The sequence below is a fragment of the Kribbella sp. NPDC049174 genome (assembly GCF_043197365.1).
Lineage (GTDB): Bacteria > Actinomycetota > Actinomycetes > Propionibacteriales > Kribbellaceae > Kribbella.
Map to the genome: position 1 here is coordinate 507,621 of NZ_JBICSZ010000003.1, position 55,554 is coordinate 563,174.

Consider the following 55,554-nt stretch of genomic DNA (forward strand, 5'->3'; position numbering starts at 1 on the left):
CGCCACGATGGTGGAGACCAGCGACGAGTGGATCCAGAGCCGGGTCGGCATCCGCGAGCGCCGCATCGCCGCACCGGACGAGCAGGTCGACGAGATGGCCTGGCGGGCCGCCGAGAAGGCCGTCGCGAACGCCGGGATCGACAAGGCCGAGATCGACTTCGTCGTGGTCGCGACCTGTACGGCGATCGACCGCTCCCCCAACATCGCCGCCCGGGTGGCCAACCGGCTCGGCCTCGGCAGCCCGGCCGCCCTCGACGTGAACACCGCGTGTTCGGGGTTCGCCCACGCGTTGGCGACCGCCGATCACGCGATCCGGGCCGGTGCCGCGTCGAAGGCACTCGTCATCGGCGTCGAGAAGCTGAGCGACTTCACCGACTGGACCGACCGCACCACCTGCGTGCTGATCGGCGACGGCGCCGGCGCGGCCGTGGTGGTCGCGAGTGACGAGCCGGAGATCGGCCCGGTGGTCTGGGGTTCGGTGCCGGAGATGTCGGACGCGGTCCGGATCGAGGGGCACGACGCGAAGTTCGCGCAGGAGGGCCAGAGCGTCTTCCGCTGGACCACGACCCAGCTCCCGGTGATCGCCAAGCAGGTCTGCGAGAAGAGCGGTATCGCCCCCGAGGACCTCGGCGGCGTCGTCCTGCACCAGGCCAACCTGCGCATCATCGAGCCGCTGGCCAAGCGCCTCGGCGCGGTCAACGCGGTGATCGCCAAGGACGTCGTGGAATCCGGCAACACCTCGGCCGCGAGTATCCCGATCGCCCTGTCGAAGCTGATCGAACGACGCGAGATCCCCAGCGGCGCGCCGGTGCTGTTGTTCGGATTCGGCGGCGGTCTGTCCTACGCGGGCCAGGTCATTCGCTGTCCGTGACGGCTCAGCGGTCCGGCCGGATCCGGCCGATTCACGCGGGAGATCGGCCTGCACGTGGCACGTGCACGGGCGTTTGCACGCGCACGTGCAAGCCCTGCTGATTCACCGGCCCTCGACCGATCGCCGGCGGGGGACTTCGGTCCCACCGCGTCCGGACAACCGCATAGACTCAGTGACCGTGGCCCCCAATTCCGACAAGAACAGCACCGGCGCCCGGATGCGCGCGACCCTCGCGGCGGTGGCGCCCGGCACCGAACTGCGCGAAGGCCTGGAACGGATCCTGCGCGGGCGGACCGGCGCCCTGCTCGTCCTGGGTCACGACAAGACGGTCGACTCGATCTCGACCGGCGGCTTCGAGATCGGCGTCGAGTTCTCCGCGACCGGGCTGCGCGAGCTGAGCAAGATGGACGGCGCGATCATTCTCGACCGCGACGCCACCCGGCTCGTCCGGGCCGCCGTCCACCTGATGCCGGATCCGTCGATTCACACCGACGAGACCGGCACGCGGCACCGCACCGCCGACCGGGTCGCCCGGCAGACCGGGTTCCCGGTGATCTCGGTCTCGCAGTCGATGCACATCATCGCGCTGTACGTCGACGACCAGCGGTACGTCCTGGAGGACTCCGGCGCGATCCTGTCCCGCGCCAACCAGGCCCTCGCCACCCTGGAGCGGTACAAGCTGCGCCTCGACGAGGTGTCCGGCACGCTGTCCGCGCTGGAGATCGAGGACCTGGTCACCGTTCGCGACGTGGCCGCGGTCGCCCAGCGGCTGGAGATGGTCCGGCGGATCGCCACCGAGATCGACGGGTACGTCGTGGAGCTCGGGACCGACGGCCGGCTGCTGACCCTGCAGCTCAACGAGCTCGTCGCCGGTGTCGCCGGCGAGCGCGAGCTCGTCGTCCGGGACTACCTGCCTCCGGCCACGGGTCGCAAGGCGAAGACGGCGGACGACGTACTGCTCGAGCTGGACGCGGTCAGCCCGACCGATCTGCTCGACATCGGGCAGGTCGCGCGGGCGTTGCAGCTCGGTGGTGCCGAGCAGCTGGATGCGGCCGTGACGCCGCGCGGGTACCGGCTGCTGGCCAAGGTGCCGCGGCTGCCGGGGGCCGTGATCGATCGATTGATCGACCACTTCGGCCACCTGCAGAAGTTGCTCGCGGCAAGCATCGACGACCTGCAGACGGTCGAGGGCGTCGGCGAGAACCGGGCCCGCACGGTTCGCGAAGGTCTCTCCCGGCTGGCCGAGTCCAGCATCCTCGAGCGCTACGTCTGACACAGCTGACACCAGCCACCCCCGGTTCGCCTGCCGAACCCGGGGGTGGCTTGCGTTCGGGCCGCGTGCGGAGTAATACTCCACGTGGAACATTTCGTGTGGAACAATCCGGACGGAGGATGATGGCGGAGCTGACCCCGCTGGCGATCTCGGTACTGGCGCTGCTGAACGAGCGGCCGATGCACGCGTACGAGATGTACCAGCTGCTGCTCAGCCGGCAGAACGACCGCATCGTCAAGGTCCGGCCCGGCTCGCTCTACCACACGGTCGAGCGGCTGGCCGGGCAGAACTACGTCCGCGCGATCGGCACCGATCGAGCCGGCAACCGCCCCGAACGGACGACGTACGAGATCACCCCGGACGGCGGTGACGCCCTGAGGCTCCGGGTGGAGAGCGGGCTGGAGAAGTACGTCTACGAGTACCCGCTGTTCCCGGTGGTCCTGAGCGAGGCGCACAACCTCGGCGTCGAGGACGCGCTGCTCCGGTTCCGCCGCCGGGTCGCGGACCTGGACACCCGGCTGGCCGACCTCGACGAAGCCCTCGCCGGCGCCCGCGCCGCGGACACCCCCGAGCAGTACTGGATCGGCGGCGCCTACGTCCGCAGCCAGATCGCCGCGGAACGCGACTGGCTGGCCACCACCATCGAACGGATCGAGAGCAAGGACCTGCCATGGCTACCCCGCAGCAAGTGAGGCCGGAGGTGCGGCCGTGGCCGGCGCTCTGGGCGCTGGTGATCGGCTTCTTCATGATCCTGGTCGACTCGACCATCGTGTCGGTCGCGACCCCGGCGATCCTGACCGATCTGAGTACCGACGTCGGCAACGTGATCTGGGTGACCAGCGCCTACCTGCTGGCGTACGCCGTACCGCTGCTGGTGACCGGACGCCTCGGCGACAAGGTCGGGCCGAAGAAGGTCTATCTGACCGGCCTGGCACTGTTCACCGCCGCATCGGTCTGGTGCGGTCGCCGGAGCGGGTGCGGGTGTCTACAACACGACCCGGCAGGTCGGCGCCGTCCTCGGCAGCGCGGGTATCGCCGTACTGATGGAGTCGCGGTTGGCGCACAATCTGCCCGCGGCGCCTGGTGGTGCGCCGGCGGGCGAAGGTGCGATGAGCGGCGAGCTGCCGCAGATGATGCACCAGGGCTTCAGCGACTCGATGGCGCAGTCGCTGATGCTGCCTGCCGCGGTGTTGTTGCTCGGTCTGGTCGCGGCACTGCTGTTCGTCAAGCCGACGCACCTGCAGAAGGCGCCCAGCGCGGCGTCAGACGACCTGGAAGGCTTGCACAGTTGACGCGCGGTCGTCGAACTCGGCCTTGACGACGTAGGTCCCGGGCTTGGCGGTCGGCTGGCCGGGGAGGCAGCCAGGCCCGGATCGACGGCCGTTCCACGGCACCGTGGTGGCCGCCTGCTTGCCCTTGGCAACGACTAGGGTGGTGCGCTGAATCGCTTGCCCGCAATGGGTTGTGGTCCAGATCAGGTCGTTGCCCGACATCACTGTCACGGTCAGCTCACTGGAGTCGACCGCCGCCTTGCACTCGTCCGAGACGGCCTCGAACCGGACGACGAAGTTCAGCACCGAGCCCGAGACGATCTTCCGGTTGGCAGGCAGCACGTCGACCCGAACGTCGGACCCCTCGCACTTGGTGTCCCGCGGCGTCTCCGAGGTCTTCACCGGCTTCTCGGACTTCTTGTCGGTCGCCGTCGCCGTCGGTGTGGTGGTCGGAGCGATCGACGGTGCCGAGGTCGGGTCCTGCTGGGGGCCGCTGGCCGCCGTGTTCTGCGGGTTCTCGCCGCCGCCTCCTCCGAACAGCCGGAGGACCAGGAAGAGCAGCAACGCCAGGGCAGCAAGCACCAGTCCCCGGCGGAACCAGTACACGCTGGCGGGCAGATGCCCGACCGGACGGAGCAGGCTGCTCATGGCCTGCACCTTAATGTCAGGATTGTCCTCACCATGTCAGGCTCGCCGCTTCCACCCGCATCCGCCCAGGTCACAGCCGGGTCCACACCCGCGGCACAGGCCCTGCACGCGCCCGTGCTGCAGTGGTACGACGCCAACGCGCGGGTGCTGCCGTGGCGCGAACCAAGGGCCGGCGCGTGGGCGGTGATGGTGAGTGAGTTCATGCTGCAGCAGACACCGGTCAATCGGGTGCTGCCGGCGTACCAGGTCTGGCTGGAGCGGTGGCCCAAGCCGGTGGACCTGGCTGCAGAGCCGCCAGGAGAGGCTGTGCGGGCCTGGGACCGGCTCGGGTACCCCAGACGTGCTCTGCGGCTGCACGCGGCGGCTCAGGCGATCGTGGAGCGCCATGGCGGCGAGGTGCCGGACGACCACGACGCTCTGCTCGCACTGCCCGGGGTAGGGACGTACACGGCGGCTGCGATCGCGTCCTTCGCGTTCGGCCAGCGGCACGCGGTCGTGGACACCAATGTGCGCCGGGTGCTCGCGAGAGCCCTCACCGGCGTCGCACAGCCGACCATCTCCCCCACAGCGGCCGACCTGCGGCTCGCGGTGACCGCGCTGCCTGCTGACGAGCCGACAGCGGCCCGCTGGGCGGTGGCGTCGATGGAACTCGGTGCACTGGTCTGCACCGCGCGTACGCCAAGGTGCGGCGACTGCCCGATCCGCGGGCGGTGTGCGTGGGTCCTCGCCGGCAGTCCGCCGTACGACGGTCCACCGCGCAAAGGGCAGACGTATGAAGGCACCGACCGTCAGGTCCGCGGCCGTCTGCTGGCCGTGCTCCGCGCCACGAAGGGCGCCGTACCCAAGAAGACCCTCGATGCCTGCTGGCACGACAAAGCGCAACGAGAACGCGCCCTGGACGGCCTGGTAGCCGACGGCCTGGTCGAACCTCTCCCGCGCGCCCGCTACCGCCTGCCAAGCTGACAGGCCGGCCCGGAGTTCCGGACCGGCCTCACAGCATTCAGTTCTTCTTGCTGCCGGTGGTGGCTTCTTCGTCGTCGTCGGTCAGCAGGTCGAGCGGCATCGCCGGGCTGCCGGACAGCGTCGCCAGCATCTGGCGGACGTTGGTCAGCTGCGCGTTGATGCTGTCGCGGCGCTGCGTCGCGGCGGCGAGCTCGCGCTCGGACTCGGCCCGGATCCGCTCCGCCTTGTCCTTCGCGGCGGCGACGATCTCCTGAGCCTGCCGGTTCGCGTCGGCCAGCTGCTGCTGAGCCAGCCGCTCCGCCTCGGAGCGGGAGCGGTCGGCCTCGCGCTGCACCTGGGCGGCGCGGTCGGTGACGGCGGCCAGCTGCTGCTCGGCCAGCGCGGTCCGGGCGGCGAACTCCTGCTCGACCTTGCCCCGGCGCTCGGCCAGGGTGGTCTCGAAGGCGGCCGCGGCCTGGGCGGACTTGGCCCGCTCCTGCTCGTACAGCGCCTGCGCCTCGCTGCGCCGCGCGGTGGCGTCGCGCTCGGCCTCGTCCCGCATGTCGTCGGCCTGGGTGCGCGCCTCCTCGAGGATGCGGGCGGCCTCGGCGTCGACCTCGCTCTTCCAGTCCAGGGAGTACTGCTCGGCCTCCTTGCGGACCTTCTTCGCGTGCGCCTCGGCGTCGGCGACGATCGCCTCGGCGTCGGTGCGGGCGCGGGTGACCAGGTCACGGGCCTCGTCGTCGGCCAGCGACAGGATCTTCGCCACCCGCTCACCGAACTCGGTGAACGTCGGGGCGCGGTCCTTGCTCTCCTCCTGCGCAGAGATGACGGCCGACTCGGCGGCGTCCGTCCGGGTCTGCAGCTCCTGCACGTGCCGCTGCAACTGCTCGGACTGCTGCTGCAGCGCGGTCAGCGAGGTGGTCAGCTCACGGATGTGCTGGTCCACCTGGGCAGGCTCGTAGCCACGCAGAACGGTGCGGAACGGGGTTGGGCTTTCACTGCTCATGTCTTCTGATGCTCACTTCGGTGGGTGGGTGGATCACACATTGTCACTGACAAGGATCTGACTGTCACGTCCTCATCCTGATTCCCCCGTGGAACCCTCGCTGGAGGACATTCCACCACCTGGACGGAATCCCGGTACAGCGAGTGCCTCGATCACACCCGAAAGCTGGGTGAGCTCCTTGGTGATCTCATCACGGCGCTGGTTCAGCGCCGCGACCCTCGCCTCGGCGTCGGCGAGAAGTTTTCGGGCCTGGGCACGCAGGTCGTCGGCGTGCTCGCGGGCCTGCGCCTCGATCTGCTGGGCCTCGGCGCGGGACTTGCGGATCAGGTCGTGCGACTGCCGCTGGGCGTCGGCCAGGTCGTTGGCCGCGCGCTCCCGCAGTACCTGAGTACTGGCTTCGGCCTCGGCCTCGCGGCGGTTGGCCCGCTCGACGATCTCGCGGGCGTCGCTCGCCGCGCTCGCCTTCAGCCGGTCGACCCGGGCATGTGCCTGGGCGGTGACCTTCTCCGCTTCCTGCTTGGCGGCGGCCAGGGTGGCCTCGGCCTGCTGGGTGGCCGTCGACAGCGTGGTCTCGGCCAGCGTGGTCAGCTCGGCGTTCTCCCGGGCGATCGCGTCCTTGGTCTGCTTGAGCCGGCTGGTCGTCCGGCCGACCACGCGTCGCAAGTGGGCCCGCTTCTGCCGCATCAGCTCGGTCGCGTCGACGGCCGCCTGCGCCCGGATCGACTGCGCCTCGGACTCGGCCGCACCGATCAGGTCGTCGACCGTCTTCTTGCTCCAGATCGTCTGCTTCTCGGCTTCCGCGAGCGCCGCCTCGGCCGCCTTGTTCGCGTCCTCGACGATCCGGTGCGCTTCGGCAGTCGCAGTACGACGATCGGCCTCGATACTGTCCACGACCAGCTTGGCCTGTGCCCGGGCGTCGGCCATCAGGCGCTCGTTGCCGGCTTCGGCCTCGGCCTTGCGCTCGGCGATCTCGGCGACCGCCTCGGCCCGCAGCTTGTCGATCTCGAGCGAGATCGCGGCCAGCTTGGCCCGCTCGGTCTCCTCCAGCTCGGCGGTCCGGCGCTCCAGCTCGGCCCGGTTCTCGCCGCGCAGCCGCTCGATCTCGGCATGGGCCGCGGCGATCTGGGCGCGGGACTTCTCCCGGGCCGCCTCGACCTCGCGCTCCACCGCGGCCCGCAGGTCGGCGGCCTCGGTCTCGGCCCGGGCGATCACATCGGCTTCGTTGCGGACTGCGGCCTGCGACACCAGCGCCGCCTGCTCGCCGGCGTCCCTGACCAGCTGCTGCGCCTCGCGACCGGCCCGGTCGACCATCTGCTGCGCGGACTCCCGGGCCATCCCGGCGTCCTCGAACAGCTCGTCGGCCTCTTCTTTCAGCCGCGCCGCCTCGGCCTCGGCCGCCGCGATCCGCCGGTCGGCGGCCGCCTGCGACTCGGCCCGCAACCGATCGGCGGCGGCCTGACTGTCGTTCCGCAACTGCTCCGCCGCGGCCTCGGAATCGGCCCGGCGCTTCGCGACCTCTTCGGCGACAGCGGCCCGGAGCTGCTCGGCCGCGGATTCCGAATCGGCCTTCAGCCGCTCGGCGATAGCGGTCGCCTCGGCCCGGACGCGCTCGGCCTCCGCGGTCGATTCCAGCTGCAGCTTCTGCGCTGCGGCGGCGGCATCACGTCGTACCCGGTCGGCCTCGGCGGTGGACTCGGCCCTGAGCCGGTCGGCCGCCGTCTCGGCCTCGGTGCGGACCCGGTCGGCCTCGTTCTCGGACTCGGTCCGGAGCTGTTCGGCGGCGCGCTCGGCGTCGTTCAGCAGGCGTTGCGCGGCGGTCGTCGCGTCGGCCCGCAGCTTCCGCGCGGCCGCCTCGGCCTCGGCCTTGAGCTGCTCGCTCTCGGCCCGGACCCGGTCGGCCTCGTCGCGGGCGAGGTCGTTCTCGTACTCCGCCTGTTCCCGCAGCGTGTCGGCGATCCGCTGGGCCCGCTCGAGGACACCGCCCGCTTGCCGCACGCCAAAGGAACCGGTGTCAGCGACCGGTTCCTGGGTCAGTGGCAGACGCGGTGCGTCCATGCGACGAGATGATTCCATCCCCGGCCCCCTTTCCGACAGTCCGGGTCCCATCAGCGTGGTCACAGCGTTACAACGCGGAACATGGGTGGCAGGTAACTTCTTTTTCATGCCGCTGCGCGATCTTCCCACCGAATCGAAGGCCGCGGCGGCTCTTCTCCGTACCGATCTGATCACCCACCGCAGGACCATACGACGTTCCGGACGGCATGGTGTCGCCCTCGCGTGTCTCGCTGCTGGTACGGCGTTCTCGGTGCTCCTCCCGGTCCCGATGGGCACAGGCTGTTACCTCTGGCGAGCGACCACTCAGCCGGTCAGCGGCCGTGGTGCGGCCCTCGCACTGCCGGTCGCGATCGTGCTGCTGGTGCTCCTGGATCGCTTGTCTGCCGACAGATTCGGGCTTCGCCGGCAGGTCCGATCGATCGGTACGGCGGCGATCGGAGTGGTCACCGTCGCGGCATGGACCGGATTCGCCGCGCAGGGGCGACCGAGCTGCGCGACCTCACCGGCTGTGATCGGGACGATTGTCTGCGGGACGCTCGCGACGGCCGTCGCCGCACACTGGGCGACCCGTTCGGCCGCCCCTTGGACGGTGCCCGAGGACGAGTCCGAAGCGGTGTCCGCCGAGCCGCTCAATCAGTCCGAATTGCGGGCAGTCTTTGTCCAGCTCGGAGCTCAGGTCGACTCGTGGACGCATTTCCGCTTCCGACTGTTCCCGTTCGTGTCGGGTGCCCTCGCCGTACTGCTTGCGCTCTCAACCGTCCTGCCGTGGCGGGAACTGGTCGATCCGGTCGCACTCGGGCCGACGGCTTCCGAAGCTGGTCTAGCCCGGTCTCAGCTCTGGGAGATCCCGTCTGCTCGAGCTTGGGCCGTCATCGTCTGTGGGTTGGCGGTGGCGACGCTCGTCTCGTCCGGCCTGGTACGACGAGCGGCTGCTGTCGCCACCGGGTCGACGGTGGTTGCCGGGCTGGTGTCTCAGCTGTTGTGGCTGCCGGCGGGGTTGGCCTCAGGTGTGGGGTATCGGCCGGCGATCGGTGCCTGGACCGCGCTCTGTCTCGGGCTGCTCTTGTGCGTGGCAGGTCTCTTGGGTGCGCGTCGAGTGGTGCTGGCTGGTGCTGCCGTGGTCGGCGTACTGGCCGGAGTGCTCGTTCCGTCGGCAGTTGGAGCGCCATACCAGCCATCTGTCGTTGCGGGGGTCCCGCACCGGTTGCTGGATCTGCAGGGCGGGCAACTGGTCGATCGCCTCGGCATGCGAGTCGCCATCGGTACGTCGGACCCACTCGACTCGCTGGCCGGGACGCTCGATGGGTCGCCCGGGCAGTGGCTGCTGGGCCGGACTGGTTCGGAGAGCTCGACAGTGTTCGCGTACGACGACGGTGTCGCACTACCTCAGGTCACGCTGAACCACGGCACCACTCCGCCCGCACTGTGGGGTGTCACCGACAACCACATGGTCCTGCTGGCCGGTGGAGCACTCGGGCAGCCGTGGGCGATTCTCTCGGTGCCGCTCGACCTGGTGAGTGCCGACGTCAGTCTGAGTCACAAGAACCAGGACGGGTCCTACTACGTGACGCCGGGCGTGGACATCCTCGCGACCGGTGTCGGCCCCGCACTCAGCCACCGCAACGCCGACCGGTCGATCGTCGTCTGGGGTTCCACGACCACCTGGCAGATCCCGGCGAACCAACTGCGCAAAGGAATGCAGCTCACCGACTTCGTCATCGATCCCGGGCCGGGTGCGCCGGGCAACGCGGTCTCCAGCGGTCCGGACGGTACGACGGCCTGGCGGACGAGCGAGACGGGGTTGGCGATGGTCCGGCCGGGCGGAGTGCCGCAACAGCTGACCGGGGTGGCGCCGGCTGGTTGTGCACTGAGCAGTGATGCCGCCAGCTCGTCGATGACCGTCGACGCGTTCGCAGTGGATGTGCGAGGCAATCTGTGGCTGGGCGGTGGTGCTCCGACCTCCGTCATCACTCCGGACGGCGTACTGCGGAAGCTGCCTGGTGGGGCCGAGGGTGTCGACAGCATCGAAGCCCGGCCGGACGGTTCGGTGCTGCTGGGGACTTCACCGGGTGGCGGGAATCAGGTTCTGCAGATACCTGACGCAGCGAGCGCTGCCGCGTCGTACCCGGCTGCTGCTGCGCCGGAGCCGCGATGCGATCGCCGGAAGCCTGTCGACGGTACGACGCCGTTCCGGGCCTCTGCGGTGTCGTCTGTGCCGGTGGTGGACGCCCGGCAGGGTGCGGCTGGGGTGAGTACGCAACTGGCCTTGGACGCCGCTGGACGGCTGGTGCGGATCCGAGTGCCGTTGGCTGCTCGTGCCTTCGCTCCGGACGGCCAGGGCGGCGTGTGGTGGACGGTGGTCGGCCGTCGGTCGACGGAGAGCGCCGTACATCTGGTGCGCGGCCAGGCAACGCTGGTGCGGGACCTGCAGCCGGTGCCGGCGAACCAGAAGGGTGAGTTCGCCGCGGCTGCCGGGGATCGGTTGGTGACTGCGGTCGGTCCGGGTGTCTACAACTTCTACGGGCCTGACGGGGTAGTGCGACGTGTGGAGGTCAACGGCGAGCTGCGGCCGGGCGGGTTGGTGCAGCTCGCGTCCGGGCAGGTGGCGATGGTCCTCGGTGAGCAACTCGTCCTCGTTGCCGATGACGGCCGGACGACGGTCCTGCTCGGTGGATCGCCATCAGGCTGGCCGATCTCGGCGACCGGCGTACCCGCGTCGCAATGGACCGCTGACGGCAGCTGGTTCGCCGGCCCGGACGGCAAACTCTGGGGGTACGACGGAAGCCACCTGGTGCGCGTGAATGCGCCAGGCCAGGTCACCGTGATCGCAGGACCCCGGCAGGGTGTGCCACAGGCCGCCGACCAGGTGACCGTGATCGGCCCGGCGCTGTACTTCCAGCTGGGCAACGACCTCATCCGCTTGGAGGCCGCCGGATGACCGAGCTCCCGGACGACGGCCGTCGGTCGGCCGACTTCCCGGACGAGGAGCTACCTCGCCGCCTCGACGCCGCCGAAGCCGAGCTCACCCGGGCCGAGCACCGCTGGTTCGCTCGAGCCACCCTCCTCACCGCCGTGGCCACAGCGGTCACCCTCCTGCTGCCCTGGACCTATACCAGGCGCTACGGCCTCTCGGTCTGGCAGCTGGGCCTGGAAACCCAACCCGCCCTCGCGCTCACCTGCCTGGCCGGCCTGATCACCTCGGCAGTCGCCCTCGCGCTGAAGCCCGGCACCCGCGCTCAAGCAGCAGCAGGTGTCACCGCCATCATCGCGATCGTCTGCATCGCCGGCGCTTGGCAAGCCACGACCCTCGACGCCCTCACCGACACCTGGTCGGGCCCGGGACCCGCGTTCGCCATCGCCACCTCGGTTCTCTGGCTCCTCACCACCACGGCCCAACTGGTTGCCCAGCACAACAACCAGCCCGCGCCCGACCCGGCCGACATCTCCCGGGCGGTCGCCCGGCTCCGTCGTACCCGCTGATTTCACTCCCTGGAGGGAGAGGGAACACTCTCGCGGCTGAGGTGGGCGGATAGGCGCCGGCTGGACAGTGGAGGCACTGACGGCTGGAGGAAGCGATGAGCATTGTCGGGGTCCGGGAGCGAACCGGGACCACGTTGCCGGTTCTGGTGGCGGCGTTGTCCTTGGTCTACGCGATTGCGGGACTCGCCTGGCTGCTGGGGGCCGGTGGTTACGCGTTCGGGCCGGTGCCGCCGGATGGGGAGCGGTTGTCGTTGCTCGCTCAGGTGCCGAAGGAGGTCGGCGCGGGGCTGATCGCCATACTGGGGATTCTGGGGGTGCCGGCGGCGATCGGGCATACGCGGACGGAGTGGAGTGCGTCGGCGTACCGGCCGTTGCTGGGGTTCACGGCGTTGCAGGTGGTGGTCTTCGGGCTGCTGGCGCCGAGTGTCACAGTGGTGATCCTGGTCGGGTATCTGCTCGTCCTGGTCGGTCTGCCGGCCGGGATCGTCTGGCTGATCGTCGGGGCGTGGAGGCAGCCGGCGACGCGGATGTTGCTGCTCGCCGTGGCAGTGGCCGTGGTCGCGGTGGAGCTGACCACCGGGCTGTTCGACTGGACCGCGTTCCGTGAGGTAGCTGAGGGCATCGCCGGCGTACCCGCGAAGGTCGGGACCACGCCGCTGTTCGTGTCCGGAGCGTTCCTGCTGGGTTGTGGGTGGGCGCTGCTCGGCGTCCGCGGGCTGCGGAGTGCGCGTGGGCGGTGTCTGCGCTGTGGACGTCCGGGCGCGAGCTGGACGCGGCCGGAGTCGGCTCGGCGATGGGGGCTCTGGGCGACGATCGTCGCGGTGCTCTGTCCGATGCCGTACGCGTTGCTGCGGATGACCTGGTTGCTGCCGAACCCGATCGGCTTCGACGCCGCCGAGTTGAACGCCGAGCCGGGGATCAAGCTGTTCGGCCTGGGGCTCGGGGTGATCGCGCTGACCGCGGGCATCGTCACCCTCGGGCTGATCCGGCCATGGGGCGAGGTGTGGCCGCGCTGGATCCCGTTCGTCGCCGGACGGCCGGTGCCGATCAAGGCGGCCGTCATCCCGGGCGCGGTCGCCGCCACCCTGCTCCTGGTCAGCAGCACGTCGCTCATCGGCCTGCTCTGGTCATCCGACGCCCCAACGGCCGAGAACGTCCTGTTCCTGCTCATCCTCCCGTTCCCCCTCTGGGGCGCCGCCGTCGGCCTGGCCACGGCGGCGTACTACTACCGCCGCCGCGGCCAATGCACCGTCTGCCGGGAACCTCAGCTCACCTGATCACTTGACGGCGGCCGGCGGCGCCTGCGGGGTGTCGTCGGTCCAGCCCGAGAGCAGGACCGTGCTGTCGCCGTTCTTCCCACCGGTGTGGCTGCTGCTCAGCAGCTTGCCCGTCTTCGGGTCGATGATCAGCTGCAGGTTGAGCTGGTACGCCGGGAAGGAGAACCCGACCGCGGTTCCGGTCCGGCCGGCCAGGTCGACGACGTTGTGCTTGACCGTGGCACCCGGCAGACCGGCCAGCAGCCGGTACGTGGCCGCACGGACCTTGGGCAGGGCGGGGGTGTCACTGAGCAGGCCGGAGGAGATCTGGGCGACGGCCACGACCTGGGATGCGTCAGGGGCAGTCGCCGACGCCATCTCGAGGAGTCGGGCGCGCAACTTGTCCGGCGTGGAGGGCAGTGCCAGGACGTCATCCAGCGTGCCGTTCAGGCCGAGGGCGGTGTACCTGTCCGCGCCGTCCCGCACTTCGAAGAAGGTGGCATCGCCCGGCTTTGACGAGAGGATCCGGTCCTTTCTGTCCGACGTGTCCGCCGGTCCGGTGTTCCAGCTCGATGGCGAGCCCGCACGGCGCCAAGCGGCCTCGTCGGCCGGGGTGGCAGGGGACGCCCCCAGCGAACGGACACCGAGCCAGCCGGTGCCGCCCTTCAGTCCGGTCCAGGTCTCCGAGATCACCAGCTCGCGCAGCTTGTAGCCGCCCGGCCCGGCCGGCTGCGACCCGCAACACACGATCTTGCCGGGCGTGACGGTCCACTCCCTGCTCTGGACCTTCCTGACCCGGAAGTACGTGCCGGTTGTCGCTTCGGCCTTCTCCTCGTGCGCCGCGGCGACCAGCAGCACCTGCCCTGCCGACAGCTCAGCCACCGGCCCCGCTGCCGCCCCGGCCGCCGGGGGCGCCGAGACGGCGGGGTCTGAGCCGGGCGACAGCACCAGCGGTACGGCGAGGGCGCCGATCGCGATCGCCGCGGCAACGGTCGTCAGTCCGGCTCCGGTGAATCGGCGCCGCCGCGCGGCCCGGCGGGCACGGGCGAGATCGGCCGCGACCTCGGCGTCCGTGACGGCGGGCACACTCCCGGCGGCCTGGTCGAGAAGGTTCTTCAGATCAGTCATCGCACATGCTCCACTGAGTCAAGGGGTTCGACGATGAGGTCGCGCAACTTGTCCAGGCCACGGGCGGTCTGGCTCTTGACCGTGCCCTGGCTGCTGCCCATCAGTTCAGCGGCAGCGGCGACGTCCAGGTCGCAGAAGTACCGCAGGACGACGGCGGCCCGTTGACGCTTGGGCAACCGCTCCAGCGCGGCCAGGACGGTCAACCGGTCCTCGGGTCCGGCCGCGGCCGACGGCCTGGGCTCGGAAACCTCGTCGGTCAACGTCTCGCGATGACGCCAGAACCGGCACTTCTCGTCGAGAAAGACGTTGACCAGGATCTTGTCGGCGTACCAGGCGGCTCCGGTCACGGGGCTGACCGCTCCCCATTTCAGGTAGAGCCTGGTCAGGGCCGTCTGCACCAGGTCCTCGGCCCAGTGCGCGTCGCCGCTGGTGAGCAGCCGCGCGATGCGCACCATCCGCCCGCGGTGCGCACTCACATAGTCGGTGAACTCCTGGTCGCGGTGGCTCGCCACACGTCCTCCGGTCGGTTGGGCGCTTCCTCACCCGTTGATTACTGGTTGGGGCGAGCATCCGGTTGCATCCCGCGGCCAGCCGGAACAGCAGAGGGCCCCGCGCTGGTGCGCGGGGCCCTCTGTGGGTTGGTGCGGTTTACGTGTCCTGCACTCCGGTGGAGCCGCCGGCCGTCAGGTCGGACAGTTCCAGCTCAGGCGAGGTCGCCTTCGGGGTGCCCTTGAAGGTGAAGTACTCCGGCAGGCCGTCTTCGCCCACCGTGCCCTCCGGGGCCGCGTCGACCAGGACGATCTGGCCGGGACGCAGTTCCCCGAACAGGATCTTCTCGGCCAGCACGTCCTCCACGTCGCGCTGGATCGCGCGGCGCAGCGGGCGAGCACCCAGGACCGGGTCGAAGCCACGGTCGGCGACCAGTGCCTTCGCCGCCGGGGTGAGCTCGATGCCCATGTCCTTGTCCTTCAGGCGCTGCTCCACCTGCGCGATCATCAGGTCGACGATCTTGACGATCTCTTCCTTGCCGTGCTGGTGGAACACCACGATCTCGTCGACGCGGTTCAGGAACTCCGGCCGGAAGTGCTGCTTGAGCTCCTCCGTCACCTTCGCCTTCATCTTGTCGTACGTGCCCGGGGCGTCGTTGGCCCGCTGGAACCCGGTGCTGACCGACTTCGAGATGTCCCGGGTACCCAGGTTCGTGGTCATGATGATCACGGTGTTCTTGAAGTCGACCACGCGGCCCTGGGCGTCGGTCAGACGACCCTCGTCCAGGATCTGCAGCAGCGAGTTGAAGATGTCCGCGTGGGCCTTCTCGACCTCGTCGAACAGCACCACGCTGAACGGCTTGCGGCGCACCTTCTCGGTCAGCTGGCCACCTTCTTCGTAGCCGACGTAACCGGGCGGCGAACCGAACAGCCGCGAGGCGGTGTGCTTCTCGGAGTACTCCGACATGTCGAGGCTGATCAGCGCACTCTCGTCGCCGAACAGGAACTCGGTCAGCGCCTTCGACAGCTCGGTCTTACCGACACCGGATGGGCCGGCGAAGATGAACGAGCCGCTCGGGCGACGCGGGTCCTTCAGGCCGGCGCGAGTACGCCGGATCGAGCGGGACAGCGCCTTGACCGCGTCGGTCTGGCCGATGTAGCGCTTGGCCAGCTCCTTCTCCATGTCGAGCAGCCGGGACGACTCCTCCTCGGTCAGCTTGAAGACGGGGATACCGGTCGCGGTGCTGAGCACCTCGGCGATCAGCTCCTCGTCCACCTCGGCGACGACGTCCATGTCGCCGGCCTTCCACTGCTTCTCCCGCTCGGCCTTCGCGTTGATCAGCTTCTTCTCGTCGTCGCGAAGGCTCGCGGCGCGCTCGAAGTCCTGCGCGTCGATCGCCGACTCCTTCTCCCGGCGCACGTTCGCAATCTTCTCGTCGAACTCGCGCAGGTCCGGCGGAGCCGTCATCCGGCGGATCCGCAACCGGGCGCCGGCCTCGTCGATCAGGTCGATCGCCTTGTCCGGCAGGAACCGGTCGGAGATGTAGCGGTCGGCCAGCTGCGCGGCCTGCACCAGGGCCGGGTCGGTGATCGTCACCCGGTGGTGCGCCTCGTACCGGTCCCGCAGACCCTTGAGGATCTCGATCGTGTGTGCGATCGACGGCTCGGCCACCTGGATCGGCTGGAACCGGCGCTCCAGCGCGGCGTCCTTCTCGACGTACTTGCGGTACTCGTCGAGGGTGGTCGCACCGATGGTCTGCAGCTCACCGCGGGCCAGCATCGGCTTCAGGATGCTCGCGGCGTCGATCGCGCCCTCGGCCGCACCGGCCCCGACGAGGGTGTGGATCTCGTCGATGAACAGCACGATGTCACCGCGGGTGCGGATCTCCTTGAGCACCTTCTTCAGACGTTCCTCGAAGTCACCGCGGTAGCGCGAACCGGCTACCAGGGCGCCCAGGTCGAGGGAGTAGATCTGCTTGTCCTTCAGTGTCTCCGGGACGTCACCGCGGACGATCTGCTGGGCCAGACCCTCCACGATCGCGGTCTTGCCGACACCCGGCTCACCGATCAGGACAGGGTTGTTCTTGGTCCGCCGGGACAGCACCTGCATGACCCGCTCGATCTCCATCTCGCGCCCGATCACCGGGTCGAGCTTCGATTCGCGGGCGGACTGGGTGTAGTTCCGGCCGAACTGGTCGAGCACCAGAGAGCTGCTGGGAGCACCTTCGGTGGCCCCGGCGCCGGCCGTGGCCGTCTCCTTGCCCTGGTATCCGCTCAGCAGCTGGATGACCTGCTGACGGACCTTGTTCAGGTCCGCGCCGAGCTTGACCAGGACCTGCGCGGCGACACCCTCACCCTCGCGGATGAGGCCGAGCAGGATGTGCTCGGTGCCGATGTAGTTGTGGCCCAGTTGCAGGGCCTCGCGCAGGGAGAGCTCCAGCACCTTCTTGGCGCGTGGGGTGAACGGGATGTGCCCGCTCGGTGCCTGCTGCCCCTGGCCGATGATCTCCTCGACCTGGGAGCGGACGGCCTCGAGCGAGATACCCAGGCTCTCGAGAGCCTTGGCGGCGACACCCTCACCCTCGTGGATCAGGCCGAGCAGGATGTGCTCGGTCCCGATGTAGTTGTGGCTGAGCATCCTGGCCTCTTCTTGAGCCAGGACGACTACCCGACGGGCGCGGTCCGTAAATCGTTCAAACATCGCCAAAGCGCTCCTTGCCTCAGAGGAGTCGGACGTGCCGTGTTGGCCGACCCCCGTACATGCATGCTAGTCCCCGGTGCCGACAGGCTCGCTCTCGGCGAACAAATGCTCACCGCTCAGCCGGCCGCCGAGGAGGCATCACAAGGGAACAACCCCGCGGATCTCCAGGGTGTTCCCGCTCGGGGCCGATCGGACAGCATGTTCGCCACCAGCGAATTCCTCGGGCTGCCTGCCGCGTCAGTCACCCACGGTCGAAGCACAGACACCGAACTGTCCACACTGTGAAACAACCGGAATGCGGACGGTCCCGGCGCCTTCAGGCACCGGGACCGGCAGTCCTGCGGAAACTACTTGGCTTCGTTGTACGCCGCGCGCACCTCGGCGGAGATCCGGCCCCGCTCGCTCACGTCGTAGCCGTTCTCCTTGGCCCAGGCCCGGATGTCGGCGGAGTCCGACGCCGACCGGCCGCGGCCCCGCGCCCGGCCCACGCCACCGCGGCGCCCGGACACCCGGCGCCCGGCGCCGACATAGCCGGCCAGGGCGTCGCGCAGTTTGGCGGCGTTCTTCTTGGACAGATCGATCTCGTACGTCGTCCCGTCCAGTCCAAAGGTCACGGTCTCGTCGGCCTTACCACCGTCGAGATCGTCCTCGAGAACTACCTGCACCCTTTGCGCCATCGATGACAGTCCTTTCCGCGCCCGTCACCGGGCCGCAATCCCCCTGCCGTTTTGTTTGCACCTGATTTGTACCGCACAAACCGGGTTCGTGTCATTCACATCCCACAATGTGCGGGAAAGATGTGACTAAACCCTCCGGTCGGCGCGGTGCCGATCGACGCTGTGCAGTCGTGGTGACCTTGAGTATTCACACGGCCCGAAACCGGCTGGACCAGAATGACTGGCGTCCGATCCGGAATAAAGGGGACCCCGGCATTTGCAGTGACCGTCCGTTGTGCTATGCAACGATCCTGCGACCGATTCGCGGAATCACTCCGGCCGGAGCAACGGGAACAGAATCGTCTCCCGGATACCGGCCCCGGTGAACAACATCACCAGCCGGTCCAGGCCCATCCCCATACCACCGGCCGGGGGCATCCCGAACTCCATCGCGCGGAGGAAGTCCTCGTCCAGCTCCATCGCCTCCGGGTCGCCGGCGGCGGCCAGCAACGACTGTGCCACCAGGCGTTCCCGCTGGATCACCGGGTCGTTCAGCTCCGAGTAGGCCACCCCGAGCTCGACCCCGTTGATGATCAGGTCCCAGGCTTCGACCAGGCCCGGAATTTCCCGGTGCGGCTTCGACAACGGCCGTACCGACTCCGGATAGTCACGTACATAGGTGGGCTGGATCAGGGTGTGCTCGACCAGCTTCTCGTACAACTCCAGTGCGATCTCACCGGCATTCCAGCCGGGCTGCAGGTCGACATCGTGCTGCTCGGCCAGCTTGGTCAGCGTGGCCGCGTCGGTGCTCTGGTCGACCGGCGTGGCGACGGCTTCGGAGACGAGTTCGAAAAGGGTCGCGTGCCGGAACGGCTGGTCCAGATCGATGGTCGAACCGTCGCGCGCGGTGACCACGGTGCGACCGACCGCCCGGGCCGCGTTCCGGATCAGCCGCTCGGTCAGTTCGGCCATCGAGTCGTAATCGCCGTACGCCTGATAGGCCTCGATCATCGAGAATTCCGCGGCGTGGGTCGAGTCGAGTCCCTCGTTGCGGAACGTCCGGCCGATCTCGTAGACCCGGTCGACACCGCCGATCATGGCCCGCTTCAGATCGAGCTCGAGCGCGATCCGGAGCTTCATCTCCTGGTCGAACGCGTTCAGGTGGGTCGAGAACGGCCGCGCGGCGGCGCCGCCGTTGGTCAGCTGCAGGACCGGCGTCTCGACCTCGATGTAGTCGTCGGCGTCGAAGGTCTGGCGCAGCGACTTGAGCACGGCGGCCTTGGTGCGGACCATCTCCCGCGCCTCGGCGCGGACGATCAGGTCGACGTACCGGAGCCGGACCCGGGCCTCCTCGTTCAGCGGCTTGTGCTCGTTCGGGAGCGGGCGCAGCGTCTTGGCGGCCATCTGCCAGCCGGTCGCCTGCACGGACAGCTCACCGCGGCGGCTGGTGATCACCTCGCCCTGGACGGCCAGCAGGTCGCCGATGTCCACCAGCGCCTTGAACCGGGCCAGCTCCTCCTCACCGAGGTCGGCCAGCGACAGCATCACCTGGAGCTCGGTCCCGTCACCCTCACGGAGCCGGACGAAGCAGAGCTTGCCGGTGTTGCGCAGGAAGATCACCCGGCCGGCCACCGAGACCTGCTCGCCGGTCCGCGTGTCGGGCTCCAGCTCCTGCCCGTCGTACTTGGCCCGCAGGTCCTTGAGCAGGTGCGTCCGGGGCACCGAGATCGGGTACGGCTGCACTCCCTCCGCGAGCAGGCGGTCACGCTTCTCCCGGCGGACCCGCATCTGCTCGGGCAGGTCGTCCTGCCCGTTGTCGGGGTTCGCCGGGTTCACGTGTGCGTCAGTCATGGCTCAAGGCTAGTGACTGAGCACCTTTTCAGCCGAATCCTTTGTCTCCAGGCCCTTGACACGGAGCACCAGTACGGCGGCCGCCACCGCCGCGACGACACAGGCCATGCCATTGAGGACGAAGGTCATCCGGGTCCCCAGCAGCGCGCCGAGGAAGCCGCCCAGCAGCATGGCGAACAGGCTGCAGGACCGGGCGGTCCCGTTGAGTGCGGCGACCACGCGGCCCCGGACAGCCTCCGCCGAGCGAGTGACCATGAGCGTGCTCACCGCTGCGTTGAGCAGGCCGCTTCCGAAGCCAACTGTGACCGACCCGATCAGCAGCGTGACCACCCCGTTGGCGAGGCCCATGACCACGCAGGCGATCCCGATCGCGGCCATTCCGGCCAGCACGGCCCGGGATCGGGCCGTGGTCTGCACCAGTCGCCCGCTGAGCCAGGCCCCCACGATCGCCCCGGCACCCTGAACGGCCACCACCCAGCCGTATCCGGCCGCGTTCAGCTCGAGCTCGTCGGTGACCAGGAAGACCTCGACCACGTTGACAGCCTCACCGGCCAGGATGAACACCCAGAGACACGGCACCAGGATCCGGAGCAGCGAGTCGCCGAAGATGCTGCGGAGCCCGGCCGTCATGGCGCCCCGCTCACGTACGGCGCCGCGCTCGGGTCGACGGCGCGTCGCGACCAGACTGGCGACGACGGCGAGCACCAGGAACGTCGTGGCGTCCACCAACAGGGCGCCACGGTCTCCGGACCACCCGACCAGTACGCCGCCGACCGCTGAGCCGGCCAGCGTCGCCGCACCGATCAGCGCCTGACTGGTCCCCGTCGTACGCCCGACGAGCTCCTCCCCCACGATCCGTGGGATCAGAGCACCCCAGGCGGGCCCGGCGACCGCCGTACCCAGTTGAAGCACGCAGACCAGCGCCAGCGTCTCGGCCAGGCCGTGACTGAAGGCCAGCCCGACCCCGGCGACCGCCTGCAGCAACGACGCGCAGACCAGCACCGTGCGCGAGTCGTAGCTGTCCACGATCCGGCCGGCGAACGGGATCATCACGACCGTCGGTACGGCGAACGCCAGCAGCAGCGCGGTCATCGTGCCCGGACCGCCGTACTCGGAGACGCGCAGCATCAGGGCGATGAGGGCGACCGAGTCACCCGCGTAGGAGAGCGCACGGGCCGGCAGCACCAGCCGGATGTCGCGGAACGACCAGATCGAAGTCTGAAGTGATTGCTTCACAACTATGAAGTTAATGCTTCACATTTATCGCCGTCAAGGGATTCGCTACGCTGACGTCGTGGCCAAGAAGAAGCGCGTGGTGATCGACGACCCGCGGGCGATCCGCGCCCTGGCGCACCCGGCCCGGCAGCGGGTGATCGACGAGCTCTTCAACGGCAAGGTGCTGACCGCGACCGAGTGTGCGGAGCTGGCCGGCCTGACGCCGTCCGCGATGAGCTACCACCTGCGGGCGCTGGAGCGCTGGGGCATCGTCGAGCGGGCCGACGAGTCGGCCGACGGCCGGGAGCGGCCGTGGCGGGCGGCGGCCGGCAGCCTGATGATCTCGTCCCAGTCAAGTGAGGCCGGCCGGCTGGCCAGCCAGGCGATCATCCGGTCCTCGGTGGACCGGGTGCTGGAGCAGTTCGAGCAGATGGCCGGTGACGACCCCTGGGACGACATCAGCTCGCTGAGCCGGTCCCGGCTGTGGCTGACCCACGAGGAGGCCAAGCAGTTCGGCCAGGAGCTGACCGACCTGGTCGACCGCTACAAGAAGGGCCGGACGCCGGCCTCGCATCCGGCCGGTACGCGCCAGATCAGCACCTTGCTGGCCGTCGTACCGATGGGGAAGCCGCCACAAGAAAGCTGAACTGTTAGCTACCGAACCACCGATCCCGGGGTACCTTCGAAAGAGAGGTACCTTTCCGCCGCCGGGTGGTCGTCATGCAGTCCTGGTTCCTGTGGTTGATCATCGCCGCCGTCCTCGGCACCGCCGAGTTGATGACGGCGACCCTTGATCTGCTCCTGCTCGCCGTCGCCGCGCTGGCCGCGGGCGGAGCGGCCGGCCTCGGGCTCGGGATCGGGCTGCAACTACTGGTCTTCGCCGTCACCGCCGCCGCGATGATCACGCTGGTCCGGCCGGTCGCCCGCCGTCACCTGATGTCGCATCCACAGCTGCGCACCGGGGTGGCCGCGCTGGTCGGGCGCGAGGCCGTGGTGCTGCGCCAGGTCGGACGTGAACCGGGCCGGGTCCGGATCGGCGGCGAGGAGTGGAGCGCGCGGTCCTACGACCCCGACCTCGTCATCCCCGAGGGAACCACGGTCGATGTTTTCGCCATCGAGGGGGCCACCGCCCTCGTCCATCCAAGGGAGGATCCATGGCCGAACTGATCTTCGGGCTGATCATCGCCCTGCTCGCCGTCGTCCTGGTCATCCGGACGGTCCGGATCGTGCCGCAGGCGCGGGCCAGCAACGTCGAGCGCCTCGGCAGGTACCTGCGCACCCTCGAGCCCGGCCTGAACATCGTCATCCCGTTCATCGACCGGCCCCGGCAGCTGATCGACCTGCGCGAGCAGGTGGTCTCGTTCGAGCCACGCTCGGTGATCACCGAGGACAACCTGGTCGTCAACATCGACACCGTGCTGTACTTCCAGGTCACCGATCCGCGGGCGGCGGCGTACGAGATCGCCAACTTCATCCAGGCGATAGAGCAACTGACCGTGACCACACTGCGCAACGTCATCGGCAGCATGGATCTGGAGAAGACGCTGACGTCGCGCGAGCACATCAACTCCCAGCTGCGCGGGGTGCTCGACGAAGCCTCCGGCAAGTGGGGCATCCGGGTGAACCGGGTCGAGCTGAAGGCGATCGACCCGCCGCCGTCGATCAAGGAGTCGATGGAGAAGCAGATGCGGGCGGACCGGGAGAAGCGGGCCGCGATCCTCGCCGCCGAGGGCCAGCGGCAGTCCCGGATCCTGACCGCGGAGGGCGACCGGCAGGCCGCGATCCTGCGAGCCGAGGGCCAGGCGAAGGCGATCGACACGGTCTTCGAGGCGATCCACCGCAACGACCCGGACCCGAAGCTGCTTGCGTACCAGTACCTGCAGATGCTGCCCGAGCTGGCCAAGGGCCCCGGCAACACGTTCTGGGTGATCCCGTCCGAGGTCACCTCGGCACTGCAGAACGTGACCAAGGCGTTCAACGGCCTGACCCCGGAGGTCGCCAACGGCAAGAACCCTGAGATTACCCCGGACTGATGCCCTGAGCCCCTAAAAGGGTTGTGTCCGGATGCCACCATGGAAGACATGGGGGTACTGGGGCACGCGCTCGCGATCGTCGTTCCGACCGGTGGGATGGCGATCGTCGCCTATCTGGTCGTCGGACTGGTCATCGGGATCGAGAGCATGGGGGTGCCGTTACCGGGTGAGACGACGCTGATCGCGGCCGCGCTGCTCGCGTCGCAGGGTCACCTGCGGCTGGAGTTCGTGATCGGCGCGGCCGCGGCCGGCGCGATCATCGGCGACTCGATCGGCTACTACATCGGCCGCAAGGCCGGCCGCGGCCTGTTCGAACGGCTCGGCCGCCGGTTCCACCACTTCTCCGAGGACCGGATCCTGCGCGCGGAGAAGTACTTCCAGAAGTACGGCGTCTGGACCGTCTTCTTCGGCCGGTTCGTCGCGTTGCTACGGATCTTCGCGGGTCCGATGGCCGGCATGCTGCGGATGCCCTATCCGCAGTTCCTGGCCGCGAACGCGGGCGGCGGGATCGCCTGGGCGACCACGATCGGGATCGTCGCGTACAACATCGGCGACAACGCGGACAGGATCTTCGGCCAGCTGTCGATCTGGGCCCTGGTGGTGCTCGTGCTGGCGGCGGTCGCGGCGTACAGCTACTACAAGATCCGCCGCAAGCACCGCGTCGTACCCGAGCCGGTGGCGCAGCCGGAGTCAGCGGACGTTTAGCGGCAGTTGCGGGGTGGTGGTGCCATTCATCGGGCGGCCGAACATCATCGCGCCGGGAATGACGAACCGGTAGGCGAAGCTGCCCGCCTGGGAGGCCTTGAACAGCAGCGAGGCCTGCCCGTTGCGGAGCGGCACCGCCTTCAGGTTCACCCACGTGCGGGTCTGCCGGTTCCAGGACTGCAGGATCGCGGTCGAGTTCATCGCCGGTTTGACCGTCGTGTAGACCAGCACGTTGTCGCCGCGCCGCTTCGCCGGTCCGCCGACGAACCCGGCCGTCGCGACCCGGACCACGCTCTTCGTGTACGCCGGCCGGCTGCTCGACGAACCGGTGAGGACGCCGACACGGGTGTAGCCCGGCACGGTGATCTTGTACGGCCGGCTCGGGCCGTTGATCATCGGGATGTCGTAGTGCCCGCCGGCCGTCGTCGAACCGCGGGCCGCCGGGGTCCAGCGGGCGCCCGGCGTGACCTGGGTCAGCACCACGACCGGCACGCCGGCCGGGGTGGCCCGACGCTCGACGCAGGTGGTCTCCGCCTCGCAGACGACCTCCTGCATGACGACGCGACCACGGACGTGCACCGGCACACTGAACTGGGCCAGCGCGGGCACCACACCGTTGATCGAGCTGGTCAGGCCGAGCACCTCGCCGCCGACCCGGGTGCTCCACTCGTTCTGCGCCCGGAGCTGGAACAGGTACGGCGGCTGGAGGCTCTTGATCAACTGCCGCGTCGACGTCGTCCCCGGACCGATCGCGCGCATCGTGCCGCCGGGCCGCCCGACCATCGGGACGTAGCGCTGGGTCTTCGGGCCCTTCACGTCCATCGGATCGTTCGGGGTGAAGTCCTGTGGCGCCACCGGCACCGACCACGTCATCAGCACACCCCGGCCCTGCGGGGTCGCGCTGGCCGCACCCGGGCGGACCGGGCCGTCGGTGTCGAACACATCCGAGCGCGCGAGCTTGCTGGTCACGCCGCCCTGCGACGTCCCGGTGGCCACCGCCACCCGGTAGTTGCCGTCGGGCGGGAACGCCGAGGTCGGGATCTCCCAGGTGTTCGGCTCGCCGGCACCGACGTACTTCACGTACGACGGACTGCTGCTGAGCACACCCTCGATGGTGATCCGGTTGGGGGCGTTGTCGTCCTTCCAGCTCACCTGGACCGCCGTGCGGCCGTCACCGGCCCAGGAGACCGTCACGTCGGCGGGCATCGGATCCGTCTGGCACGCGGTCAGGGCGGTGGTGCCGACCAGCACCGCCAGCGCCACGGCGAGCATGCGCCGCACTCCGACCACCTCGTCTCAGCTGCCTCACAACCGACCGGGTGAACCATACCTAGTACCTGGTACCCATCCTGCACAAGCGTTGCGGGATCGGTATCACTCAGGCTGGTTCTCGGCCGCTCCGCCGAGGTGGAACTTGGTGCTGACGCCGCTGTACATCAGGTGGGTGACCAGGCCCTGGGCAGCGTGCGGCAGGTTGTGGCAGTGATCCATCCAGATCCCCGGATTGTCGGCGACGAACGCGACCTCATAGGCCTCGTTGTCCTCCACGTTCAGCGAATCGGTCCACCATGGGCTCCCGGTGGCGGCGACACCGTTGCGGCTCAGGACGACGACATGGTGGCCATGGAGGTGCATCGGATGGACCTGGCCGGAGTTGTTCTTGATCGTCATCCGGACGATGTCGCCTTCGGTCACCATGAACATCGGGACGTGGGGGAACTGATGCCCGTTGATCGTCCACCACAGCCCCGGACGCCCGTCGAAGAACCCGGGCCGCCGGCCGATGTTGTAGTGGAACACCCGGGTCGCCTTGGCCGGGTCGAGGCCGAGCTCCGCCGGCTTCCCGTAGGACAGCAGGTCGACGCGATCACGCGGTTCACTACCGGTCGGGGCATCGCCCTGACCGATCACCAGGGTCGTCGGCCCGCCGCCGAGACCGATCCGCACCGCCGACCCCTGCGGCATGGTCAGTTGCAGGTCGATCCGGCCGCCCGCGGTGACGAGCACGGATTTGTTGCTCACGTCCGGTGGCGCGTTCACCTCGGTCCCGTCCACGGCCACGATCCGGTACGACGCTCCGTCGACCCAGGCGGCCCATGGACCGTTGTCCGTGTTGATCAGGCGGACCCGGACCGTCGATCCAGGTGCGTCCACCCGGCGTTCGCCGTACCCGCCGTTGACCGTCCGGACCTTGTCGTACGTGTGCACGGCGGCGACCACGTCGGCGGCGGTCGGTTCCACGATCAGTACGCCGTACAGGCCCTTCTTCACCTGTTCGTGGGAGACCTGGTGGGAGTGGTACCAGTACGTGCCGACGTCCTTGGCGACGAAGCGGTACACGTGCGACTGCCCGCGCTGGACCGCGTCCTGCGTGACACCGGCGACCCCGTCCTCGGCCGCCGGTACGTCGACACCGTGCCAGTGCAGCGTGATTCCCTCGGGCACGGACTCGTTGTGCAGCGTCACCTGGATCAGATCGCCTTGTTTTGCGACGATCTCGGGCCCTGGTGAGGTGTGGTTGAGGGTGAAGCCGTCCATCGGCCCGCGGCCGGGAATCTTGAACTTCTCCTTGCGTGCAACGAGATCCACAGCCACATCAGGCGTGCCGGCCGGACCCTTGAGCGTGCTGACGTCCGGCCCGTCGTGGGCGTGCGTGGCGGGCCCGCCGCCGTAGTCGGCGTACCCCATCTCCATCGGAGACAGGTCATTCGGGACCAGGCTGCCCTGCCAGAACCACGCGATCGGTGCGAGCACGACGATCGTCGCCAGCACCGCGATCACGGTCCGGCGACGTGGCCGCCGAGACATCAGCCGGCGGCCACGCGCGAGTCAATTGCCAACGGCATCTATCTGGCCGCTTCGGTCGGAGCCGCCGGCGACTCGGCCGGCGCGGCCGGCGGACCGGCGGCCTTCCGGGCGGCCATACTCGCGACCGCGAGCAATGCGAAGGCGTTCAGTCCGTGCAGCGCCCCGATCGCGGGCAGACCCCAGGCGCCGAAGGCGAGCGCGATCTGCAACACGACCAATCCGAGCACGTACAGGGCCCACTTGATCCCGCCCTCCACCCGCGCGAAGAAGGACACGATCAGCAACAGCAGCGCGAGCGCCGGGATGACCATCATCCCGACGATGCCGTGCAGCCCCTGGCCGAAGTTGAAATCGGTGTTCTTGTCGATGACCGCGCCGTCGTCCATGTCCTTGAGGGCCGTGAACCAGCCGAGTGCGACCGACATCGCCTGGACCACCACACCGATCGCGATCAGACCGGCCAGCGCACGATAAACAGACCTCATTAGTTTCCCCCCACCCCGGAAGTCGTTCACCTCATAGTGATCCCGGCCACATCACTGCACAAGGGGTTCTGCCCAATGGGGCACATCTGACACTGACGGGTCTAGTTGTTGCGGGCAAAGGCCCGGTACAGACCGTGCAGGGTCAATAGCGGTTCGTTGCGCACCGGCGTGGACAGTTGCTCGGCCAGCAAGGGAGCGAGCGCGCCGGTGAGGACGACCGCGGTGGTCTCGTCCAGGGACTGCTCCGCGCGGATCCGGGTGACGAGTCCGTCGACCAGGGCCGCGAAACCGTGGATCGCGCCGGACTGCAGGGCTTCGACGGTGTTCTTCGCGACCACCGAGCGGGGCCGGACCAGTTCGACCCGGCGCAACTGGGCCGCCGCGTGCCCGAGCGCGTCGGTCGCCGTCTCGATGCCAGGGGCAATCACTCCGCCGATGAAGGCACCGGCCGGGTTGACCACGTCGATGGTGATCGCCGTACCGACGTCGACGACGAGGCACGGAGCGCCGTACAGCTGGACCGCCGCGAGCGCGTTGGCGATCCGGTCCGTGCCCACCTCACGCGGGTTGTCCACCAGCACCGGCAGGCCGGTCTTCACGCCCGGCTCGACCACCACACTCGGTACGTCGTGGTAGTACCGCGCGACCACGTCGCGTAGCTCGTGCAACACGTGCGGTACGGCGGAGCACACCGCGATCCCGGACACCGGCGACTCCCCGGCCAGCAGGCCCTGGATGAGTACCGCCCACTCGTCCGCCGTCCGGCGGGGATCCGTGCCGACCCACCAATGCCGCTTGACCGTCCCCTCGAAGACCAGGCCGACCAGGGTCCGGGTGTTCTCGACGGCGACGGCGAGCAGCATCAGACGTCCTTGAAATTCAACTCAGTCCGCAGATCCAGGGCGATGTCGAGCACCGGCGCCGAGTGCGTCAGCGCACCGACCGCCAGGTAGTCGACCCCGGTCTCGGCCACGGCCCGGGCCTGCTCGAGGGTCAGGCCGCCGGACGCCTCCAGCCGGGCCCGGCCGGCCACCTTCTCGACGGCCTCGCGGAGCAGCGGGATGTCCATGTTGTCCAGCAGGATCAGCTCGGCGCCGGACTCGACCGCGATCAGCGCGTCGTCGACCGAGTCCACCTCGACCTCGACTCCGAGGTCCGGATACGCCTTGCGGACCAGACGGAACGCCTCGGCGACCCCACCGGCCGCGATCACGTGGTTGTCCTTGATCAGCGCCGCGTCGGACAGGCCCATCCGGTGGTTCTTGCCGCCGCCGCAGCGGACCGCGTACTTCTCCAGCGACCGCAGCAACGGCATCGTCTTGCGGGTGTCCCGGATGACCGCGCCGGTGCCCTCGACCGCGTCCACCCAGCGACGGGTCAGCGTGGCCACACCGGAGAGGTGGCAGAGCAGGTTCAGCATGGTGCGCTCGGCCGTCAGCAGCTGCCGTGTCTTGCCACGGAGTGTCATCAGTACGTCGCCCTTGTGCACAACGGCACCGTCGGCGACGGAGTACTCGAGCTCGACCTCGTCCGGTGCGGCCACCAGCCGGACCACCAGTTCGGCGATCTCCAGGCCCGCGACCACGCCGTCGGCGCGGGCGACGAGCTCCGCGACCGAGATCTGGTCCACGTCGACCGTGGCCGTGGTGGTGACGTCCACACCGCCGGCCAGGTCCTCCTCGATCGTGGCCCGCACGAGGTCAGCGACCCATTGCCGGTCGACAGTGTCATCCATGCTGGGCATTCTCCTCGGTTTCGTGCGGGACGAACGTCGTCCGCGGGACAGCCTGGTCGCCGTCGGCCGGCAACGTGAGATCCAGGTTGCCTGACCACTCAGCGTCGTCACGATCGGGGTGGTCCTCACGCCAGTGCGAGCCGCGGCTCTCCTCACGTGCGGTGGCGGCGGCGATCAGCGCGGACGCCACCGTGACCAGGTTCGTCGCTTCCCATCCCGGCGTACCCGGCTCACCGGCCGGCTGCTCGATCAGCTTGCCGAGGGCCGCACCCGCCTCGGACAGCCCGGTCGCACTCCGGATCACCCCGGCACCGACCGTCATGACCCGCTGCAACTCCGGTACGACGTCCGCGTCGACCAGCCCGGGGACGCGGGTGTCGTGGGCCGGCTCACGCAACTCGGGCAGCCCGTTGGCCAACTGGTTGGCGATGCGGCCGGCGAAGACGAGGCCTTCGAGCAGGGAGTTCGACGCGAGGCGGTTGGCGCCGTGCACACCGGTGCAGGCGACCTCACCGCAGGCGAACAGCCCAGGCACGGAGGTCTGGCCGTGCAGGTCGGTCCAGACGCCGCCGGACGAGTAGTGGCAGGCCGGCGCGACCGGGATCAGCTCACGGACCGGGTCGATACCGTGCGAACGGCAGGACGCCAGGATGGTGGGGAACCGGACCCGCCACTTCTCGTCGCCGAAGTGCCGGGCGTCGAGGTAGACGTGATCCTTGCCGGTGGCAAGCATCTGCCGCATGATCGCCTTCGCCACGATGTCGCGCGGCGCCAGGTCGGCCAGCTCGTGCTGACCCTGCATGAACCGGTTGCCCTCGTGGTCGACCAGGAACGCACCCTCACCCCGGACCGCCTCGGACACCAACGGCTGCTGGCCTTTCGCACTCTTGCCCAGCCACAGCACGGTCGGGTGGAACTGGACGAACTCCAGGTCGCGCACCTTCGCGCCGGCCCGCAACGCCAGCGCCATCCCGTCCCCCGTCGACACACTCGGGTTGGTGGTCGCGGCGTACAACTGGCCGATACCGCCGGAGGCGAGGATCACCGCACGACTGCGGATCGCGCCGACACCGTCCAGCTGGCCCTCACCCATCACGTGCAGGGTGACTCCGGCGACGGCACCGTCCTCGGCGGTCAGCAGGTCGATCACCAGGGCGTGCTCGATCAGCCGGATGTCGGGGGCGCGTTTCACCGCGGCGACCAGGGCTCGCTCGATCTCCGCGCCGGTCGCGTCTCCGCCGGCGTGCGCGATGCGGTTGCGGTGATGCCCGCCTTCCCGCGTCAGCGACAGGTCTCCGTCGACGGTGTCGAACCGCGCACCCAGGTCGATCAGGTCCCGGACGGCGTCCGGCCCTTCCGTCACCAGCGCCCGTACGGCTTCCGGATCGCAGAGGCCGGCGCCCGCGACGAGCGTGTCCTGCAGGTGCTCCTCGGGTGAGTCCTCCGGGCTGAGGGCGGCGGCGATCCCGCCCTGGGCCCACTGGGTCGAGCCGGAGGCGACGACGTCCTTCGTCACCACCAGGACGGAGCCGAGCTCACGGGCCTTGAGCGCGGCGGTCAGCCCGGCGATCCCGGACCCGATCACCACCACGTCGACGGTGTCGGTCCAGCCGGGTTCAGGCGCGGCCAACCGTTGCGGGACAGGAGGAGCGGTCATCCCGCGACCGTATCAATCGATTTCACCTGAGCGTGATGGAAATGTTGTCAATGAGACGGGTCGTCCCGACCCGGGCGGCGATCAGCATGCGGGCCTCGCCGGGGCCGATCACCGGGCCGAGATCCGGTGCTCGCAGGGCGAGATAGTCGATCTTCACCGACGGCACCCCCTCGAGTTCCGCCTGGGCGGCGGCCATCACGGCGTCCGGACCGTTCATCCCCGCCTTCGCACCGGCGGTGAGCGCCCGATAGAGCACCAGCGCTTCGTCACGCTCGGTCTCATCCAGGTACCGGTTGCGTGAGGACAACGCGAGACCGTCCGCTTCACGCACGGTCGGCACCGGCACGATGTCGACGTCCCAGTCCAGGTCGCACACCATCTCGCGGATCAGCGTCAGCTGCTGGTAGTCCTTCTCTCCGAACAGGGCCAGGTCCGGCGCGGTCAGGTGCAGCATCTTCGCGACGACCGTCAGGACGCCGGCGAAATGGCCCGGCCGGACCATCCCTTCCAGCTCGTCGGCCAGCGGACCGGGATGCACGGTGATGGACGGCTCGTTCGGGTACAGCTCGTCGCGGGACGGGTTGAAGACCAGGTCGACGCCCTCGTTCTTGGCGATCGCCAGGTCGCTGGCCAGCGTGCGCGGATAACGGTCGAAGTCCTCGGCCGGCCCGAACTGCAACGGATTCACGAAGATGGTCAGTACGACGCTGCCGTCCGGACCGACCCGTTCCCGGGCCTCGGCAAGCAAGGCCGCATGCCCGTCGTGCAGTGCCCCCATCGTCATCACGACCGCCCGCGGCCGGATCGCCGCCGCCGCCCGCAGTTCGGCCTTCGTCTGGGTCAGTCTCATCGCGGTGCCTCCCCTGTCCGATACCGCTCGCCTGGTTCCCCGGTCAGCACCTGGTAGAACCGGGCCGCCGTGTCCGGGTCCAGCCGTCCGTCCGCCGCGGCCAACTCCACCGTCGCCCGGGCCAGTTCGGCGTACGTGCTCGCCGTCCGGTCACGCAGTCCTTCCAGGTGTGCAACCACCGTGTCGACATCGCCCCGGGCAATCGGCCCGGTGAGCGCATGATGACCGGATCGCAGCGTGTTGTCGAGGGTTGCGGTCACGAGTGGCCGGAGTGTCGCGGCCGGATCCGCCACCCCGGCCTCCCGCAGTACGGCGAGGGCCTGCGTAACCAACGTTGTCAGGTGATTCGCGCCGTGCACGAGACCCGCGTGGTAGTGCGCGCGCTGCTCCTCGGCCACCCACTGGACCTGTGCCCCGACCGCCTTCACCAGCCGCTCGACCATCTCCCTGGCCTCGTCCGGCGCGGTCGCTGTGAACATGACGCCCTCCAGGCTCACCGCACCGCCGGGGAACGTCATCGCCGGGTGCAATGCCACTGGAGTTGCGGGCTGTTGGGGTAGTGCTTGAAGGCCGTGTGTGCCGGACGGGTGCACGACGTACTGGCTACTGGTGAGTGGCAACTGCTCGGCGACGTCCTTGATCAGGTCGTCCGGTACGGCGACCAGGACCACGTCGGCGCGGGTGGTGACCTCGTCGGCGGTCAGCACCGGCACATGGGGAAGGAGCCGGGCGGCGCGTTCGCGTGACGCGCTCGACCGTGCGGTGACACCGACCAGGGGATGCCCGGCAGCCGCCAAGGCTGCTCCCAGGGCGGTTCCGGCCCGGCCGGCTCCGATCAAGCCGATCCGTTCCATACTCACTCTCTTCGTTCCAGTCCCGCACGGGGTACCAGACGATCTACTAGTCAGCCTAGGTGATGAGAGCATGCCGTGGTGAGCGATGCATGGGCCGCGCGTACCGGTTTGACAGCGATTCTGATCACAGTGCCTGAGCTGGCGGACTACACCGACCGTTGGCGATCGGTGTCCCGGTCGACGGCGCGACCGCACGTCCCGCTGACCGAGCTGATCCCGCCGCACGTCACCGTGCTGGTGCCGTGGGTCGTGGAGCCCCGTGACTCGGATCGCCGGCGGCTCGAGGAGGCGGTGTCGTCCTTCGAGCCGTTCGAGCTCAGCTTCCCGGCAGCGGGCCAGTTCCCGGGCGGCACGGTCTGGCTCAAGCCCGAGCCGTTCGACACAGTGCGCTCGCTGCTGCTCTCGGTCTTCGAGGCGTTCCCGGAGTGTCCGCCGTACGGCGGGGAGTTCCCGGACCCGCATCCGCATCTGACCATCTCGTCGGCCACGGATGGGGCGCCGGCCGTTGTCGCCGAGGCGACGGAGGCCCTTGCCGCCACACCGGCACCTACGGTCCAGTTGACCGAGTTGGGGCTGTGGCGTGAGGGCGACGACGGGGTATGGCGGCAGTTCGACGCCGTTCAGCTGTGACCACCTTTCGCGAAGGCTGGGAGACCGCGCTCTACGGGCCTGAAGGGTTCTATAGGCGCGAGCGGCCGGCTGCACACTTCCGAACCTCTGTGCACGCCTCTGCGTTGTTCGGACAGGCGTTGGCGCGGCTGGCTCGTGCAGTGGGCGCTTCGGAGGTTGTGGACATCGGCTCGGGTTCGGGTGAGCTCGGCAAGGTGTTGCGAGCCGAGGGCTTGTCGGTCGTCGAGGTGGAGCTGGACGACGAGTTGCCGTCGTCGATCGCGGGACTGGCGATCGCCAACGAGTGGCTCGACAACGTGCCGTGTGACGTCGCCGAGCTCGACGAGGACGGCGTACCTCGGTATCTGCTGGCCGACCTGTCCCTCGGTGATGTTGTCTCAGGCAACGACCTGGGCTGGCTCGAGGAGTGGTGGCCGTTGCGGGAGCCGGGTGATCGGGCGGAGATCGGCAGAACCCGGGATCTGGCCTGGGCTTCGGTTGTCGAGCGGCTTGCCGAGGGTGGAGTGGCGGTGACGATCGACTACGGGCATGTGCGCGCCGGGCGGCCGCCGTACGGGACTGTGACCGGCTTCCGAGCCGGCCGCGAGTGTGACCCGGTGCTGGACGGCTCTTGCGACGTGACCGCACACGTAGCGCTGGACTCGCTAGGTGGATCGCTCGTCCTGCAACGAGACGCACTGCGGGCTCTCGGAGTCAGCGCAACCCGCCCAAGCCTCGAGCTCGCTCAGACGGACCCCCTACGCTACGTGGCCGAGCTGTCCTCAGCCGGCGAGGCAGCCGAACTGCTGGACCCGTCTGGGCTTGGCGGGTTCGGCTGGGTGTGGACAGCAGCCGGCGAGGACACCGTACGCCGTGCTTCGCGAGCCCTGACGGCCTGAGCCTCCAGGAGCTGTGCGGCCTCGAACTGGTCGCGGTGCAAGGCGATGGCATCAGTCGGGCCTAGTGGTGTGTCCACGTGCACGTTGGCCAGGCCCAGGCGTCGCTGGAGTGGTCCCTGCTCCAGTCGCACCGATTGGGTCTTGTGGTGCAGGACGATCGACGTACGACGGCTGACCCAGCCGCGTGTTGTCACGAGTACCTGCCCGTCGTAGCCGTACGAGAGGTAGCGCCAGCCGATCGGGCGCAACCGCTTGGCCCGCTCCGGTGCCCGGTGCATCTCGATGCGGGAGAGGTCCAGCCCTTGCAGGATGCGGGCCAGGACGAGGGCCACCTCGCCGCGGTCTCCGACCGGCAGCAGCTGCGCACCCTCGCGGTCGTCCTCCCCCTCGGCCGGATTGCCCGCCACACCGGCGATGTCCAGCTCCACGCGGGCCCAGCCGATCAGCCGCCAGATGATCGGCTCGGTGATCAGCAGACCTTGTACGCGACCAGGTGGCACGGTCTGCCGCTGGACGTCGAACAGGCCGCGCTTGGTCCGAAGCCCGTGATCGGTCTCCGACAGGGCGAAGCCGTGGTTGCCGACGACCTGCTTCCAGATCGGCTGCACGACACCGAGCAGCAGCGGCAGACCGGCGAACAGACCGATGTGGAATTCCATCACGGTGGTGGCGACGATCAGCCAGATCAGACCACCGGCGCTGGCGATGACGGTGGAGGACAGCAGGGTCGCACCGAGCAAACGGCTCGTCGGGACCACCAGGATCGGCGCCGGCTCGGGCTGCTGAGCGGCGTGCTCGACCGCCTGCTCACCCTTGGCCCGGACCAGCAGAATGGTGCGGAGCTCACCGGCTTCCTCGTACCTGAAATAGCTCAGCTTGCCGTCGCTCTTGCCGCCGCCGGCCACATCCATCCGCAGCTCGGCCATCCCGAACAGGCGGGCGACGAACGGCTGGGCGACGTCGATCGCCTGGATCCGGTCGAACCGGATGATCCTGGTCCGGCGGAACAGGAACCCGCTGTCCACCCGGATCGCGTCGTCGGTCAGCTGCCACTTGGTGAACCACCAGGACAGCGCGCCGAGCAGGATGCCGCCGACCAGCACGGCGATCAGCCCGAAGCCGGCCAGGGTCAGGTTGCTGCGCAGGCTCTCGTTGTTCACCATCGCGATCGCCGCGACGACGAAGTACCCCCAGCCCTTCACGAACGGTGTCAGCGGATGCAACCGCGCCCCGGTCGGCTCCACCGGGCGCTGCGGCGGGGCGGGCTGCTGCTCGGTGGTCTGCCCGGGGGCGCCGTACGGTCCGGGCGTCGGCTCGGTCACAGGCCCCACGCCTGGGCCTGGCCGAGGGCGGACAGCCGGTCCCGCAGGCGGCTCGCCTCGTCCGGGTGCAGGCCGGGGATCTTCGCGTCGGTCGCCGGGGTCGCGGTGTGCAGTTCCACCGTCGCGATCCCGAACGACCGCTCCAGCGGCCCGGCCGTCACGTCCACGAACTGCATCCGGCCGTACGGCACCACCACCAGTTCGCGGAAAAGGATCCCGTGGCTGACCAGCAGTTCGTCCTCGCGCTCGGCGTACTTCCAGGACCGTTGGTTGCGCCCGATCAGCACCCACGACCAGCCGAATCCGGCCGCGAACACGACCAGCGCCAGTACGCCGTACGCCCAGCCCACCGTCAGGCCCAGAACCAGCAGGGCCGCCAGGCCGAGCACCCCGAAGGTGAGGCCTGAGTTCAGCCGGCGGACTGAGGCCAGCTTCGGCGAGACCGGCGTCCAGCTGACATCCGAGGGTGCGAAGAGGTCGTCCACCCCCTAAGCCTGTCACGATAGTGGTCATGAGTACCGAAAGAGTGGTGGGTCTCGGCGCCGGCGCAGCGGGGTTCGACCCCGCGTACGAGCGCGGCGGGACTGGGAGCGGCTCGGAGCTGGCGACCACTGACATGGTGCTCAACATCGGCCCACAGCACCCGGCCACCCACGGAGTGCTCCGGCTGCGGCTGACCCTGGACGGCGAGCGGATCATCGGCTGCGAACCGATCGTCGGCTACATGCACCGCGGCGCGGAGAAGCTGTTCGAGGTCCGCGACTACCGGCAGATCATTGTGCTGGCGAACCGGCACGACTGGTTGTCCGCGTTCAGCAACGAGCTCGGCGTGGTCTTCGCGGTCGAGCGGATGATGGGCCTGGAGGTCCCGGTCCGCGCGATCTGGCTGCGGACCCTGCTGGCCGAGCTGAACCGGATGCTGAACCACCTGATGTTCCTCGGCTCCTACCCGCTCGAGCTCGGCGCGATCACCCCGGTCTTCTACGCCTTCCGCGAGCGCGAGACCCTCCAGGCGGTGATGGAGGAGCTGTCCGGCGGCCGGATGCACTACATGTTCAACCGCGTCGGCGGCCTCAAGGAGGACCTGCCGCACGGCTGGCTCGGCCGCGCGTCGGCCGCCTCGGCCGCGGTCCGCAAGCGGCTGCCGGATATCGAAGACATTGTCCTGGGCAACGAGATCTTCCGGGCCCGCACCGTCGGCGTCGGCCCCCTGTCCCCCGAGCTGATCGCACAGTACGGCGTCTCCGGCCCGATCGCCCGGGCCTCCGGCGTGGACGCCGACCTCCGCCGCGACGAGCCCTACCTCGCGTACGACGAGTTGCAGCGCGACGGCGTACTCCGGGTCGTCACCCGGCCCGAGGGCGACTGTTTCGCCCGGTTCTGGGTGCTGCTCGAGCAGGTGAAGGTCTCACTCGACCTGGTCGACGCGTGCATCGACAAGCTGTCGTCGATGCCCGCCGGGCCGGTGAACGTGCGGCTGCCGAAGATCCTCAAGGTCCCGGAGGGCAGCACCTACGCCTGGACCGAGAACCCGCTCGGCATCAACGGCTACTACCTGGTCTCCCGCGGCGACAAGACCCCGTGGCGGCTCAAGCTCCGCTCGGCCAGCTTCAACAACATCTCCGTGCTGCCCGCACTGCTGCCCGGCACCGTCATCCCCGACATGATCGCCATCCTCGGCAGCATGTTCTTCGTCGTCGGCGACATCGACAAGTGATCAGCCCATCGCCTCGCTGATCAGCTCCAGGATCGGCTCGCGGAGTGCGGCCGAGACCGCGACGGTGCCGCGCGACTCGGGCGTATGGTCCGAACCGTCCAGGTCGAGCAGGACCACGCCGGCCTCGCGGTTGATGGCCACACCGGCCATGGTGTCCCAGGGTTTGTTGGAGAACATCACCGTCGCGTCGAAGTGGCCGGCCGCGGTCCAGGTCAGCGCGGTGGCCGCCGTACCGATCATCCGGAGGCGTTGCACCCGCGGGTACAGCAACTGGGTCAGCGCCAGCCGCTGAGCGTTCTGTGCGGCCGCGTCCGGGCCGACGGCATAGTCGCCCACGGCAACCAATGCGTCGGTCAGGTCCGTGCACTCGCTGCCCCGGATGGGCTTCCCGTTACAGGTCGCGCCGAGGCCCTCGGCGGCGGAGTACCTGGTCCCCAGCGCGGGGTGGTCGATGACTCCCAGGACCGCCCGGCCCTCGTGGATGAGGCCGAGCGAGATCCCCCACAGCGGAACTCCGTGGATGAAGTTGACCGTTCCGTCGATCGGGTCGAGGACCCATCGAGTCCCGTCGGTCGCGCCGCCCTCCTCCTCGCCCAGCACGCCGATGTCAGGCGTCTCCCGCTCCAGGAAGGCCCGGACCGCACGCTCCACCGCGAAGTCCACCTCGGAGGCCATGTCCCGATCACCCTTGGAGGTCAGCTCTCCCGGCGCCCGGGTGTCGGTCACCGTCCTCCCCTGATCGACAGCGGCTTCGGCGACCTTCAGCAGTTCGGAGATGTCCACAGGGCAGAACCTACGCGACCGCCTCAAGTGGTGCCGGTCGCGTCCGCTCTGCGGCGCCAGGATCGGACCGCGGTGATAGCACCGGCGGCGAGGACGCCCGCGGCGACAGCCTGGCCGGCCTTACGGCGGCAGCCGAGGTTCTTGCACTCCGGGATCGGATACGGCTGACCGGGATTCAGCTCGTGCGTCTCGTCGGCCGACACGTAGGCGGCGGTCGCCGGGAAGTCCCAGCCGTCCGGGTTCAGCAGTCTGTACCAGTACGCGTCCTCCCAGGCCTTGCGCCGACACGTCACGTTCACCGAGGGTGACTCGAACGGTGTCGGCCCGAGCTGCCCGATCGGCAGATGATCCTGGTTGTAGACCGTGACGTGCCCGTTCGGGTCGTTCATCGTCACGGCCGGGAAATTCGCGTCCAGCCCCATGTGCATCCCCTCCCACACCGCAGTATGGGCGTGGACTCAGGAAGCGGCCAGACCTCGCAGCTTGAGGTCCACGACGGTGGGGGCGTCGGCCTGGGAGTGTTTGTCGCCGGCGGCAACGACCGTGGCGACCTCTTCGTCGATCTTGTCCAGCCGCGCGTCGATCTTGTCCAGCCGGCGCTGCATCAGGTCGACGAACTCGGCGTTCTCGACCACGCGGGCGCTGGTGATCCGGGAGTACTCCTGGGCCACCTGGGCCCGTTCCTCCGAATGGGCGAGGCGTTCGACCAGGAGCTGGTGGCGGACCAGCAGCGAGGCACCGACGGCGACCAGTACGGCGACCACGGCGGCCGCCCGCAGGATCCAGGCGTTCTGCGAGAACAGGGCGATGGACACGCCCAGGCAGACGACGACCAGCAGAGAGTTGGCGACGGCGAGAACTGTGGCCCTGGTTCGACGGCGGTTACCCCTTGAGCCCATGGACCGACATGTTAGGGGGTCTCGTCGGGGTCCTCGGGAATACGACACGCGCGTTCGAGCAACAATCCGGCCGTGACGACCAGCACTGAGACCACCGCCGCGGCACCGGCCATGATCACACGGTTGCGGGGCCCGGAAGAGCTCACCGCTTCCAGGAAGGATAACGCGAACCCTGCGTAAACACCGGTGCACAACGCGCCGACGAACGCACTGGCCTTCCCGATCAGCAACAGGAACACCGCCCGCGACGGTTCGACCCGTTCCCGTCGTACCTGGATCCGCTGGTGGGTGTTGCGGGCCGCCGCGAACAGCAGCGCGGCCAGGAACGTCCAGGCGACCAGGGTCAGCCAGGACACCTCGGGGGCGACCCCGCCGCCGGACTCGATCGCCTTCACCATGGTCAGGCCGACCGCCGCCCCGAGGACGGCGATCGCGACCAGCAGCCAGCGCGAGGTCGGCCGGACCGAACCCGGGCGCGGCGGCTCCTTGCCGGGCGCCCGACCGGGCTCGGGACCGCCGGACACCACTACTGCAGCTCGATGTCGAGCTTGGTCACACCGACCGAGCCGACCTTGGCCAGCAGCTCGGCCACCGGACCCCGCCCGGGCAGCACCGCGTCCGGCTCGATGTCGAGCCAGGGCGCCAGCACGAACGCACGCTCGTGCGCCCGCGGGTGCGGAACGGTCAGTTCGTCGGACTCGATCGTCTTCTGCCCGTAGGTGATCAGGTCGACGTCCAGGGTCCGCGGCGCGCCCGGCACGCTGCGCTCCCGGCCGAACGCCTGCTCGATCGCGTGCGCGCGGTCCAGCAGCATCTCCACCGGCAGCGTGCTGTCGGCGAGCAGCACGATGTTGAGGTACGGACCGGACTCGGTCGGCCCGCCGATCGGGTCGGTCTCGTACACCGGGGAGACCTCGACGACCACGACGTCCGGGGTGTCCCGCAGCGCATCGACCGCGCCCTGCAGGTTCGCCTCACGGTCGCCGAGATTGCTGCCGAGCGACAGGATGACCTGGCGGATCGGCTTGAGGCCACCGCTCAGGGTGTCCGCATCGATGACGTGGGGACTAGGGGTCTCAGTCACGAGGATTCTCCGGCTCTGCGCTGCACGGTCAGGACAACGTCGTCGAACGGCACCGTGATCGGTGCCGAAGGTTTGTGGATGGTCACCGCGGTCGCTGTCACCCGCCGGTCGGCGAGGCACAGGTCGGCGATGCGCTGGGCGAGGGTCTCGATCAGGTCCACCGGGTCGTTCTCGATCGCATGGTGCACCCGCTCGGCCACCACCCCGTAGTTCACGGTGTCGGCCAGGTCGTCGGAGGCCGCGGCGAGCCGGGTGTCCAGCTCCAGCCGGACGTCCACGACGAACTCCTGTCCGTCGGCCCGCTCGTGCTCGAACACCCCATGGCGCCCGAACCCACGGATGCCACGGATCTCGATCACATCAGGAGGCACTACGGGACCGCTCATCCACGTCCTCGCTTCGCTGCGGGCGCGGATGAACGGAGCGCGCTGTGCTTGATGGTGACCTCGCTCCGCTCGCTCACGGCGCCTCCTCCTGTCGGCCCCCAGACGACAGTACCGGGGAGGCATGGTGGATCCACAACCGCCAGCCGGAGGAAGTTCTGCGGAAGACGTTCGTGGCCAGTGCCTTGCCACCGGCGAATCCCTCCTCGGGAGCACCCTCGCCCGAGGACAGGACATTCTCCGTACACGTGACGTATGCCACGTCTTCATCCACGCGGACCTGGACATCGGTCAGGAAGAACTGGATGTACGGCGTGTTGGCGAAGATCATCGCCCAGGCCCGCATCATCTCCGAGTACCCGTAGATCGCGGCGTTCCCCGGATGGATGCAGACCGGGTCCGGCTCCGGCAGCCAGACCGCTGCCATCAGGTCCAGGTCGCCGGCCTCGAACGCGTTGTAGAACGCGGTGTTGGCGGTCAGCACGACGTCCTCCACCGTGGCACCGCGCGCAGCACCCTCACCATTGGTGCCCTGCCGCGGACCGCCGGGTCCGTCCGTCATACCGTTCCCCATCTCTTCGCCACCCGGACCGCGTCCGCGCTCGGTGCCACCGCATGGGCCCGGACACACCAGGCTCCCGCGGCGGCGGCCAGGGCGGAAACAGCCGCGCTCGCTTCGTCTCGTCGTACGGCCGGTCTGGGTTCACCGGTCTGCTCGTCGGCGAGCAGCCTACCGAGGAACGCCTTCCGGGACGCACCGATCAGCAACGGTCTTTCCAGTACGGCGAATTCCCGCAACCGGCGCAGGATCTCCCAGTTGTGGTCCGCGTTCTTCGCGAAACCGAGTCCGGGGTCGAGTGCGACCCGGTTCAGGTCGATCCCGGCCGCCCGCATCGCCTCGATCCGCTCGCCCAGTTCCGCGACCACTTCGGCGACCACGTCGTCGTACTCGGCCTTGTTCTGCATGTCGATCGAATGACCGCGCCAATGCATGCAGACATACGGCGTACGACGCTCGGCAACCAGAGGAAGCATGTCCGGATCGGCCTGGCCGCCGGAGACGTCGTTGATCATCACCGCGCCGGCGTCGAGGGCAAGTGCCGCGACTCCGGCACGCATGGTGTCCACCGAGATCAGTGCGCCGTCGGCCGCGAGCGCCTCGATCACCGGCAGCACCCGGCGGATCTCCTCCTCGGGTGCGGGCCGTTCAGCCCCGGGCCGGGTCGACTCGCCGCCGACGTCCAGCAGGTCGGCCCCTTCCGCCAGCAGTTCCCGGCCGTGCTTGATGGCCGCGGTCGGCTCGAACCACTCGCCACCGTCGGAGAACGAATCCGGCGTCACGTTGACAACGCCCATCACCAAGCACCGATCCACCACCGGCAGACCGTCGACGTGACGCCAAGACTCAGTTCCCACCCACACACCGTAGTAGCCCCCACCTACACACCGGGAGCCGCCCACAGCCCAAAGGCAGGGTCAGTTGCTGAGAACCAGGCGCGACTTGGTGGATTTCAGGGCTTCGGCGACGGGCTGGGCGTAGGACTCGTTGGTCTGGCCGTACTTCTCCAGGCACTGGCCGTTGATCAACGCGGCCCCGCTGGTGATGCCCTGGGCGTAGTTGCCGGTCATGTTCGCGCCGCCGGAGTCGCCGCCCTCGACACACGCGGTGTGCTGGAACAGCCCGCGGACGACCTTGTTGCTGCCGTAGTTCACGGTCACGTTCCGCGCGACGATCTTCCCGCAGGTCCAGCCGGTGCTCTTGCCCGACTTGCACAGCGTCGATCCGATGGTGGCGTTCGCGATCCCCTTGACCGCGACGTTCCCGGCACCCCAGCCCTCGATGTACCCCTGCTGGTCCCAGCCGTCGATCACGCCGACCGTGCCGAAGTCGTTGCCCGGGAAACTCGACGTCCGGGTGTTGCCGAGGACGTACCCGTTCCGGGAGAACGACGGCTTCCCGGCCGTGCAGTGCCCGGCGGTGAGGAAGATCCGGGTGCCCTTGGTCGTGCGGGCGTTGAACCCGAGCGAGCAGACGTATCCGGTGTTCTTGTCCACCTTCATGCCGCCGCGCAGGCTGAAGTCGTCGGCGGTCGTGGTCACCCGGCCGGACACGGTCCGGACCGTCACCTGGTCACCGTTCGCCTTGGCCCGCTCGACGAACCGCTCGGTGATCGCGTCCCGTGCACCCTTCGGCACGGTGACGACCACGGTGCCGGAGATGGGGTCGACGTACCAGGACCGGACCTTGCCCGCACTCGAGCCGGTGGCCAGGCGGTTCAGCTCGGCCTGTACGGCGTTCAGCTGGTCGGCGGTGAAGCGGACGAGCTTCGGGATCGCGCCGGCCTGGCGGACCAGCTGGGCGGTGGACAGGTCGGACACCGCGACCACCAGCTTCCCGGCGTCGTCGTAGTAGCTGCCGACCGCCTTCGAGCCGAGCTCCGACTCGAGTGCGTCGGCCACCAGCGGAGACTTGTCCGTCACCTGGTCGACCGGATCCGCTTGAGCGGTCTTGCGATCGCTGCGGGACTCGGCGTTGGCCCAGTTCGCCGCGACCAGCCCGGCCGCCGTCAGTACGACGACTCCGGCGAACGCGGCGCCGACCCGGTAACGCCCTGACATCCTGTCCTCCTCACGCCGGTGCCTGATCCCCGTCGACCAAGCACCACTACGGAAAGTAAACGCTCAGCGACAGAATGTCCACAGCCATCGGCTCTCAAACGTCAACGAACCGACCGGCACGGAGGCTACGGTCAGCCGACGATCAGGCTCATCGCCTCGGCCCGGGTGACCGGGTTGCGGAGCTGGCCGCGGACGGCGGAGGTGATGGTCTTGGCGCCTGGTTTGCGGACGCCGCGCATGGTCATGCACAGGTGCTCGCACTCGATCACGACGATCACGCCGCGCGGCTCCAGCAGCTCGAGCAGCGAGTCGGCGACCTGGGTGGTGAGGCGTTCCTGCACCTGCGGGCGCTTCGCGTACACGTCCACCAGCCGAGCCAGCTTCGAGAGGCCGGTGATCCGGCCGTCGCGGCTCGGGATGTAGCCGACGTGGGCGACACCCGTGAACGGCACCAGGTGGTGCTCGCACAGGCTCCAGACCTCGATGTCCTTGACCAGGACCATCTCGTCATGACCGATGTCGAACGTGGTGGTGAGCACGTCCTCGGCCCGCTGTCCCAGTCCGCCGGTCATCTCGGCGTACGAGCGCGCCACCCGGGCCGGGGTGTCCAGGAGCCCCTCGCGGTCGGGATCCTCCCCGATCGCGATCAGCAGCTCGCGGACCGCCCGCTCGGCCCGCGCGTGGTCGAACTTCGGCGACGTCATCCGGACACTCTAGGTCCAGCAACGGCGAACGCCGCCGCCCTGGTGGGCAGCGGCGCTCGCTGAGCTGATTGCCGGAGTCAGTCCTTCGGCGACGGCGGGGTCGGGCCGCTGCCGTAGCTCGGCGGGTTGATGGCCTCGTCCGGGCCGACCGAACCGCCGGGCAGGACGTCGGACAGCGAGCCGTTCTGCTCGGCGCGGGTCGGCACCGGCATCACCGGCGGCTGGTCCGACGGCACCCGGGTGGACGAACCCGTCCAGGCCGGCCGCCGTTCGCGCTTCTGCACCGGCGCGAAGACCCGGGCGATCTCGTGCTTGTCCAGGGTCTCCTTCTCCAGCAGCTCCTCGACCAGGTGGTCCAGCACCGCGCGGTTCTCGACCAGGATGTCGAAGGCCTCCTGGTGCGCGTTCAGGATCAGCTTGCCGACCTCCTCGTCGACCGCGGCCGCGATCTCCTCGGAGTAGTTGCGCTGGCTGCCGATGTCGCGGCCCAGGAACGGCTCACTGCTGTCCTGGCCGAACTTGATCGCGCCGAGCCGCTCGGTCATGCCGTACTGCGTGACCATCGCGCGGGCCAGTGCGGTCGCCTTCTCGATGTCGTTGCTGGCGCCGGTGGTCGGGTCGTGGAAGACCATCTCCTCGGCCGCGCGGCCACCGAGCATGTAGGCGAGCTTGTCCAGCATCTCGGACCGGGTGGTCGAGTACTTGTCCTCGTCCGGCATCACCATCGTGTAGCCGAGCGCCCGGCCACGCGGCAGGATCGTCACCTTCTGGACCGGGTCGGAGTGCGGCAGCGCGGCAGCGACCAGGGCGTGCCCGCCCTCGTGGTACGCCGTCAGCACCTTCTCCTTGTCCGACATCAGCCGGCTCCGGCGCTGCGGACCGGCGATGACGCGGTCGATCGCCTCGTCCAAGCCCCGGTTGTCGATCACCTGCTGGTTGTTCCGCGCGGTCAGCAGCGCGGCCTCGTTCAGCACGTTGGCCAGGTCCGCACCGGTGAAGCCCGGCGTACGGCGGGCGACCGCGGTCAGGTCCACGTCCGGCGCCATCGGCTTGCCGCGCGCGTGCACCTTCAGGATCTGCTCGCGACCGGGCAGGTCCGGCGCGTCGACGGCGATCTGCCGGTCGAACCGGCCGGGACGCAGCAGCGCCGGGTCGAGCACGTCGGGCCGGTTGGTGGCCGCGATCAGGATCACACCGCCGCGGACGTCGAAGCCGTCCATCTCGACCAGCAGCTGGTTCAGGGTCTGCTCGCGCTCGTCGTGACCGCCGCCGAGGCCCGCACCACGGTGCCGGCCGACGGCGTCGATCTCGTCGATGAACACGATCGCGGGGGCGTTCGTCTTGGCCTGCTCGAACAGGTCCCGGACCCGGGAGGCACCGACACCGACGAACATCTCGACGAAGTCCGAACCGGAGATCGAGTAGAACGGCACACCGGCCTCACCGGCGACCGCACGGGCCAGCAGGGTCTTACCGGTACCGGGCTGGCCGTAGAGCAGCACGCCCTTGGGGATCTTCGCCCCGACCGCCTGGAACTTGCCCGGCTCCTGCAGGAACTCCTTGATCTCGCCGAGCTCCTCGATCGCCTCGTCACACCCGGCCACGTCCGCGAAGGTGGTCTTCGGGGTGTCCTTGGTGATCAGCTTGGCCTTCGACTTGGCGAAGCTCATCACCCGCGAGCCGCCGCCCTGCATCGAGTTCATCAAGAAGATGAAGACGACCGCGATCAGCAGGAACGGGATCAGGGTGGAGAACACCTGGCCGATGAAGCTCGGCTTCGGGTTCTCGACGTCGTACCGCTCGATCTTCTTGTCGTCGTAGAGCTTCTGCACCGACTGGCCGAGGGTGTTGGCCTGGCCGTCGACCCAGTGCGCACGGACCTTGGTGCCGTCGGTCTTCTCGACCCGGATCTCCTGGTCGGGGTCGATCAGCGTCACCGACTTGATCGTCTTGTCCGACGAGCTGGTGGCCTGCTGGATCAGCTGCACGACCTGCCCGGTCGGCTCGGTCTTGTACCCGGTCGAGCCGGTCAGGAGCTGTCCGATCACCAGAACGCCCAGGAAGGCGACGACGATCCAGAACAGGGGTCCGCGGAAGATGCGCTTCACGTCCATGATCGAGGCCTACGCCCCGTCCCTCCTAGCTCGGCAGGCCCGGGTATGCGGGCTTGAGACGGTAACACCAGTCCAAGTGTCTCGTGCCGGGCAAGCCTGCCCACCACGAGGGTCACCCAAGGACGGTAGAGCCAGTTGTACAGGCTGTCACCAAGTCTGCCCCGGGGACGGCGCGCAAGCACCCCCACGGCCGGAATTGGCCCGGCCGGGCACGGTCCGGATTGCCCGGATCCGGGCAATCCGGGCGTCAGGAGTACACGTGCGGTGCGAGGGTGGCGACGCAGCGCAGGTTCCGGTACTTCTCCGCGTAGTCGAGTCCGTACCCGACGACGAACTCGTCCGGCAGCTCCAGGCCGACGTACTTCACCGGGACCGCCATCTTGGCCGCGTCCGGCTTCACGAACGCCGTGCACAGCTCCAGCGAGGCGGGTTTGCGCGACTCCAGGTTGCTGACCAGCCAGCTCAGCGTCAGCCCGGTGTCGATGATGTCCTCGACGATCAGCACGTGCCGGTTGGTGATGTCGGTGTCCAGGTCCTTCTGGATCCGGACCACCCCGGACGACTTGGTGCCCGACCCGTACGACGAGATGGCCATCCAGTCCATCTCGATGTGCCGGCTGAACGACCGGGCCAGATCGGCCATCACCATCACCGCGCCGCGCAGGACGCCGACGATGAGGAGGTCCTTGCCCTCGTAGTCCCGCTCGATCCGGCCGGCCAGCTCCCGCAGCTTCGCCAGGATCTGGTCCTCGGTGTAATGGATCTTGCTCAGGTCCTTCTCGATGTCCGACGCATCCACACGATCAGCCTGTCACATCCGGGCCCAGGACGATGAATCCACCCCGGCGGGCGGCCCGGACGCCTTGCGGCAGGTCGATCCAACGCTGGCCGCGCCAAGCGGTCACCAGTGAGTCGACGGCCGCGATGTGCCCGGCGGTGAGGTCCGTGGCCCGGCACCCGGCTTCCAGCGCGGCCTGCCGCAGCACCCTCGTCCGGACGGCGTCCGGCTCGGCCGCGAGTGTGGCCAGGTCGCAGTGCACCTCATTGTCAGTACGACGTACTGCGGTCTCGGCGAGGTCAGCCGCGAGCATGTCGAGCGCATCCGCGTCAGCCCGGAGCAGTCCCGCCGTACGGGCCAGTGCTTCCATCACACCGGGCCCGAGCGCCTCCTCCAGCACCGGAAGCACCTCATGACGCACCCGGACCCGGGTGTACTGCGGATCGTCGTTGTGCGGGTCGTGCCAGGGCCGCAGCCCCGACGCCACACAAGCGGCAGCTGTGGTGGCGCGTGGCAGCTCCAGGAACGGTCGACGCAGCAGTCCGGCGACAGCAGCCATCCCAGCGAGCGAACGAGCGCCCGATCCCCGGGCAAGCCCTAGCAATACAGTCTCGGCCTGGTCATCCCGAGTGTGAGCCAGCAGTACGACGTCCGCCCCGAACTCGTCGGCCGCGTCGCGCAGAGCGTCGTACCGGGCCGCTCGGGCGGCTCCCTCAGGCCCGCCCTCGCTACCGACCTCCACGGCCCGCACCTGCACCGGGTCGAGGCCCAGCGACCGGCACTGCTCGGCAGCGATCTCTGCGGTCTGGGTGGAGTCAGCTTGGAGACCGTGATCGACGATCACGGCACCGGCACGCAGCTTGAGCTTCGGCGCCTCGAACGCGGCCGCAGCCGCGAGGGCCAGCGAGTCCGTGCCCCCGGAGCAGGCCACCAGGACGGTCGTCCCCTGTGGCAACTCGGACAGCATGCTGCGCACTGCCTCCCGCGTGCGCGCCACAGCAGGGTGCAGCTTGCCCCTCCTGTGTTCGACCAGCTCCTCGGCAGCCCACCTGGCCGGCGGCTCAGCCGTGGAGTCGGGAGACCCAGGCATCGGGGTTCGCGATCTCGTGCTTGGTGGGCAGCGTGTTCGGCCCGGTCCACACCCGGTTGAAGCCGTCCATCCCGACCTGCTCGACCACTCGGCGGACGAACGCGGCGCCGTCCTTGTACTGCCGCAGCTTGGCATCCAGGCCAAGCAGCCGCTTCAGCAACTGGTCCACCGGGTTGCCACTCTGCCGGCGCGACGTGAACTTGGACCGGATGGTGTCCACGGTCGGGATCACCGAGGGCCCGACCCCGTCCATCACGAAGTCCGCGTGCCCCTCCAGCAACGACATGACCGCCGTCAGCCGATCCAGCACGGCCCGCTGCTCAGGGGACTGCATCAGGTCGACCAGGCTCAGCTCGGCCTCACCCCGCACCGACCGTCCCAGCCGCTGCACGGCCTCCCGGAACATCGCCGCGTACGCCGACGCGTCCAGCTCGGCCTGGTCGAGGAACAGCGCGATCTCCGACCGCAGGTGGTCCCGCAACCACGGCACCGCGGTGAACTGCACCCGATGCGTCTCCTCGTGCAGACACACCCACAACCGGAAGTCCCGCGGTACGACGCCCAGCTCGGACTCCACGTGCATCACGTTGGGCGCGACCAGCAGCAGCCGGCCGGTCAGACCAGGACGGTCCGGATCCGGCTCGGACGGGTAGAACGGGTCGAACTGACCCAGCACGCGGGAGGACAGGAACGCGAGCAGCGCACCCGCCTCGATGGCCGTCACCCGGGAGCCGACCGCGGACGACAGGCCACCGGTCCGCTCGGCCTTCTCACGCAGCTTGTCCGCCAGCGGCTGCAGAACGGTCCGGAAACCGTCCGCGTTCGCCTGCACCCAGCCGGGCCGGTCCACGATCACCACGGGCGCGGTGGCCGAGGTGGCCTGCAGCCCGGTGAACTCCCGCACGTGGTGCTCGGAGTCGGCCGCGAACTGACGCAGCTCGGCGACCACCTGATCCGCCTCGGCGCGGCTGACCGCCGGGCCGGGCCGGAGCAGCTTGCGCGCCACTCCGGTCGCGAGCTGCCAGTCGACCATCTCCGCCGCCGTCGAGCCTTCCGCCGTACTCATGTGTCGACCCTAGTCGCATGTCCCAACATGCGCCTGCCGATCAGACCGCGCAGCCGCAATTGGCCAGCGCCGCGGCGGCTCTGTCGAGGGCTGCCCGGGCGGCCAGCGTCTTGGGCACCGGCACGCTGTCAGTCGCGACTGCGAACACCAGGAGCGTGCCAGTGCGGTCACGGACCAGACCGGCCAGGCTGTGGACCCCAGTGAGCGTGCCTGTCTTCGCACGGACCAGTCCGGTGCCTGAACCAGCTCCAGGCCCGGCGAACCGGTCCTCGAGACTGCCGGAGAACCCCGCGACCGGCAGGCCGGTGAGCAGGTGCCGCAACTCGGGGTGGTCCTCGGACGCGGCTACGCGGACCACACCGGCGAGTACATCCAGCGGGACGTGGTTCGTCCGGGACAGCCCGCTCCCGTCCTCGATCGTGGCCGTGGTGACGTCCAGGCCGAGCTTGGTGAGTGTCGCCTTCACTCCCTTGACCCCGCCGACGTAGGAGCCGCCGTTCTTGGTCGCCAGGCCGACGTGCCGCAACAGAACCTCGGCACCGTCGTTGTCGCTGTGCAGGTTCACGTACTCGACGATCTCGCCGACGCTCGGCGACGCCACCTGCGCGACGGCCTTCGCGGCGGTGGGTGCGACCGCCGCCTTGGGAACACCGGCCACCTTGATCCCGGCTGCCTTCAGTTGCGTCGCGAACGCGGCGGCCGCCGCCTGCGCCGGGGAAGGGGCCCGCTTGGCCATGCCGGGAGTCAGACGTCCCTCGTTCACCCACAACGCGGAGGTCGGCGCCGCGATGCCCTCAGGGACGTACTTCGGCTCCCAGTTCGCGTTGATCGCCGGTCCGGTGAACAGCGAGGCGTCGTACCCGAGAGTGACGCTGCTGATGCCCTGCGCTTTCAGGGCCTTCGCGGTACTGACGGCGAGAGCCTGCAGCGACGCCCGCGTCGGGTAGTCGGTGGGATCGGTCTGCCGCTTCACGGTGAGGAGGGGGTCTCCGCCACCAACCAGGATGATGGAGCCGTTGACCGCACTGACCACCTTCGTGGTGAACGTGTGGTCCGCCCCGAGCGTCTCCAGCGCCGACACCGTCGTCAGCAGCTTCAGAGTGGACGCAGGCACGTACGGCGTCGCAGAACCGACCGAGAACACCGGCTCGCCGCGCGAGGCGTCGTACACGTAGACGCCCCGGTGCTTGCCGAGAGCCGGGTCCTTGAGGATCGGCGCCAGCACCTTCTGTACGCCGGCCGCCGTCGGTGCGACGCCCTCCGCCTTCGCCGGGGCCAGCACCGCCGGTGCCTGGACCTGTGCGGCCGGAAGGGATCCGGGTACGGCGTCTGCCCCGCTCACCAGGCTCACGCAGAGCGCTGTGGCGAGCAGCGTGACGAACACCGCACGAGGAGGACGGACCACCGGGCTGCTCCTGTCATTCGGTAGGTCGGAACCGTGACAGTATCTGCCGTATGGAGTTCGACGTCTTCATCGAGATCCCCAAGGGCACCCGCAACAAGTACGAGCTGGACCATAAGACGGGCCGGCTGCGGCTGGACCGGACCCTCTTCACGGCCACGCAGTACCCGTCCGACTACGGGTTCATCGAGGACACCCTGGGCCAGGACGGCGACCCCCTGGACGCTCTGGTGCTGCTCACCGAGCCGACCTTCCCCGGCTGCCTGATCCGCGCCCGCGCGATCGGAATGTTCCGGATGACCGACGAGAAAGGCCCGGACGACAAGGTCCTCTGCGTCCCGGCCGGCGACCCGCGGCAGGAGCACCTGCGCGACATCCACCACGTGCCGGAGTTCGACCGGCTGGAGATCCAGCACTTCTTCGAGGTCTACAAGGACCTCGAGCCGGGCAAGTCCGTCGAGGGCGCCACCTGGGTCGGCCGGACCGACGCCGAGACCGAGATCAGCGCCTCCTTCGAGCGGCTCAAGACCGAGGGCCACTGACCCCCGGGCCGTTCGCGAGCTCCTACCAGCCGATCAGCGAGTAGGGCGCGTTCGGCGCCCCGTCGGCGGTTTCATCAGGGGCGGCCGAAGAAGTCCGGCGGCTCCCAGTAGTACACGCTGTCGATCTGCACCGGCTTGCCGGTGCGCGGCGCGTGCACCATCCGGCCGTTGCCGAGGTACAGGGCGACGTGGTGGATCGTGCCCGGGTCGTCCGGATCCGTCGACCAGAAGATCAGGTCGCCCGGCCGCAGTTCGTCCTCGTCGATGTGCCGGACCTGTTCGTACTGCGCGACGCTGTAGTGCGGCAGGTACACGCCCGCCTTCGCCCAGGCTGCCTGGGTCAGGCCGGAGCAGTCCCACCGATGCGGGCCGGTCCCGCCCCACAGATACATGTCGCCGATCTGGTCCAGCGCGAAGTCGATCGCGGCCCCGGCACCCTTCCGCGACGGAGACGGCCGGTCGTCGTCCCGCGGCCGGTCCGGCTGCTTCTTCGGCGGCTTCTTCCCGGGGTTTTTCTTCTGCTCCTCGCGCCGCTCCCGCTCCTCGCGGGCCTTCTCGGCCGCTTCCCGGGCCCGCTCGGCCGCTTCCCGGGCCCGCTCGGCGGCCTCCCGGGCGGCGATCCGGCGCTGCAGTTCGGCCGCCTTCTTCGCGGCGAGTGCGGCGGCTCGCTGGCGCGCAAGCTCCTCGAGTCCCCGCTGCCGCTGGGCCGCCACCTGGATCGACGTGTTCTGCAGAACGGCGAGCTGGGTGATCGCCTGTTTGCGCTGGACACCCATCGCGGTGACCGCCGACGCCTGTGCCTGCTCCGCGGCCTCGGCCGCCTTCTTGGCCTTGGCCGCCTCGTCGGTCGCCTGCTTCACCTTGACGACGGCTTGGTCGGCCTGCACCTTGAACAGGTTCGTCATCACCTGGGTCGCGGTGTAGCGCAGGTACGACCCCTGCATCGCGGCCGACACCGAGCGGCTCGCGCCGGCGGAGTCGAGCAACTCCTGCGGACCCTCGGCGGTGAACAGCGGCGCGAGTTTCGCCACATCTCCACCACCCTGGTACGACGCCGCGGCGAACCGGCCGATCTGCTGCCGCTGGGTCGCCAGCGTCTTCTGCGCCTTGGCCGCCCGGGCCGCCGCCTGGGCCGCGTCGGTCTTGGCCAGCTGCAGCTTGTAGACCGCGCCGTTGTAGGCCTCGGCGGCGATCCCCGAGGCGACGCCGAGCTGCTCGAGCCGCGCGTTCGCGGCGGCCAGTTGGTTCTCGATCGCGGCCACCTGGCCCGCCTTCGCGCTGGCGGCCTGCTTGGCCCGCTCGACCGCGGCCTTGGACGGAATGACCGGCGGCTTCGGCTTGGCCTGCGCCGGGACCGGAATCACGGCCATCGAGCCGGCCAGACAGACCGCGAGCACCCCGGAGAGCAGCGCCCTGCCGGTCTTCCCCGTGCTCGCGACCCGCCGACCGGACGTGGCCCTCGTGGGCGTCCGCATCGGGTCGTTCCTTCCGCCGGTCACGAACCCCTTCCCAAAGGTCCGTGAACTTTTGGTCCTCCTGGACCTCATACGCGACACTAGTTGCCTGCAGCCCCATTGGGAACACTTTTCACACAAGTAACTTTGTTTCACCTGCGTGTCGGCTTGACAAACTACAAGCTTGTAATTCCGCACGGACGGTCACCGGCCAGGCGGCGGGAGCAACGAAAACGGCGCCCACCCGGCCTGAGCCGGAGGGCGCCGTTCAGCGCGAGAAGTGGTCAGTGCAGGGTGTACGAGGCGACGACCGGCAGGTGGTCGGAGGCCGGCGTCACGGGCACCGAGGCCTTGCCCGGCTTCAGCTGAGAGCTGTGCAGCAGGTAGTCGATCCGCGCGTTCGCGTTCTCGGCCGGGATCGTGTAGCCGGGCCCGACGCCGACCTCAACCCAGGTGTCCGACAACAGCGCGGTCAGCGTCTTGATCTCCGGGGTGTCCGGACGGGCGTTGAGGTCGCCGACCAGCATCGTCGGCTTCGTCGAGGTTCCCAGCAGCTCGACCACCTTCTGCGCCTGCTCCAGCCGCTCGGCGTTGTTGTTGTGGGTCAGGTGGGTGTTCGCGAACCGCAGCTCGGCGCCACGCACCTTGACCGTCGCGACCGCCAGTCCGCGCTGCTCACCGGCCGGGTACTTCGGCAGCAGCGTGTTGGTGAAGTCCTTGATCGGATACCGCGACAGGATCGCCGTACCGTACTGCCGGTTCGGCTCGCCCGCGTTCAACGGCGGCAGGTCGAGGTTGGCGGCGTACCCGTAGTGCATCTGCAGCCGCTTGGCGAACCAGGCCGGCTGATCGACCCAGTTGCTCCGCTCACTCCAGTGCCGGTCCACCTCCTGCAGCCCGATCACGTCCGCACCCGACTTCTCGATCAGTACGGCGATCCGCTCGAGATCGAGGACGCCGTCGACGCCGGCACCGTGGTGGATGTTGTAGGTCATCACGGTCAGCGGACGGCCCGGCCGGGCGGCCGTGTCCGAGGGCGCGGCCGCAGCCGCGGTAGGTAAGAGCATCAACAAGCCCGCAATCGTTCCCAGCAACAGTTTGCGCATGCCCTCATCCTGTCGGGAGGTGGGCGACTCTCGCACGACGTACGAGTGTCGCCCACCTGAACATCAGCGTGTCAGCCGCGCGACCGCACCCTGAGCACCGGAGGCCCAGCAACCCGCCTTGGCCCCGTGCCCGGCGCACTCGACGCTGTCGAAGCTGCCGTCGTAGAACTGCTTCCAGCTGCGCCCGCCGTCGTAGCTCACATCGCTGCCCGACGGGCCCACCGCGATCACGGTAGCGGGCGAGTTCGGCACGAACGCGGAACCACTCCGGTAACCCTTCGGCGCCTTGTCCGCCGGGACCAGCTTCCAGCTGCGGCCTCCGTCGGACGTGACCGACGCGGCCTTCACCGCCTCGGTCGGCTTGAGGAAGTCACCGCCGACCGCGACCCCGAACAGCGGGCCGCGGAACGCCAGGCTGAAGATCCCGGCTGCCTCGCCACTGGCCATCGGCGAGTCGGCGACGGTCCAGCGCTTGCCACCGTCGACAGTCCGGAACACCCGCGGACGGTCACCACCGCCGGTCGCGAACCACGCCGTCCGGCCAGGTCCGGCGACCAGGCAGGTGCCGCTGGCGGCAAACGCGAACTCACCCGGCAGCGCGGCCGGCATCCCCGCCGTCGGCTGCACCTTCCACGACTTGCCGCCGTCTGCCGTCGCCAGGATCCGGAACTTCCCGTCCACCGGGTCGCTCAACGCCAGCCCGCGCTTGTTGTCGTTGAAGTCCAGGCAGTCGTAGAACGCATTCGGGTCGGTGTTCCGGAACGTCTCGGTCCACGACTTGCCGCCGTCCACGGTCCGGTAGATCCGTGAGTCCTCGCCGTTCCCGATCGACAGCACTACGGCGCGCTTCGCGTCGAACGCCTCGACGTCACGGAACTGCACCGTCTCGGCGCCGGCCGGGCTGACGTTCTGCCAGTGCTTCCCGCCGTCGACGGTCCGCAGCACCTGCCCGCCCGACCCACCGACCCACGCGACGTCCTTGCTCACCGCCGCCAGCCCGCGGAACTGCGCCGTACTCCCGGTCGGCGTCAGTTCCCACTGGTACGACGGCCGGCCGCTCGCCTGGGCGGGGACGAGCTGAGACATCAACAGCAGACCTCCTGCCGCAATCGCGGCCACACGCAGGATTCTCATGCCGGGCAACCTAGCCCATGAATCACATCGCGGTCAGCCGGAAAGACTGAGCAGAATTGCCGTTGCAGGTCAATTGGACGAGTTGGGTGCCGTCGGCGGTCGAGGCGTTGGGAACAGTCAGGCACTTGTTGCTCAGGCGGCTGACGAAATGGAAGTGGCGGTCGCCTTCCGGGACTGCCTTCCATTGCTGGTTGGTGCCGCCGCCGTACGTCCACAGTTGCAGGCCGGCGTTGTCGGCCGAGGACACTCCGGTCACGTCGATCGCCTTGGTCGCGTCGTTGCGGTTGTTGACCCGGGTGAAGCCGTCGGACGTGGGCTGGAATTGGAACTGCTGGGCCTGCGTGCCGTTGCAGCTGTACTGCTGGATCACGGTGCCGTTGGCGGTCCCGGCGGATCGGGCGTCGACGCACTTGCCGTTGCCCTTGTTGGCGATCGAGTACCAGGCGGTCGGCGACGGCTGGTCGGCCGGCGGCGTCGTACCGGCACCGCCCAGCCACTTGAGCGCGTCCATCATGAACTGGTTCTGGGCCGGGCTGTCAAAGGTCGACGAGAGCCGGGTGTTGGTCTCGTAGTTCATCGCGTTGTGGCCGAAGTTGGCGTAGATCATCTTGTAGTTCTTGTTGGTCCAGACGATCGGGTAGTAGCCGCTGTACCAGGTCTGCGCCGGGTCGGTGCCGACCGGGAAGCTGGACGGGTCGATCGACGCCAGGATCTGGATGTCGGGGTTGTTCCGCAGGTCGTTCTGCCAGATGTACCACTCGCTCACCGACGACCGGAACGTCGCTCCCGTGTTCACCAGCGACGGGTGCGACCGGTTCTCGGCCTTCAGCGTGACCGCGGTCGGGCCCCAGGTGTTCGACTGGAACCGCCCGGTCGCGAGGAAGGTGTTGTTGAACCACGGCCAGCCGCCGCTCGCGTCGTTGTACGCCGTGACGTGGAAGCCGAAGAACGCACCACCGTTGTTCATGTACCGCTGGAACCCGGTCCGCTGCGCATCGCTGTGCGGCGAGTCGTCGAGGAACATCACCACCTGGTACTGCGACGCACTCAGGTTGTTGAGCTGGTCCCAGTTGTTCGTGGCCGTGTAGGTGAACCCGTTCTGCGCCCCGAACTGCGGGAACCGCTGGTTCGCCTCCTTTACGAAGTCGATGTGGGCGGGGTCCCAGGTGCCGCTGTAGAACGCCAGGACGTTGAAGTTCGCTTGAGCTCGATCCTGAGCAACGGGTTGCGCGTACGCCGTACTGCCCGAGACCAGGCAGAGCAGTACGGCGATCAGGGCAGGCAGCAACTTCCGAGCGGGCATGGGCGGATCCCCTCAGTCACGGAGCAGTTACGCAATGATATTTCAGAACTTAAATTAACTCATGCCATAAAGCCGGTAAAGAGCCCGCCGGTCCCGGAACTCTTGCCGTCCTCGCGCGCCGCTGTCACCCTGAGCCACCGACCTTCGAAGGGGCCCGCAGATGGACGACTCCGTGCTGACCTCCGTGCTGCTGCCGATCGCGCTCGCGATCATCATGCTCGGCCTCGGCCTGACGCTGACCGTCGCGGACTTCAGCCGGGTACTCCGGATGCCCCGAGCGGTTCTGATCGCGCTCGGCGTCCAGGTGATCCTGCTGCCGGTGATCTGTTTCGGACTGGTGAAACTCTTCGGCCTGGCCCCCGCGCTGGCCGTCGGGATGATGCTGCTGGCCGCCTCTCCCGGCGGTACGACGGCCAACCTGTTCAGCCATCTGGCCGGCGGTGACGTCGCCCTCAACGTCACCTTGACCGCGGTGAACTCGGTCCTCGCCGTGGTCACCCTGCCGATCGTGGTCAACCTGTCTCTCGCCCACTTCCTCGGCGACGGCCAGATCGGCCTGCAACCGGCCAAGATGC

The 55,554-nt window shown here is 69.0% G+C and carries 54 protein-coding genes and 2 pseudogenes (2 of these 56 running past the window's edge); 18 read left to right on the forward strand and 38 right to left on the reverse strand.

Going from position 1 to position 55,554, the window contains the following annotated elements:
• The 5 genes and pseudogenes from ACGFIF_RS19740 to ACGFIF_RS19760 all read left to right on the forward strand — a co-directional run.
• On the forward strand, positions 1-871 hold the 3' portion of the coding sequence (locus ACGFIF_RS19740) for a beta-ketoacyl-ACP synthase III (RefSeq protein WP_393156175.1). It extends 68 nt beyond the left edge of the window; the window shows 871 of its 939 coding nt (coding positions 69-939); the start codon falls outside the window, past its left edge; it ends in the stop codon at positions 869-871.
• Between the two features lie 217 nt (positions 872-1,088).
• Positions 1,089-2,144, forward strand: a complete 1,056-nt coding sequence (disA, locus tag ACGFIF_RS19745) for a DNA integrity scanning diadenylate cyclase DisA (RefSeq protein WP_393156803.1) — start codon at positions 1,089-1,091, stop codon at positions 2,142-2,144.
• Positions 2,145-2,266: 122 nt separating this feature from the next.
• Positions 2,267-2,836 (forward strand): PadR family transcriptional regulator, encoded by a 570-nt coding sequence (locus tag ACGFIF_RS19750; RefSeq protein WP_393156177.1) that lies wholly within the window; start codon positions 2,267-2,269, stop codon positions 2,834-2,836.
• Between the two features lie 53 nt (positions 2,837-2,889).
• A pseudogene (locus ACGFIF_RS19755) lies at positions 2,890-3,042 on the forward strand (MFS transporter); the annotation flags it as partial.
• A 145-nt stretch (positions 3,043-3,187) separates the two neighbouring features.
• Positions 3,188-3,436: a hypothetical protein gene (locus tag ACGFIF_RS19760; protein WP_393156820.1), complete on the forward strand. Its 249-nt coding sequence runs from the start codon at positions 3,188-3,190 to the stop codon at positions 3,434-3,436.
• Here the strand turns inward: ACGFIF_RS19760 and ACGFIF_RS19765 are convergent.
• A complete protein-coding gene (locus tag ACGFIF_RS19765) occupies positions 3,407-4,063 on the reverse strand; it encodes a hypothetical protein (RefSeq protein ID WP_393156179.1) in 657 nt (218 codons plus the stop codon). The genes ACGFIF_RS19760 and ACGFIF_RS19765 overlap by 30 nt on opposite strands.
• 33 nt (positions 4,064-4,096) lie before the next feature.
• Here ACGFIF_RS19765 and ACGFIF_RS19770 point away from each other — a divergent pair, with 33 nt between their 5' ends.
• Complete coding sequence (locus tag ACGFIF_RS19770; protein ID WP_393156180.1) at positions 4,097-5,026, forward strand: A/G-specific adenine glycosylase; 930 nt, start codon at positions 4,097-4,099, stop codon at positions 5,024-5,026.
• A gap of 37 nt (positions 5,027-5,063) precedes the next feature.
• On the opposite strand, the gene ACGFIF_RS19775 is transcribed toward ACGFIF_RS19770, so the two are convergent.
• Positions 5,064-6,014, reverse strand: coding sequence for a hypothetical protein (locus ACGFIF_RS19775; protein WP_337002005.1), 951 nt, complete (start codon positions 6,012-6,014; stop codon positions 5,064-5,066).
• A gap of 72 nt (positions 6,015-6,086) precedes the next feature.
• Positions 6,087-8,069, reverse strand: coding sequence for a kinetoplast-associated-like protein (locus ACGFIF_RS19780; RefSeq protein ID WP_393156183.1), 1,983 nt, complete (start codon positions 8,067-8,069; stop codon positions 6,087-6,089).
• 106 nt (positions 8,070-8,175) lie between these two features.
• On the opposite strand from ACGFIF_RS19780, the gene ACGFIF_RS19785 reads away from it, so the two are divergent.
• The 3 genes from ACGFIF_RS19785 to ACGFIF_RS19795 all read left to right on the forward strand — a co-directional run bounded on the left by ACGFIF_RS19785 (position 8,176) and on the right by ACGFIF_RS19795 (position 12,826).
• Complete coding sequence (locus tag ACGFIF_RS19785; protein WP_393156184.1) at positions 8,176-11,007, forward strand: hypothetical protein; 2,832 nt, start codon at positions 8,176-8,178, stop codon at positions 11,005-11,007.
• A complete protein-coding gene (locus ACGFIF_RS19790; RefSeq protein ID WP_393156186.1) occupies positions 11,004-11,549 on the forward strand; it encodes a hypothetical protein in 546 nt (181 codons plus the stop codon). The genes ACGFIF_RS19785 and ACGFIF_RS19790 overlap by 4 nt, the downstream gene beginning before the upstream one ends.
• Positions 11,550-11,644: 95 nt before the next feature.
• Entirely contained in the window at positions 11,645-12,826 is a 1,182-nt protein-coding gene (locus tag ACGFIF_RS19795; RefSeq protein WP_393156188.1) for a hypothetical protein, read from the forward strand.
• Here ACGFIF_RS19795 and ACGFIF_RS19800 read toward each other — a convergent pair whose 3' ends face one another.
• The 6 genes from ACGFIF_RS19800 to ACGFIF_RS19825 form a co-directional block, all read right to left on the reverse strand.
• Entirely contained in the window at positions 12,827-13,933 is a 1,107-nt protein-coding gene (locus ACGFIF_RS19800; protein WP_393156189.1) for a CU044_5270 family protein, read from the reverse strand. It lies immediately after the preceding gene.
• Positions 13,930-14,445 (reverse strand): SigE family RNA polymerase sigma factor, encoded by a 516-nt coding sequence (locus ACGFIF_RS19805; RefSeq protein WP_393156191.1) that lies wholly within the window; start codon positions 14,443-14,445, stop codon positions 13,930-13,932. The genes ACGFIF_RS19800 and ACGFIF_RS19805 overlap by 4 nt, the downstream gene beginning before the upstream one ends.
• A gap of 136 nt (positions 14,446-14,581) precedes the next feature.
• Positions 14,582-17,122 carry an ATP-dependent Clp protease ATP-binding subunit gene (locus tag ACGFIF_RS19810; RefSeq protein ID WP_393156194.1) on the reverse strand — a complete coding sequence of 847 codons (2,541 nt, stop codon included), beginning with the start codon at positions 17,120-17,122 and terminating at the stop codon, positions 14,582-14,584.
• Between the two features lie 347 nt (positions 17,123-17,469).
• A complete protein-coding gene (locus tag ACGFIF_RS19815) occupies positions 17,470-17,799 on the reverse strand; it encodes an Lsr2 family protein (RefSeq protein WP_393156196.1) in 330 nt (109 codons plus the stop codon).
• A 309-nt stretch (positions 17,800-18,108) separates the two neighbouring features.
• A complete protein-coding gene (lysS, locus tag ACGFIF_RS19820) occupies positions 18,109-19,629 on the reverse strand; it encodes a lysine--tRNA ligase (protein WP_393156198.1) in 1,521 nt (506 codons plus the stop codon).
• Between the two features lie 9 nt (positions 19,630-19,638).
• Entirely contained in the window at positions 19,639-20,865 is a 1,227-nt protein-coding gene (locus tag ACGFIF_RS19825) for an MFS transporter (protein ID WP_393156200.1), read from the reverse strand.
• 58 nt (positions 20,866-20,923) lie between these two features.
• Here ACGFIF_RS19825 and ACGFIF_RS19830 point away from each other — a divergent pair, with 58 nt between their 5' ends.
• The 4 genes from ACGFIF_RS19830 (at position 20,924) to ACGFIF_RS19845 (ending at position 23,582) form a co-directional block, all read left to right on the forward strand.
• On the forward strand, positions 20,924-21,490 hold the full coding sequence (locus ACGFIF_RS19830) for an ArsR/SmtB family transcription factor (RefSeq protein WP_393156202.1): 567 nt from the start codon (positions 20,924-20,926) through the stop codon (positions 21,488-21,490).
• Positions 21,491-21,564: 74 nt separating this feature from the next.
• A complete protein-coding gene (locus tag ACGFIF_RS19835) occupies positions 21,565-22,011 on the forward strand; it encodes an NfeD family protein (RefSeq protein WP_393156204.1) in 447 nt (148 codons plus the stop codon).
• Entirely contained in the window at positions 21,999-22,877 is an 879-nt protein-coding gene (locus ACGFIF_RS19840; RefSeq protein ID WP_393156205.1) for an SPFH domain-containing protein, read from the forward strand. Before ACGFIF_RS19835 ends, ACGFIF_RS19840 begins: the two co-directional genes overlap by 13 nt.
• 48 nt (positions 22,878-22,925) lie before the next feature.
• Complete coding sequence (locus ACGFIF_RS19845; protein ID WP_393156207.1) at positions 22,926-23,582, forward strand: DedA family protein; 657 nt, start codon at positions 22,926-22,928, stop codon at positions 23,580-23,582.
• On the opposite strand, the gene ACGFIF_RS19850 is transcribed toward ACGFIF_RS19845, so the two are convergent.
• The 8 genes from ACGFIF_RS19850 to ACGFIF_RS19885 form a co-directional block, all read right to left on the reverse strand.
• Positions 23,568-24,854, reverse strand: a complete 1,287-nt coding sequence (locus ACGFIF_RS19850; protein ID WP_393156805.1) for a hypothetical protein — start codon at positions 24,852-24,854, stop codon at positions 23,568-23,570. The genes ACGFIF_RS19845 and ACGFIF_RS19850 overlap by 15 nt on opposite strands.
• A 102-nt stretch (positions 24,855-24,956) precedes the next feature.
• Complete coding sequence (locus ACGFIF_RS19855; protein WP_393156208.1) at positions 24,957-26,390, reverse strand: multicopper oxidase family protein; 1,434 nt, start codon at positions 26,388-26,390, stop codon at positions 24,957-24,959.
• A 38-nt stretch (positions 26,391-26,428) separates the two neighbouring features.
• Positions 26,429-26,875 (reverse strand): hypothetical protein, encoded by a 447-nt coding sequence (locus ACGFIF_RS19860; RefSeq protein ID WP_393156209.1) that lies wholly within the window; start codon positions 26,873-26,875, stop codon positions 26,429-26,431.
• Positions 26,876-26,976: 101 nt separating this feature from the next.
• Positions 26,977-27,738 (reverse strand): type III pantothenate kinase, encoded by a 762-nt coding sequence (locus tag ACGFIF_RS19865; RefSeq protein WP_393156210.1) that lies wholly within the window; start codon positions 27,736-27,738, stop codon positions 26,977-26,979.
• Positions 27,738-28,610, reverse strand: a complete 873-nt coding sequence (gene nadC, locus ACGFIF_RS19870; protein WP_393156211.1) for a carboxylating nicotinate-nucleotide diphosphorylase — start codon at positions 28,608-28,610, stop codon at positions 27,738-27,740. The genes ACGFIF_RS19865 and nadC overlap by 1 nt, the downstream gene beginning before the upstream one ends.
• Positions 28,603-30,267 carry an L-aspartate oxidase gene (locus ACGFIF_RS19875; RefSeq protein WP_393156213.1) on the reverse strand — a complete coding sequence of 555 codons (1,665 nt, stop codon included), beginning with the start codon at positions 30,265-30,267 and terminating at the stop codon, positions 28,603-28,605. The genes nadC and ACGFIF_RS19875 overlap by 8 nt, the downstream gene beginning before the upstream one ends.
• A 22-nt stretch (positions 30,268-30,289) precedes the next feature.
• Positions 30,290-31,117: a pantoate--beta-alanine ligase gene (gene panC, locus ACGFIF_RS19880; RefSeq protein WP_393156214.1), complete on the reverse strand. Its 828-nt coding sequence runs from the start codon at positions 31,115-31,117 to the stop codon at positions 30,290-30,292.
• On the reverse strand, positions 31,114-31,971 hold the full coding sequence (locus tag ACGFIF_RS19885; protein WP_393156216.1) for a Rossmann-like and DUF2520 domain-containing protein: 858 nt from the start codon (positions 31,969-31,971) through the stop codon (positions 31,114-31,116). The genes panC and ACGFIF_RS19885 overlap by 4 nt, the downstream gene beginning before the upstream one ends.
• A gap of 129 nt (positions 31,972-32,100) precedes the next feature.
• Here ACGFIF_RS19885 and ACGFIF_RS19890 point away from each other — a divergent pair, with 129 nt between their 5' ends.
• Complete coding sequence (locus ACGFIF_RS19890) at positions 32,101-32,601, forward strand: 2'-5' RNA ligase family protein (protein WP_393156217.1); 501 nt, start codon at positions 32,101-32,103, stop codon at positions 32,599-32,601.
• Positions 32,571-33,236, forward strand: a pseudogene (locus ACGFIF_RS19895) (SAM-dependent methyltransferase); the annotation flags it as partial. The gene ACGFIF_RS19890 and the pseudogene ACGFIF_RS19895, both read left to right, overlap by 31 nt.
• Positions 33,237-33,343: 107 nt before the next feature.
• Here ACGFIF_RS19895 and ACGFIF_RS19900 read toward each other — a convergent pair.
• Together ACGFIF_RS19900 and ACGFIF_RS19905 are read right to left on the reverse strand one after the other, a co-directional pair.
• Entirely contained in the window at positions 33,344-34,801 is a 1,458-nt protein-coding gene (locus tag ACGFIF_RS19900; RefSeq protein ID WP_393156219.1) for a PH domain-containing protein, read from the reverse strand.
• Positions 34,798-35,286, reverse strand: coding sequence for a PH domain-containing protein (locus ACGFIF_RS19905; protein ID WP_393156221.1), 489 nt, complete (start codon positions 35,284-35,286; stop codon positions 34,798-34,800). Before ACGFIF_RS19905 ends, ACGFIF_RS19900 begins: the two co-directional genes overlap by 4 nt.
• A 26-nt stretch (positions 35,287-35,312) precedes the next feature.
• Here ACGFIF_RS19905 and ACGFIF_RS19910 point away from each other — a divergent pair, with 26 nt between their 5' ends.
• Positions 35,313-36,518 (forward strand): NADH-quinone oxidoreductase subunit D, encoded by a 1,206-nt coding sequence (locus tag ACGFIF_RS19910; protein ID WP_393156223.1) that lies wholly within the window; start codon positions 35,313-35,315, stop codon positions 36,516-36,518.
• Here ACGFIF_RS19910 and ACGFIF_RS19915 read toward each other — a convergent pair whose 3' ends face one another.
• From ACGFIF_RS19915 to dacB, 15 genes are all read right to left on the reverse strand, one after another.
• Complete coding sequence (locus ACGFIF_RS19915) at positions 36,519-37,301, reverse strand: inositol monophosphatase family protein (protein ID WP_393156225.1); 783 nt, start codon at positions 37,299-37,301, stop codon at positions 36,519-36,521. It lies immediately after the preceding gene.
• Positions 37,302-37,324: 23 nt separating this feature from the next.
• Positions 37,325-37,723: a hypothetical protein gene (locus tag ACGFIF_RS19920; RefSeq protein ID WP_393156226.1), complete on the reverse strand. Its 399-nt coding sequence runs from the start codon at positions 37,721-37,723 to the stop codon at positions 37,325-37,327.
• A 36-nt stretch (positions 37,724-37,759) separates the two neighbouring features.
• Entirely contained in the window at positions 37,760-38,200 is a 441-nt protein-coding gene (locus ACGFIF_RS19925) for a hypothetical protein (protein WP_393156228.1), read from the reverse strand.
• Between the two features lie 11 nt (positions 38,201-38,211).
• Complete coding sequence (locus tag ACGFIF_RS19930; RefSeq protein ID WP_393156230.1) at positions 38,212-38,724, reverse strand: DUF3180 domain-containing protein; 513 nt, start codon at positions 38,722-38,724, stop codon at positions 38,212-38,214.
• 2 nt (positions 38,725-38,726) lie between these two features.
• Positions 38,727-39,284, reverse strand: a complete 558-nt coding sequence (gene folK, locus ACGFIF_RS19935) for a 2-amino-4-hydroxy-6-hydroxymethyldihydropteridine diphosphokinase (RefSeq protein ID WP_393156231.1) — start codon at positions 39,282-39,284, stop codon at positions 38,727-38,729.
• Positions 39,281-39,670 carry a dihydroneopterin aldolase gene (folB, locus tag ACGFIF_RS19940; protein ID WP_393156233.1) on the reverse strand — a complete coding sequence of 130 codons (390 nt, stop codon included), beginning with the start codon at positions 39,668-39,670 and terminating at the stop codon, positions 39,281-39,283. Before folB ends, folK begins: the two co-directional genes overlap by 4 nt.
• Positions 39,671-39,743: 73 nt before the next feature.
• A complete protein-coding gene (locus tag ACGFIF_RS19945; RefSeq protein WP_393156236.1) occupies positions 39,744-40,229 on the reverse strand; it encodes a nuclear transport factor 2 family protein in 486 nt (161 codons plus the stop codon).
• A complete protein-coding gene (gene folP / locus ACGFIF_RS19950; RefSeq protein ID WP_393156807.1) occupies positions 40,226-41,023 on the reverse strand; it encodes a dihydropteroate synthase in 798 nt (265 codons plus the stop codon). The genes ACGFIF_RS19945 and folP overlap by 4 nt, the downstream gene beginning before the upstream one ends.
• Positions 41,024-41,143: 120 nt before the next feature.
• A complete protein-coding gene (locus tag ACGFIF_RS19955) occupies positions 41,144-42,286 on the reverse strand; it encodes a S1 family peptidase (RefSeq protein WP_393156237.1) in 1,143 nt (380 codons plus the stop codon).
• A 131-nt stretch (positions 42,287-42,417) separates the two neighbouring features.
• Positions 42,418-42,990: a GTP cyclohydrolase I FolE gene (folE, locus tag ACGFIF_RS19960; protein ID WP_393156239.1), complete on the reverse strand. Its 573-nt coding sequence runs from the start codon at positions 42,988-42,990 to the stop codon at positions 42,418-42,420.
• A gap of 77 nt (positions 42,991-43,067) precedes the next feature.
• Positions 43,068-45,104, reverse strand: a complete 2,037-nt coding sequence (gene ftsH, locus ACGFIF_RS19965; protein WP_393156241.1) for an ATP-dependent zinc metalloprotease FtsH — start codon at positions 45,102-45,104, stop codon at positions 43,068-43,070.
• Positions 45,105-45,351: 247 nt separating this feature from the next.
• Positions 45,352-45,903, reverse strand: coding sequence for a hypoxanthine phosphoribosyltransferase (gene hpt / locus ACGFIF_RS19970; protein ID WP_393156243.1), 552 nt, complete (start codon positions 45,901-45,903; stop codon positions 45,352-45,354).
• Between the two features lie 4 nt (positions 45,904-45,907).
• Positions 45,908-46,879, reverse strand: coding sequence for a tRNA lysidine(34) synthetase TilS (gene tilS / locus ACGFIF_RS19975; RefSeq protein WP_393156246.1), 972 nt, complete (start codon positions 46,877-46,879; stop codon positions 45,908-45,910).
• 64 nt (positions 46,880-46,943) lie between these two features.
• A complete protein-coding gene (locus ACGFIF_RS19980; protein WP_393156247.1) occupies positions 46,944-48,038 on the reverse strand; it encodes a zinc-dependent metalloprotease in 1,095 nt (364 codons plus the stop codon).
• 40 nt (positions 48,039-48,078) lie between these two features.
• Positions 48,079-49,443, reverse strand: coding sequence for a D-alanyl-D-alanine carboxypeptidase/D-alanyl-D-alanine-endopeptidase (gene dacB / locus ACGFIF_RS19985; RefSeq protein ID WP_393156249.1), 1,365 nt, complete (start codon positions 49,441-49,443; stop codon positions 48,079-48,081).
• A gap of 50 nt (positions 49,444-49,493) precedes the next feature.
• On the opposite strand from dacB, the gene ACGFIF_RS19990 reads away from it, so the two are divergent.
• Positions 49,494-49,982, forward strand: a complete 489-nt coding sequence (locus tag ACGFIF_RS19990) for an inorganic diphosphatase (protein WP_337001929.1) — start codon at positions 49,494-49,496, stop codon at positions 49,980-49,982.
• 74 nt (positions 49,983-50,056) lie between these two features.
• Here ACGFIF_RS19990 and ACGFIF_RS19995 read toward each other — a convergent pair whose 3' ends face one another.
• From ACGFIF_RS19995 to ACGFIF_RS20010, 4 genes are all read right to left on the reverse strand, one after another.
• The gene (locus tag ACGFIF_RS19995; protein WP_393156251.1) at positions 50,057-51,457 is read right to left on the reverse strand and encodes an NlpC/P60 family protein; all 1,401 of its coding nucleotides are present in this window, start codon (positions 51,455-51,457) and stop codon (positions 50,057-50,059) included.
• Positions 51,458-51,720: 263 nt separating this feature from the next.
• Entirely contained in the window at positions 51,721-52,542 is an 822-nt protein-coding gene (locus ACGFIF_RS20000; RefSeq protein WP_393156252.1) for an endonuclease/exonuclease/phosphatase family protein, read from the reverse strand.
• A 63-nt stretch (positions 52,543-52,605) separates the two neighbouring features.
• Positions 52,606-53,676, reverse strand: a complete 1,071-nt coding sequence (locus ACGFIF_RS20005) for a WD40/YVTN/BNR-like repeat-containing protein (RefSeq protein WP_393156254.1) — start codon at positions 53,674-53,676, stop codon at positions 52,606-52,608.
• Between the two features lie 22 nt (positions 53,677-53,698).
• Positions 53,699-54,979, reverse strand: coding sequence for an RICIN domain-containing protein (locus ACGFIF_RS20010; RefSeq protein WP_393156256.1), 1,281 nt, complete (start codon positions 54,977-54,979; stop codon positions 53,699-53,701).
• Between the two features lie 160 nt (positions 54,980-55,139).
• Here ACGFIF_RS20010 and ACGFIF_RS20015 point away from each other — a divergent pair, with 160 nt between their 5' ends.
• Positions 55,140-55,554, forward strand: the 5' end (the start) of a protein-coding gene (locus tag ACGFIF_RS20015) for a bile acid:sodium symporter family protein (protein WP_393156257.1). Its footprint extends 470 nt past the window's final position; the window shows 415 of its 885 coding nt (coding positions 1-415); the start codon lies at positions 55,140-55,142; the stop codon falls past the right edge of the window.

Excerpts from the sequence above, each read along its gene's own strand:
- disA (WP_393156803.1), top strand. The coding sequence starts at position 1,089 with ATGCGCGCGACCCTCGCGGCGGTGGCGCCCGGCACCGAACTGCGCGAA.
- ACGFIF_RS19750 (WP_393156177.1), top strand. The coding sequence starts at position 2,267 with ATGGCGGAGCTGACCCCGCTGGCGATCTCGGTACTGGCGCTGCTGAAC.
- ACGFIF_RS19760 (WP_393156820.1), top strand. The coding sequence starts at position 3,188 with ATGGAGTCGCGGTTGGCGCACAATCTGCCCGCGGCGCCTGGTGGTGCG.
- ACGFIF_RS19765 (WP_393156179.1), bottom strand. The coding sequence starts at position 4,063 with ATGAGCAGCCTGCTCCGTCCGGTCGGGCATCTGCCCGCCAGCGTGTAC.
- ACGFIF_RS19770 (WP_393156180.1), top strand. The coding sequence starts at position 4,097 with ATGTCAGGCTCGCCGCTTCCACCCGCATCCGCCCAGGTCACAGCCGGG.
- ACGFIF_RS19775 (WP_337002005.1), bottom strand. The coding sequence starts at position 6,014 with ATGAGCAGTGAAAGCCCAACCCCGTTCCGCACCGTTCTGCGTGGCTAC.
- ACGFIF_RS19780 (WP_393156183.1), bottom strand. The coding sequence starts at position 8,069 with ATGGACGCACCGCGTCTGCCACTGACCCAGGAACCGGTCGCTGACACC.
- ACGFIF_RS19785 (WP_393156184.1), top strand. The coding sequence starts at position 8,176 with ATGCCGCTGCGCGATCTTCCCACCGAATCGAAGGCCGCGGCGGCTCTT.
- ACGFIF_RS19790 (WP_393156186.1), top strand. The coding sequence starts at position 11,004 with ATGACCGAGCTCCCGGACGACGGCCGTCGGTCGGCCGACTTCCCGGAC.
- ACGFIF_RS19795 (WP_393156188.1), top strand. The coding sequence starts at position 11,645 with ATGAGCATTGTCGGGGTCCGGGAGCGAACCGGGACCACGTTGCCGGTT.
- ACGFIF_RS19800 (WP_393156189.1), bottom strand. The coding sequence starts at position 13,933 with ATGACTGATCTGAAGAACCTTCTCGACCAGGCCGCCGGGAGTGTGCCC.
- ACGFIF_RS19810 (WP_393156194.1), bottom strand. The coding sequence starts at position 17,122 with ATGTTTGAACGATTTACGGACCGCGCCCGTCGGGTAGTCGTCCTGGCT.
- ACGFIF_RS19815 (WP_393156196.1), bottom strand. The coding sequence starts at position 17,799 with ATGGCGCAAAGGGTGCAGGTAGTTCTCGAGGACGATCTCGACGGTGGT.
- lysS (WP_393156198.1), bottom strand. The coding sequence starts at position 19,629 with ATGACTGACGCACACGTGAACCCGGCGAACCCCGACAACGGGCAGGAC.
- ACGFIF_RS19835 (WP_393156204.1), top strand. The coding sequence starts at position 21,565 with ATGCAGTCCTGGTTCCTGTGGTTGATCATCGCCGCCGTCCTCGGCACC.
- ACGFIF_RS19840 (WP_393156205.1), top strand. The coding sequence starts at position 21,999 with ATGGCCGAACTGATCTTCGGGCTGATCATCGCCCTGCTCGCCGTCGTC.
- ACGFIF_RS19845 (WP_393156207.1), top strand. The coding sequence starts at position 22,926 with ATGGGGGTACTGGGGCACGCGCTCGCGATCGTCGTTCCGACCGGTGGG.
- ACGFIF_RS19850 (WP_393156805.1), bottom strand. The coding sequence starts at position 24,854 with ATGCTCGCCGTGGCGCTGGCGGTGCTGGTCGGCACCACCGCCCTGACC.
- ACGFIF_RS19855 (WP_393156208.1), bottom strand. The coding sequence starts at position 26,390 with ATGTCTCGGCGGCCACGTCGCCGGACCGTGATCGCGGTGCTGGCGACG.
- ACGFIF_RS19860 (WP_393156209.1), bottom strand. The coding sequence starts at position 26,875 with ATGAGGTCTGTTTATCGTGCGCTGGCCGGTCTGATCGCGATCGGTGTG.
- ACGFIF_RS19865 (WP_393156210.1), bottom strand. The coding sequence starts at position 27,738 with ATGCTGCTCGCCGTCGCCGTCGAGAACACCCGGACCCTGGTCGGCCTG.
- nadC (WP_393156211.1), bottom strand. The coding sequence starts at position 28,610 with ATGGATGACACTGTCGACCGGCAATGGGTCGCTGACCTCGTGCGGGCC.
- ACGFIF_RS19875 (WP_393156213.1), bottom strand. The coding sequence starts at position 30,267 with ATGACCGCTCCTCCTGTCCCGCAACGGTTGGCCGCGCCTGAACCCGGC.
- panC (WP_393156214.1), bottom strand. The coding sequence starts at position 31,117 with ATGAGACTGACCCAGACGAAGGCCGAACTGCGGGCGGCGGCGGCGATC.
- ACGFIF_RS19885 (WP_393156216.1), bottom strand. The coding sequence starts at position 31,971 with ATGGAACGGATCGGCTTGATCGGAGCCGGCCGGGCCGGAACCGCCCTG.
- ACGFIF_RS19910 (WP_393156223.1), top strand. The coding sequence starts at position 35,313 with ATGAGTACCGAAAGAGTGGTGGGTCTCGGCGCCGGCGCAGCGGGGTTC.
- ACGFIF_RS19920 (WP_393156226.1), bottom strand. The coding sequence starts at position 37,723 with ATGGGGCTGGACGCGAATTTCCCGGCCGTGACGATGAACGACCCGAAC.
- ACGFIF_RS19925 (WP_393156228.1), bottom strand. The coding sequence starts at position 38,200 with ATGGGCTCAAGGGGTAACCGCCGTCGAACCAGGGCCACAGTTCTCGCC.
- folB (WP_393156233.1), bottom strand. The coding sequence starts at position 39,670 with ATGAGCGGTCCCGTAGTGCCTCCTGATGTGATCGAGATCCGTGGCATC.
- ACGFIF_RS19945 (WP_393156236.1), bottom strand. The coding sequence starts at position 40,229 with ATGACGGACGGACCCGGCGGTCCGCGGCAGGGCACCAATGGTGAGGGT.
- folP (WP_393156807.1), bottom strand. The coding sequence starts at position 41,023 with ATGGGCGTTGTCAACGTGACGCCGGATTCGTTCTCCGACGGTGGCGAG.
- ACGFIF_RS19955 (WP_393156237.1), bottom strand. The coding sequence starts at position 42,286 with ATGTCAGGGCGTTACCGGGTCGGCGCCGCGTTCGCCGGAGTCGTCGTA.
- folE (WP_393156239.1), bottom strand. The coding sequence starts at position 42,990 with ATGACGTCGCCGAAGTTCGACCACGCGCGGGCCGAGCGGGCGGTCCGC.
- ftsH (WP_393156241.1), bottom strand. The coding sequence starts at position 45,104 with ATGGACGTGAAGCGCATCTTCCGCGGACCCCTGTTCTGGATCGTCGTC.
- ACGFIF_RS19980 (WP_393156247.1), bottom strand. The coding sequence starts at position 48,038 with ATGAGTACGGCGGAAGGCTCGACGGCGGCGGAGATGGTCGACTGGCAG.
- ACGFIF_RS19990 (WP_337001929.1), top strand. The coding sequence starts at position 49,494 with ATGGAGTTCGACGTCTTCATCGAGATCCCCAAGGGCACCCGCAACAAG.
- ACGFIF_RS19995 (WP_393156251.1), bottom strand. The coding sequence starts at position 51,457 with ATGCGGACGCCCACGAGGGCCACGTCCGGTCGGCGGGTCGCGAGCACG.
- ACGFIF_RS20000 (WP_393156252.1), bottom strand. The coding sequence starts at position 52,542 with ATGCGCAAACTGTTGCTGGGAACGATTGCGGGCTTGTTGATGCTCTTA.
- ACGFIF_RS20005 (WP_393156254.1), bottom strand. The coding sequence starts at position 53,676 with ATGAGAATCCTGCGTGTGGCCGCGATTGCGGCAGGAGGTCTGCTGTTG.
- ACGFIF_RS20010 (WP_393156256.1), bottom strand. The coding sequence starts at position 54,979 with ATGCCCGCTCGGAAGTTGCTGCCTGCCCTGATCGCCGTACTGCTCTGC.